Source organism: Streptomyces sp. NPDC102514 (assembly GCF_055584525.1).
On the sequence record NZ_JBVJLW010000021.1, the window covers coordinates 115,344 to 170,512 of the forward strand.

Consider the following 55,169-nt stretch of genomic DNA (forward strand, 5'->3'; position numbering starts at 1 on the left):
CGCCCTGCTCGATCAGGAGACACCCCTGGTCACCGTGCTGCTCGCGGGACGGCCGTACGCTCTCGGCCGCGCCGCGCGGGAGTCCGCCGCGATCGTGCAGTCCTTCTTCCCGGGCGAGGAGGGCACCCACGCCATCGCCGGGGTGCTCAGCGGCCGTACCAACCCCTCCGGACGCCTGCCGGTCAGCGTGCCGCGCGAGCCAGGATCCCAGCCGGCCACCTATCTCGGGGCGCGGCTCGCACACGCCGGCGAGGTGTCCAGCATCGACCCGACCCCCGCGTTCGCCTTCGGCCACGGTCTGTCCTATACGCGATTCGACTGGACAGACCTGACCGTGGACGCCCATGAGGCCCCGACGGACGGCGAGTTCACCCTCGCCTTCACCGTCCGCAACGCAGGCGGACGGTCCGGAACCGAAGTCGTCCAGGTCTATCTGCACGACCCGGTCGCCTCCGTCGTCCAGCCGGTGCAACGCCTGATCGGCTACGCGAGGGTCGCACTGGAGCCGGGCGAGGCCCGCCGGCTGCGGGTCACGGTCCCGGCCGACCTCGCCTCCTTCACCGGTCGAGACGGCCGGCGCGTCGTCGAACCGGGCGACCTGGACGTACGGTTGGCCGCCTCCAGCGCGGATCCGCGTCTGACGGCCAGGGTCACGCTGACCGGAGCGGAGCGTTACGTGGACCACACGCGCCGCCTGCACGCCACCGTCGAACAGGAGCCGACCGCCCGTGCATGAAGAGGGTCCGCGCAGCCCACGCCACGGCGGCGCTGCGTCCCGCTGTCCGGCGCCCCGTTCCGAACCGGGCGGCGACCGCCCGACCTCGGCCTCGGTCATCTCACAACACGCCGCGCCGGGCTGGCTGCGCCGCATTGCTCGTACGCCGAAGGTCCATGGCGCGGCCTGCTCGCCGGGGACAACCGTGTTGCCCAGAACGCCGAGCCGCGGGCCGGAGACCTGCACGATGCCGCCGCACTCGTGGCCACGGGCCCTGGCATGATCGCGGTCATGACTTCTCCGATGGTGGGCCGGCTCGTCGTTCGCATGGCCGAAAGGCACAACGTTCCCGGGCCGGTCGCGCAGGAGATGCTCACCGGCTCCCGGCCATGCCTCCACCTGGTCCCCTTTCAGGATCTGACCCCCACCCAGCAGAAAGAGACCCGTCCCGCCGCACGTACGGGAGGCCTCCCCGCGCTGCCGGACGGCATCGACTGGCCCGACGGACGCGAACCTCTCGTCCTGACCGTCGACTGTGCGGCGCTCCCGCAGGGAGTCCTGGACATCGAACTGCCGCCTGAAGGAAGCCTGTTGTTCTTCACCGACATCGAGTACGAGCCTGAGTCGTCGGTGGTGCTTCACGTCCCCGCTGGTGCGCGAACCACGGAGCGCACGGCGCCGAACGAACTCATCGAGGGTGAGTCCTGGCAGCCCACGGTCTACGAACCGGGAGTCCTGTACCCGGTTCCGGGACTGACCGTCGCGCCCGATTGGCGCAACGCCCCCGCGACCAGTGTGTTCCGGGGCGGCGGTGCCGACCGGGACGACGCCCTGGACGGCTTCGAGGACGCCGTACGGAAAGCGGCGGCGGGCGGCGCCGCGCACGGAGTCTCCGTCCAGCTGGGTGGTTTCTCCCGTCCTTGGCAGTCGGCACCGGACGAGGGCGACCTGGTTCTCCTGGCACAGATACACGGTCAGTCGATCGACCTCGACGTCTATACCCAGACCCTGATTGTCGGCACCCGCGAGAACATCGCCAGGCGTCGCTATGCAAGCCTGGAGTTCGAGCAGCAGGTCTGAAAGCAGTGAGCCCGACTCCGAATTGTGGACACCGGAGAGACTCGGAGACTCGGATCTTCATGGTCCACGGTCCACTGGGGAACGGGATCCCCGCGAGGATGAAACATTACTCCGCCGAGTTCACGGCGGACGCGGTCTCAAGTCTGCGTGTGGCCGTACCGCGCCTTGACCGAGGCCAGGTCGGGTTCCCCGAACCTGGCACGCAGCAGGCCGAATGCATGGACCTTAGCCGCACCGAATGATTTCACGTGGGCGGCATAGGCGTCGGCGGTGAGGAAGACGGGCGGAGTCGTCTTGCTGTGGAACTTGTCGGCGTACATGACCAGTTGCTCTTCGACCGTCTCGGCCAGATAGTCGGCCTCGGGTAGGGCGAGGCCCTGTGCGCGGATGTCGTGCCGGCTGAGGCCGACTCCCGTGTGGCAGGAGCAGAAGCGGCACAGTCGCTCCGGGAATCCCTCCTGTCGGAGGAGCTCGTGGCCGAGAACACCATGGCGGATGTAGTTGCCGTGATCGAGTCGGCCGGCCTGGTCGTAGAGCCGGTAGACACCGATGTCGTGCAGGAGCGCACCGACGCGGACAAGATCGGTGTCGAGAGCGAGGTCTGTCCGCTTCCCGAGCTGTTCGGCGATGTCGCTGATGATCTGACAGTGAGTGAAGACGAGGTCCAAGGCTTCGTGCGACGGCGCGTGCCGTTCGTGGAGCGCGCGTACCTCGTCGACTGTCGGGAGGATCACGGCGGCAGCGTATCCTCGTCGACCTCAAGACTTTGAAGATCGGCGATTCCCAACAGCTGCGCAACCTCCCGCAAGCCAAGGACAGGTCGGTTGCTCGCGGGATCGGCTGCGCATAGGAATTCGACAGAGCCGCCATTTCGGCACTGCCGTGGATCTGATCTGGGCAAGGGATACAGCGCGCACTATGCGCGCACTCTCAGCGCGTGAAGATGGCCGTCGCACCCCAGAGACGCGGACTGCCCCAGGACCAGACCGTTGAGCGCCCGCCCTCCCCGCGCAAGGCCACACCGGCTCGGTCTCGGTGCCGGCCGCGCGGGTCAACAACCTCTTGGGAGGAGAGGGAACGGGCTGCTGCGTGCGGGGTCGGGATACGGACACGGTGCTTGATGTCGGCACGCGAGACGTCGATGTGACAGAGGAATCGCGCACACCGACCTTCGCCTGTCCGATCATCCGGATGATCATCGGTTGGCAGAAGGCTCACCAGCCGTGAAAGGGAGCAGCTCTCCAAGACCTCCACTGACCGGCGCGGAGATCGAGGCCGTCACTCTGAGGGCACTTGAGATACCGGGAGCAGGCCACTCTCCCGTACGCGTGCTGGCCCCGAAGTTGGCTCAACCTACGTTTCTCCCTGTCTCGAATCCTTCCTGCCAACAGATCCTTCACGTGCTGGGTGCCAGTACGGCCTCGGCCCTGGTGGTTCAGGACATCAGCTGGCAGGACCCCATCGCCAACGGCAGCGCCACGCTGGCCTCGTACAGTGGCGCGGGAGCACAGCAGGCCTTCCGCCTGCTTCACGACGCACTGCCCGTCTGCAAGCAGTACTCCGGTGTCAACTACACCGGTAAGTACCGTGCCGAGCTCACTGCGCGAAAGTCTCCGGAGTTCGGCGACGAGGCCGTCAGTTTCCACATCACCTATCCGGAACCGGAATTGGGCGGATTCCTGGACACGCACTACGTCGTCGTGCGGACCGGGGGTGTTGTCGCGGCCTTCACCGACTCGCGTGCCGGGAAGAAGGCGAAGTTCCCCACGGGGCACGTGACCGAGCAGGTGAACCGGCTGCGTGTCGCTCAGCGCTCCTGACAGCAGCAGGGCAGCAGGGCAAGCGCAGCAGGGCGCCGGGCATGCTGCGGGGGATCGCAGGCTCGCCCGGTGCCTTGCGCGTCGGCGCGGGCTGCGCGCGACCGAGGCTCTGCGGGGCCTTGGCGCCCGGCAGGAGCGGTGAGCGCTGGCCGGAGGATCTCCGTAGTGGCGTGGTCAGAGCCCCAGGTATCGGCGCAAATCGTCAGTTTTGGACTGCCGTCGCATTCGAACGGCTGATCAGAGCACCGGCGGCCCCGCCTCGATGCGGCGCAGCACCGGAAGGAGGCGGTCCAGGTCGGGCCCGGTCTGGACCTGCCGTTCGTCCCACCAGGTGGCACCGACGTCGTGCAGGGGACCGACCACGTCCCGCGCTTTCGCCTTGTCCGGGGGTGTGGCACCGCCGAGCACGAACTCGAAGGGGCGCTCGGCCCCGGCCGTACGCTGCTCGCGCACATAGCCGACCAGTTCGCGTACCTCCGCCACGTCCGGTACATGGCCGTGCCGGGCCGATTCGAAGAGCGGCACCGCGCCGTCCCACCGCGCTGCCCGGCGCATGGGCACACGACGCGGCCAGAACCCGCCGATCCACACCGGTGGACCGGGCCGTTGCACGGTGGCGGGCAGTAGCGCCACATCCCGGACCTCGTAGTGCCGGCCGTGGTGGTTCACCGGTTCGCCGGACCAGAAGCGGCTCAACAACTGAAGTCCCTCGTCCAGCCGTTCGGCGAGTACGCGCGGCTCGGCGGCGTCGCCGAAGCTGCGGTATTCGTCCTCGACGGGACCGCCCAGGCCGGCGGCGAAGATCACCCGGCCGCCGCTGAGGTGGTCCAAGGTGGCTACCTGGCGAGCCAGTTGCTCCGGACGGTAGCGGGGGACCGGTGTCAGCAGGGTGCCCAGCCGGATCCGGGAGGTCGCCAGCGCGGCTGCGGTCAGCAGCATCCAGGGATCTCCGAAGGGACGCCCTTGGTGGCGACGGTGCAGGACGTGGTCCCAGACGAAGAGCCCGTCCCAGCCGGCCTGTTCGGCGGCCGTTGCTGCCGTCGCGACGTTGCGGGGGTCGGCGAAGTCGCCGAAGTTCGGGATGTTGATGGAGAAGCGCATCCCAGCAGGATGCGCAGCCGACCACGAAGCGGCAACCGGGTTCGGATACGGGTGTCCGCCGCACAGCAGGTTGTGGACCGCGCAGGATGCGTCAGGTTTTCTGAACCACAGCCGTGCGTACCAGACTGACTCGGCGGGCTCCGCATTACGTGCGGCCCTGGCCGCTGCGTCGATTCAAGTGAACGCTCCGGGTCCGGATGGTCGAGGTTGAGGAGGCCGTCCGGAGGGCTGTCGAATTCGGCCCGGGCATCCGGGCGGGGAGGGGCCGCACGGCACGGGCGCGCCGCGGAGTGCCGTGGCGGTTGCCACGGTGCGTCGTCCCGCAGCGGGGATGGCCACGGCCTGCCTCTGGGATCCAGGCAACGGTGCCCTGCTTGCCCTGTTGGACCGGATCGCTGCCGCGGGGCCGGGGACGTGAGCGTCGCCGTCGTCGCTCCCTCCTGGCCTCGTCAGAGGTCCACCGTGATGGCGCCGATCGCCGACGCCCGCGTCCCCGGGCAACTTGCCTCGCTCATCGAGTCCTTCACGCTCGCCTTCAACGACGACGAGTTGAAGTCGCTGACCTGATCTCTGGTGCGAGGCGGGCCCCGTTGTGTCTCGGCGACGTCGAACGGCCCGTTCCTGGTCCTGGGACATTCTGACCAGTGGCGGACCTGCCAACATCCACCCAGGCTGGCTGAAGCGCAGCAACCAGGCCCGGATGGCAGCGAGTTGGTGTGTTGACGAGATTGATCGGTGCTCACTTGTCCATGCCGGTCCGGCCGGGCCGATGTGGCTGTTCCTCTCGCCAGCGCATGTGCCGGGCCCCGACCTTAGCGAAGTCGGCCTGCCGATCGCGGCGCCGAAGGAGGTCGGCGTAGTCGAGCGCGGGCACACCCAAAGACGAGTACTATCGCGTCTCGAAAGAAACGCGTTAGTATCGCGTTCGGTTCGATGCTGGCCCTCAGTGCCCCACCGCATCGACGAGTTTCCGAGGAGCCCCATGGCTGCCCTGCTCTCCCCCCTCCTGGACCTGCTGACGCTTCAGGGCACGGTCACCGAGACCGAACCTGTCGCCGCCCGGCTCCGTCGCCTGCGCATCGAGGGCGAAGCCCTGTCCGGGCTGACCGTCCGCCCCGGACAGCAGGTGAGGGTCATGGTCGGCGACCGGCTGACTCTGCGCACGTACTCGATCTGGCGCTACGACCCGGCGGGCGCGGTCGAATTGTGCGTACTGGATCACTCTGGGGGTGGCCCCGGAGCGCGGTGGGGAAGCAGCGCCACGGTCGGCGACCGGGTCCGACTGCGCAAGCCGGAAGGGACGTTCGTGCTGCGGCCCGACGCCGCGCACCACGTGTTCGTCGGGGAGGAGACGGCGTCGGTCGCCTTCGGCGCGATGCTGGGCGCACTGCCTGACGGGGCGCGAATCTCCGGCTGTATCGAAACGGAGACGGCTGCCGACCAGCTCCCCCTGCCGTACTCGGACCGCCTCATCTGGACCATCAGGAATGGCACTTCGCTCCCGGATGCGGTGCGACGCCTCGCTCCGGAGCCAGGCGGGATCGCGTACGTCGCCGGGGAGGCGCGGACCGTGCAGCACGTGCGGCAGGTGCTCGTGCGAGAAGCTGGCTGGGACCGACGGGCGGTACTCACCAAGCCGTTCTGGGCACCGGGCAAGCGCGGGCTGGAGTAGAGCGAATCGCGCTTGCGCTTCCAGGGATGTGGCCGCCGCACACGCTGATGCATGCAAGGCGGATTTTTCAGCTTCGGGGAATCCGGCAGTTGGCGTGCGGTGGCCCTGGAATCGGCTCCGTGCCGGCGCGGACTCGGTTGGGTCGGGTCCGCGGCCGTCCGGCAGCCGGGCGGGCGACGCGGACTTTCTTCAGGGTTGGCTCGAACTGCGGAGGATCCCCCCGCGGCCCCGGCCGTGAACACGATGAACACCGGCTTGTGGCCCTGCTCGAAGGCCAGGTGCAGCTTGGCCGTCAGACCGCCACGTGAGCGGCCGAGGCCGTGGTCGTCCGGTTCAACGCAGATCCCGAGGGCGAGGCCGAGCTGGCCGCCGTCGATTAACTGCCGCCTAGCCCACGTCGGTGGACGCCCCGGCTTGACTCCCTGGGGCAACAGCGGTTCCAGGCGGGCCCACCTGCCTGCTCGGTTGCGGTGTGAGGTTCCCTCGCCGGGGCCAGACGCGGTTCAGCCTCGATCGCAATCAGGCGGCGACTGCCACCCATCCGGCCAGGCGCGTCGCGTCGTGATGAATCAGGCGTCGGCAGGGCAGCTTGCGGACACGAAACGGGAACGGGACGGGAATCCGTTCAGAGAGGGTTCCTCCAACGCAGGTCGCGGCAGGTGCCCCACCGGATCTCCGGACGCGGACCGGTCTCCGGCCGGTGGCACACGACCCGACCGCCCAGTTCGAACAACGCCGTCTGAAACAAAGCCGTCTGAGGAGTCCACGTGAGCTCGAAACCTGTCGTACTCATCGCTGAAGAGCTGTCGCCCGCGACGGTGGACGCTCTGGGCCCGGACTTCGAGATCCGGCACTGCAACGGCGGCGACCGTGCCGAGTTGCTGCCCGCGATCGCCGATGTCGATGCGATCCTGATCCGTTCCGCGACGAAGGTCGATGCCGAGGCCGTCGCCGCCGCGAAGAAGCTGAAGGTCGTCGCACGGGCCGGTGTCGGCCTGGACAATGTCGACGTGTCCGCCGCCACCAAGGCCGGCGTGATGGTCGTCAACGCCCCCACCTCGAACATCGTGACCGCGGCCGAGCTGGCCTGCGGTCTGCTGCTGGCCACCGCCCGCCACATTCCGCAGGCCAACACGGCCCTGAAGAACGGCGAGTGGAAGCGCAGCAAGTACACGGGTGTCGAGCTGGCGGAGAAGACCCTGGGTGTCGTGGGTCTGGGCCGGATCGGCGCGCTCGTCGCGCAGCGCATGTCGGCGTTCGGTATGAAGGTCGTCGCCTACGACCCCTATGTGCAGCCCGCGCGGGCCGCGCAGATGGGTGTCAAGGTCCTGTCGCTGGACGAGCTGCTCGAAGTGTCCGACTTCATCACCGTCCACCTGCCGAAGACGCCGGAGACCCTGGGTCTCATCGGTGACGAGGCGCTGCACAAGGTCAAGCCGTCGGTGCGGATCGTGAACGCCGCGCGGGGCGGGATCGTCGACGAGGTCGCGCTGTACTCGGCGCTCAAGGAGGGCCGGGTCGCCGGCGCGGGCCTGGACGTGTATGCGAAGGAGCCCTGCACGGACTCCCCGCTCTTCGAGCTCGACCAGGTGGTCTGCACCCCGCACCTGGGTGCGTCCACGGACGAGGCGCAGGAGAAGGCCGGTATCGCGGTCGCGCGTTCGGTGCGTCTGGCGCTCGCCGGTGAGCTGGTTCCGGACGCGGTGAACGTGCAGGGCGGAGTCATCGCCGAGGACGTCAAGCCGGGTCTGCCGCTGGCCGAGAAGCTCGGCCGTATCTTCACCGCGCTCGCGGGCGAGGTCGCGGTCCGTCTCGATGTCGAGGTGTACGGGGAGATCACCCAGCACGACGTCAAGGTGCTCGAACTCTCCGCGCTCAAGGGTGTCTTCGAGGACGTCGTCGACGAGACCGTGTCCTACGTGAACGCCCCGCTGTTCGCGCAGGAGCGTGGCGTCGAGGTACGGCTGACGACCAGCTCGGAGTCCTCCGACCACCGCAACGTGGTGACCGTGCGCGGCACCCTCAGCGACGGCCAGGAAGTCTCCGTCTCCGGCACGCTCGCCGGCCCCAAGCACCACCAGAAGATCGTCGCCGTCGGCGAGTACGACGTGGACCTGGCGCTCGCCGACCACATGGTGGTGCTGCGTTACGAAGACCGTCCGGGCGTGGTCGGCACGGTAGGCCGGGTCTTCGGTGAGGCGGGTATCAACATCGCAGGCATGCAGGTGTCCCGCTCCGCGGCAGGAGGCGAGGCTTTGGCGGTCCTCACCGTCGACGACACGGTCCCGCAGGAAGCGGTGAACGAGGTCGCGGGCGAGATCGGTGCCACGTCGGCCCGGTCGGTGAACCTCGTCAAGTGAGTGGGGCCGGCCCCCAGGCCGACCGCAACAGGTTGAGGTCACTGCTGATGTCGCGGGCGAGATCGACCGGGACATCTCGGTGGAATCAACCACCATGCGGGCCCATCAGCATGCGGCCGGTGCCCGGACAGATCCGCCGTCGGCAGCTGCATCAAAGAGGGCCGGGACGACCGGACATCAGGGCGAAGCGTCGTGGCAGAGCCTGCTCGTCCGGCTGACGGAGATGGTGCAGGAGGTGAGGGACTGGGCCGCTCACGGGGCTGGTTCACCAACAAACTCCATCTGAGTGCCGACGGCCGATGCCGTCCGTTGTCCCTGGGTGTCACGCCGGGGCAGCGGGCGGACTGCACCCAGTTCAAGATGCTGCTGGCAAAGGTCCGCATTCGGCGGGCCGGTCTGGGCTGCCCCCCCCACGAAGCCCAACAGCGTCACGGCCGACAAGGGATACAGCAACGGCCCCTGCCGCACATACCCGCGGCGCCGAGGGATCCGGCACACGATCCCGGAGAAGACCGAAGCCGAGAGCTCCCGCTCCAGTGGCCAGAAGATCAAGCCGCAGACGTGACCGGACGGGCATCCCAGGATTCTGTCGAGCCTCTCCAGCCAGCAGTCCATCTCGTCGTCCGAGGTGTAGTCCGCTTGGATGATCCGCTGCACGAGCGCAACCAACTCCGCGCGATCCATCTCGACAGCACTCATTGAGTCCCTCCAACGAGTCAGCCTAGCGGGACACAGGATTGCCCGGACGGCTCCCAGCCGACAAGAAACCCCGGACCAAAGTGGAGAGCTGGAGTCTCCACCCGCCCCGGAACGGTCAGCGGCAGGACAAGCGTTTAGGCTGCTGTGAGTTGTCTGAGCTCCGCAGCGCACTTGCACGGCGCCATGGAGCCAGAACGTATCTACTTCTGATACCTGATCGTCGTGTCATGGTGGGGAGAGACCGTGGTGCGGAACCGCTCGGACCGGTGGCCGTTAGTAGGCCGCGACTCCGAACTGGCGGCATGCGTGGCCGCGTTGGCCGACCGCAGGTGCCACGGGCTTGTGGTGGCCGGGCCGGCCGGAGCGGGCAAGTCCCGGCTGGCAGAAGAGTGTGTGGAGCGGACCGAGGCGGGGGCGCTGCGGGTAGAGCGGGCCACGGCGAGTGCTGCAGCGCGTACGGTCCCGTTGGGCGCCATCGCACATCTGCTGCCTCACGGACTGGACTTGTCCGACCCGGTCGCTGCCTTCGCCGTGGTCGCCGAACGACTGACCGGCAGCCCAGGGCGGCGGGTACTACTGATCGACGACATGCATCTGCTGGACGCGACGTCGGCGGTGCTGTTGCGGCAGCTGATGGATGCCAGGGTCATCATGCTGCTGGGGACCGTGCGCACGGGCGAGCCGTACGGGGACGCTGTCGCGGCACTGTGCGACGGAGACGGACTGCACCGGGTCGATGTGAACGTGCTGCCTCCCGAGGAGATCGATGCGTTGCTGTACGCAGTGCTTGAGGCGCCGATGGCGCAGGTCGGCCTGCGCGCACTGACTGCTGCGAGTGGTGGCAACGTCCTGTACCTGCGTGAACTGGTCCTCGGTGCGCTGAGCACCGGAGACCTCACGCGCGATGGGGAACTCTGGCACCTGCGCGACGGCCGACAACGGTTGCCGGGCACCATGCGGCTGACCGAACTGATCGATCGTCGGCTCGCTTCCGCCGATGCCGCGGGGCGCACCGTTTTAGAACTGCTGGCCCTGTGCGAGCCGTTGTCCCTTGCTGATGCCGAAGTCCTGGCCACCTCCGACGAGCTGACGGCCCTGGAACAGGCTGGGCTGATCCGCGTCGTTCAAACCCGACGGCGTACGAGTGTTTCCCTGGCCCACCCCCTTTACGGTGAGGTGCTGCGTGCGGGTCTCCCGGTCCTGCGCCGAAGACACCTGCTGTTGGAACAGGTCGCACGCGTTGAGGCACGAGGCGCCCGACGCCGCGAAGACCCGCTACACATAGCGACGTGGCGTCTGGCTGCCACCGGCACGGCCGACCCCGAACTGCTCCTGCAGGCTGCTGTATTGGCACGTCACGCCCACGACTACCACCAGACCATAGTCCTGCTCCAGGCGCTGCCTGAAGAGCACCGAACCATGACCACTCATCTGCGACTGGGCGAAGCCTTCCTTGAGCTGGGCCGCTGGGACGATGCCGAGACCGCACTCACCCACGCCGACGCGCTGGCGGTCGGCGAACAGGACACACTGGCCGTCACCCTGGTCCGGACGACAAACCTTCTGTGGAGCAACGCTCCTGTTGCCGAGGCGCTGCTGGTCAACGACCGTGTGCGGGACAGGATCACCAGTCCGGCCGGCCGCCGGCAACTCCAGGTCAATGAAGGCTTTCTCCGCATCGCGTCGGGACGCCCCGCTGAGGGCCTGGCCCTGCTGATGGATCTGAGGAGCGAACTCGGCCAGGACCTTCACGTCAACGTCTGGTTGCGAGGCGCCTGGATGAAGCCTGCTGGGCTGGCGCTGATGGGCAGGACCCGCGAGGCCGTCGTCTGGGCGGAGCGCGTCCATGACGTCCACCGGCAGATCCACAAAGAGGCTCTGGCATCCCATCCTGCTTTTCAACGCATCCCCCTCGTGCTCGCCCTCACCGAAGCCGGCCGGCTTGCCGACGCGCGCCGAGAGGGCGAGAACGCCTATGCAGAGCTGACGGCCTCCGGTGCGGGTGTTCGTGTGTGGATGGCTGTCGTCCTCGGCCGTACCGAATGGCTGGCCGGCCACCCCGCAGCAGCTCGCCGCTGGTGGGCCGAGGCGGCCGCCCTCGCCCGCAGCATCGACCACTCCATGGCGCTGCGCGTGGTTCTTCCCGGGCTGGCCGCCTGTGCGGCTGTGACGGGGGACCTGCACACGGCTGAGGGTCTGCTCGACACTCACCGCGCCCTGCCCGGGCTGCCTCCCGGCCCTCTGTCCGCCGGGGAGGAACACCTGGGAGAGGCATGGTTGCTGGCAGCCCGTGGACAGCTCGGCAAAGCTCGATCCGTGCTGACCGCCGCAGCTGAGAGGGCCCGTACGACAGGCCATCTGACCAGCGAAGGCATGCTGCTCACCGACGTCGCCCGGCTGGGCGGCGCAGCACATGTCGTGGACCGACTGGCCGAGCTCGCCCAGCAGTGCGACGGGCAGTTCGCGCCGGCCCGCGCCCACCTTGCTGCGGCGCTGGCCGCCGACGACCCCGATCAGCTTTTGGATGTCGCAGGCGTCTGCCAGAGCATCGGCGCCGATCTGCTCGCCGCAGAGGCCGCGACGGCAGCGGCCTCCAGTACCGCGCTGGCGCACTTTCCCCGTCGTATCTTGTCGGCCTCCCGCGGGGCGGCTGTGGCTGCGGCCCGTTGCGAAGGTGCCCGCACACCCTTGCTGACCTCGATCCTCACCCCCACCCCGCTCACCGACCGTGAACAGGAGGTCGCCTTGCTCGCTGCGGCCCGCAACACCAGCAAGGAGATCGCCCATGCTCTGACCCTCTCGGTGCGGACGGTCGAAAACCATCTGCAGCACATCTACGCGAAGCTCGGCGTGACCACGCGCCGTGAACTGGCGCAGACCCTCCGCGTACCACCGGGAGTGCAGCCCTATCAGTCTCACAGCCCGTCGTAGCGTGATCCCGGTCCAGCCGCGCACGGGTTCGAGCGGCGTACCACCGCAGTCGGCTGGCGTTCGCAACGCGTCCTGCTGCGCGGCAGATCGATGTAAGTAGCGCCTACTCATCCTCTGGGACACCGCCACGGCCATGCTTTTCATCAGAGAGTTCACCTTCGTCCAACGCAAAGAAACGGTCGTCACCATGGGGGAGCCGATGAAGAGAAGAGCGTTAGCCCGCGTCACTGTGGTGGCCGCGATGATGGGTTCTGCCGTGGTGATCGCGGGAGGACAGGCGAATGCGGCCACAGGTGTCGCCAGAAGCGGGACAGACGTCGTCGTCAACGCGGCAGCCGGCCGAGCGAACAACATCACGATCAGCCTGTCGGGAACCACCCTCATCATTCAGGACACGGCGGACACCCTTGCTGCCGGTACCGGTTGCAGTCTGCTGAGCAACGGCACGGTGGCCTGCCCGATCGACCTCGTCAACACCTCGGTCGTCGTCAACGCCGCAGACGGCAACGACACCATCACCAAGACCGCCCCCATCCGCGGGGAACTCAACGGGGGAGCGGGCAGAGACACCATCACCGGCGGCTCCACGCAGGGCAACACCAACGTTCTCAACGGCGGACCGGACAACGACACCGTCAACGGTGGTCCCGTCTCGGACGTGCTCGTCGGAGGAACCGGCGCCGACACCCTCAGCGGTGGCGGCGGCACCGACATCGCCAGCTACCTGGACAGCACCACGGGCGTGGTCGTCGACATCGACAACACCGCCGACGACGGGGCGGGCGGAGAAGGCGACAATGTCCTGACCGACGTGGAGTTCATCTACGGAAGCCAGTTCAGCGACACGATCACCGGAAGTGCGGGCAACAACGCCCTTCTGGGCTTCGGTGGCAGTGACCGTCTCGACGGCGGGGCGGGCAACGACAGTCTCGTGGGCGACCTGATCGGACAGATCGGCAGCTTCGGCTCCGACACCCTCATCGGCGGCCTCGGAAACGACACGCTGGACGGTAAGGACAACATCTCCGGCAACGACACACTCGACGGCGGCGCGAACACCGACACATGCCAGTTCGACTCCGGTGACAGCGTGGGTCTGTGCGAAGGATAGGAACCAGAAGGTCTGCAGCCAGCCGGCTCCTGGGCGAGCGGTCCGGTCAGAAACCGGCAGGGTGAGGAATTCTGAGCAAGGCGCCGCAGCGCCTTGCTCAGAATGCCGATTCGGAAGTTCTGCAGCGCACGCGACTTCGAGGACTACGCGATGCCCGAAACCGCTGCAACCATCGACGGCATAGGCGACGCCCGCACTGCACGGACGCACCTGCGCAGACCGAGGTAGCGGAGCTAGCGCTCACGGTCCTGCGGTGTGGGTGCCGGGTGATGAACCGGGCGGCCATGTGCCGGTGCAGGCTTCCCTGACTGGCCGTAACGGCACGAAAAGGTAACGAACGAATCCACATGCTGTAGTGGAACAACCGCGAAGCGTAACGTCCCCATTCCTGACGGCTCTTGGGGGAGCAGCCGGGTATGGGGGAGGGGATGTCATGCCTGTCATGACACGCGTTCGTGAGCTGTCTGAATCCATCGGGTCCCGTGTGGCCGTCGCCGTGTGCGCAGGACTCCTGGTCGCCCCGCTGACCGGGTGCAGTGCCGGAGGGGAAGAGTCCGCCGGGGCATCCACGGCACCGGCCATATCCACCGACTCCGCAGCGCCACCGACCACGTCGGCGCCCGGCGCCACGCCTTCGGCCGTCGACACCTCGACGGCCGGGGACACTGTGCAGGCGGCCTCGCCGGAAGAAGAACCGGCGACCGAGGATGAGTCGGACGCCTCCGCCCTCTGGGGCACGCGCTACTCCGGTACCGCCGAACTGTCCGTCGACGTCTACGACTTCTGCGCCTCCGACGGGTCGCGCCGGCTCGCGGACAGCCAGAGCTATTCCCTGGACGCGACCCTCGACCTCGGCCGCCCGCGAAGTGCGGGCGACGAGACGGAGGACAACCCGTTCTCCCTGCTGTTTGCCGCGGGCGATCCGGCCGAAGCCGGTGCGGTGTCCTTCTGGTCATCGGCCGTCGGGACCGCATCGAGCGAGGATCTCGCGGGCAACTCCCGTGATCCAAAGGCGCTGCTGACGTACTGGGACGTGGACTGGTCCGACGGCGAACTGGACGCCCGGCTGACCGATCCGCACACGGATCAGGCGGTGGCCCTGAACCTCTTCAACTGGTCGAGTCCGGTGGTTGCCTGCCGCGCCGATCTGGGCCTCCTCCCAGGGGGCTATCCACATCCGCTCGCCGTGGACACCACCTTCTCCGGCCAACTCGACGCCTCCGCCGCGTCGTTGAGCGCCGAAGGTGACAGCACCGACAGCCTGATCGAGTTCCGGTTCGAGTTCGACGGGACCGCGTCATGAGGTGGAGCACCGATGACGGCAGATGACTCCGACCGGCTGGACAGCTGGGGCCTGCGGATCGCCTCATGGGCAGCGCCGCGCGAGGTCGCACTGGCGGCCCAGACCACACGGGCGTACGCCGCCGGTGGCTCCGCGCGCCGGCAGCTCTACGCCGCCGGCGGATCGGTGCCTGGCGGCATGGGCGGCGGGGCGGCCAGCCTCCTGCCGGCCGTACTGGACGCCCTGGCTTGTACGGCCGACGCGCTCAAGGCGGCACTGGGCAGCGCGCAGATGGGTAACGTCCTGTCGGCCACGGCCCTTGTCATGGGTCTGCGCGCCGAACGGGCCGCCCGCACCCCGGGGCGTATGCGCGAGGAGGCGCCGCCGCAGGCCGCTGCCGCTCCAGCACCTGCGCCCGGGGTGCTGGACGTCGAGGTGATGCGAGCCCTTCTGCGGATGAGCGAGCGACTCCGGGCCAGAGGTCTCGATCCGGCGGCGGCCGACGAGTTGGCGGCCGACGTCACGGCCCGGCTGCTCGCGCAGGACGATCCCGGCGGGGTGGTCGGCTTCCTCGATGCGCTCATCGGCCAGGAGCCACTTCAGACGACCGTCGGCGGCCGGCGCCGTACCCGAAGCTCACCCCGGTCACCGAGCGGGGAGGCCATACGAGGAACACGGCGGCCACGGGAAGCCGTGTCCGCCGTGTCGAGGCTGCTGTCCCGTCTTCGCCGACCGCACGGCGGAACGGGCCCCGCACCCCCTGCCGGTGACGAACGGACAAACCCCTGATGGACCCCGTACCGGCCAGGCATCCAGGCCGACGCGCCCCCGCAGCACCTCGGACCCCCGCACCCGAGCCACCGCCCTGGCTGTGGGTGTGCCTGGTGCTCTTCGTGCTCCAGGTCCCCGGCTTGCTCGGCCAGGTCTCCCACCGGGGGAGCGGCCTTGGGGAGATCGGCGGTGCGCAGCAGGGGCGGTCCGTCACCGCGATGCTCAGCCTGGTACAACTGCTCCCCCTTGGCTTCCTGCTCGCGGCTGCCCTGGCCCTGCTCGCCCCGCGGGCACGCTGTCGCTACGTGGAGAGGCGCTACGGACTGCTGCCCCCAAACCACCCGCTGATGGCACCGGCGGCAAGGATCGGCCCAGGGGCCGGTGGGACTGCGGCGCCGCACTTCCACGAGCAGATGACGACCGTACTGAACGAGCACGCGTCCGGCGTCGAACTTCGGGTCAGTACCCGGCCCGGGCCCTTCGCCCGGGTCTACCCGGCCGGCCTGCGGACCGCACGGGTCGGCGTCTTCGCCCCGTTCGTCCATCTGTGGCATGCCGACCCGCAGGCGGCACATGCCGTCCTCATGCACGAGATCGGACACCTTCGCCGCGGCGACCAGCACGTCGCCGGGCTCGGCAGCCCGTTCACCGCCCTGGTTCGCGGCTGGCCCTACGTCTTCGCGGTCCTGGTCGTTCCGCCCGTGGCCCTGCTGTTCGTCACCGGCGACGCCACCGCGCGGCCAGTTCTCGCCGAGGTGGTCCTGATCCTGTGCAGCCTGCCCATGGTGCTGCTGCTCGTGGTCGCCGCACTGTGGTCGGCCGAGCTGGCGGCGGACCGGGTCGCCGTACGGGAGTGCGGTGCGGAGGCCGTCGTACGCGCGCTGCGAGCGTCGCAGGAGGGGGATCGCGGAGGGCTCGCCCGGCTCCACCATCCGCCGGTCCGGCTGCGGGTCCGCTTCGCACTGCGGGCGTCGGACGCTGCCGCGCAGTCCTTGCTGACCCTGCTCTGGCCCCTGGCCCTGCTGACCAAACTGCTGATTACTGTGCTGGGTGCCCTGTCTGCGTACGCACTGCTGGGGGCGCGACAGGATCGAGTGGCCGGGCACGTACTCGGCCTCGCCCACACATCCCTCACGGCAGATCCCGCCTGGTGGGCGACGCTGGCGGTGGTCTTGCTCTGGCCGACGGCCACCGCGGCGCTGGCCCGCACAGGCCGCCGGGCAATCCACGCCACCCCGACAGTCCAGGCAGCCTCGGCCGCACAGGCCGTCCGACTGCCGCGGCCCTACGCGATCGCCGCCCTGCTCCCCGCGATGCTGCTCCTCCTCGGCCTGCTTCCATTGGGACCCGGTCCGACGCAGAACCTCTTCCCGGACGACCGCCGGAACACGCACGCGTATCCGACGGCACCGGAACTGGGACAGCCCGACAACGCCACGCCTACGCCCACGCCGTGCCTCGGCTCCCCACCACCGCCCGCTCCGGCGCGACCACCCGGCCTGCCAACCTTCGGCGCCCGGCGCGACACCCCCTCAGGAACGCCGGTGGCTCCTGTGCCGGACCGACCGCGCACGTTCCGCACAGCGGCGGTCGCATCGGCCGAAACCCTGTCCGGTTCCCCGCAGTGGGCACACAACTTCGGGGACCGCCTCCGCGGAACCCGCTGGACCCTGCACACGGACGGTCGGCTCACCGCAGACACCGCGGAGGTACCCGTCCTGCGCTCCACGGCCGTGCACGGGTCGATGCGCCTCTTCAGCGGCCGCCGCACGACGAGCACCGGCGTCGGCACCACGACGACCTGGCTGGAGGCACGGCTCGTCGCCGACAGAGACGGTCCGTCGCGACTCGACCTGATCAGGGCGTCGGTACAGGCCCTGCAGACCGACGCCGGCTGCCGTACATCGACCTCCACCACCAGCACGTCGATGCGCCTGTCCCTGGATCTGCAGGAGCAGTGACGCTGCCGCCCGCCCTCACGAACCGGTGTTGGTACACGCCGACTCTCTCAAACGCGACGTCTCCAGGAGGCACCGGCCAGGCCGGTCGCTGCACGGCGCCAAGCGGGTCCATCCCCGCGGGCGCGGGCAGCAGTTCTGTGGCGGCCCGCTGTGGTGCGGTCGTTCCGGTCTATCCCCGCTTGCGTGGAGAAGCGGCGCTTTGAGGACCTCAACCTCTGGGTCAGGTAGGCGTGGCCAGCGGTGCTGCACCGGTCCGCGGCATGGAAATGGCCGATGATCGGGGGCGGCGAGCCGGCGTCCCATGGGAATATTCTTCTGCAGCCCAGGGTCCGACGAGGACTCTTGCACTGCCTCGCGTCCATGCCGAAGGGAGTATGAGTTGATCGAGTGGGTGCGGATCAGCATAGGCGCCAGGGCCGTTCCCCAGCCCGTTGCCACTCCAATCGTCTGGTTCGCGGCCTTCACCGGCGCCCTGCTGCTGGTGGCGATCACCAATCATTTCGGCGAACACGGACATCCCGGCACGGCCCTGCTCGCGCTGTCCTTCCTTGCCGCCGTACTCGGACTGTGCGCCCGCTTCACGGCCGCACCAGGCACCGCCGTACTGTGCTGGCTGCTGCTCAACGGCTTCGCCATCCCGCCCCTCGGACACGTCACCTGGGCCGGACACCGCGACACCGCTTGGCTCGCGTGCCTCCTCGCCGCGACGGCTTGCGGAACCGCCCTCGCCCGCATCGCCAACGCCCGCGCCGCGTATCGACGTATTACCTGAGCTTGGCATTGACGGTCTGTCATCGAACATTGCCTCGACCCTTTTTTGCGTTTCGGCTGATCGCCGGACATGAAGGTGGCCCTTGCCTGGTTCTGCTCTCGTCACAGTGGCGCTTAGCCCTGCCCAGGCCGTGCCCGGTGCACCTCTCCGCCACTCGCCCCTGGTCGGCCCCGGGCCTGCGGGGATACTCCGTTGAACGACTGATGGTTCTGTGCGGATACTCCGTCGACCCCGCGCCGGCGGGGCTCCTCCGCGATCACCACCTCAACTGGCGCCAGAACCCACCACAGGCGGCGCCGCGACGACCACGAAGACTGGCCCGCCGCCGCCCAGCGCAACCTCTTCAACCGCATGATCGGCCAGTTTCACCACTGCCTCCAGAACCGCGGCGCTGGTGTTCTGGGCGACACGACCGGGGGCGTGGGAGCCGGGGAAGGGGGATGTAGTTTCTGTGCCGGCAGCCGTGCGAGGGCCGGCCGGGGAGGATGGCGTCGACGGCTACGCGATCGTGCTGCACCGCCTCGCGCGGGCCGACCCGGCGGCCTGGACCGCCCGCCACCCCCTCACCCAGGGCCGTCCCTCCTCCTTGAGTGCACCGACGGAGCCCTTCTCCCCTTCGCACGACGGCGAGGTCCGGCCCTCCGCCGTCCGTTCGGTGGAACTCCGGGTGTCTTCGGGGTCGGTCCCGGTCCTGGCGCCCGCGAGGCGCTGACCTCAGGAGTGCCGGACCGTGACCGCAGCACCGAACGTGTGGTTCACCGGCCGCGCAGGCCCGCGCTGATAACCCGCCCCGCCTGTCGGCAGGCTTCTCCCAGCCGTTCCAGGTGGTGCGCGGGATCCGTCAGGACGCAGAGGGCCGCCACCGGAGTGCCGGTTGCTCCGAGCAGCGGTACGGCCGCGCAGCACACCCCGCTCATTACTTCCTCCCTGTCGAAGGCGACGCCTCGCTCCCGGATCGCGGCAGCCTCCCGCGCCCACGACGCGGGAAGCGGCCCCAGCAGGGGATCGGGCCCGGCTCCGGCCAGCAGCACCTTGCCGGCCGCGGTGAACCAGGGCCAGGTCGTACGGGGCCGAAGCGAGACCGGGTGCTCGGCCTCACCGGCACTCCACTCCATCACCAGGGTCTCGCCCCTCCACAACACGGAGAGCCCCACCGTCATGCCGGTGGTCTCCACCAGACGGCGCATAGGTTCCTTTGCCGCGGACCGCAACCGCGGATGAGGCTGCCACTCCCGCCCGAGGCTGAACATCCGAGGACCCACCCGGTAACTCCCGCGGCACCGTTCGAGCACACCGAGGTCGGCCAGCTGCTCCAGCAGCCGGTACGCGGTCGACTTGGGCAGCTCGCACTCCGATGCCAGCCTTGTCACCCCTGCCTCCTCGATCCGTTCCACCGCCTCCAGCAGGGCGAAGGCACCTTCCAGTACGCTCCGTCCGCCGGCGCCCGCAGCGGCGCCCGCGCCCGCCGTGGCAGTCGGACCGATCGTGCCCGCGCCCGCACCGGCGGGTTCCGACGGCGGCGGGGCGCTGCCTGGCCCGGTCCCCAGGGCTCGTACCGCCGTCCGTGTCTCCAAGGTCATCACGTCATGCCCGGTCACACTCTCGCCCCCCGTTCGGCTGTCGCGCGGACGACGGGCGACGGCCTCCGCCGCCGTGCTCGGACGGAACGTGGCCGTCTCCCGTCCGTTCGACCGCACCCTTGCAGACTGGCACCGGGGTGTGGCGTAAAACCTTGTCGAAGGGTTGTCGCTTCGCACACACGTCCCGTGGAAAGAGGAGGACGCTTCCTGAAAAGGGAGGCGGAGCACATGGTGGACGTGCAATTGCTCGGTCCCGTCGAACTGTCGGTGGGGGGCCGCGTGGTGGAGGTGGGACCGCCACAGCGCCGTACGGTGATGGCAGCCCTGGCGGTGGACGTCGGCCGGCCCGTCGCCACCGAAGTGGTCATCGAGCGGGTCTGGGGCACGCATGCGCCCGACGGGGCGCGGAACGCGGTTCACGCCCATGTCGCCCGGATCCGGCGGATGTGCGAGCAGGCGGCCGAAACGGCGAGGGAACCCTTACACCTCGTGCGGCGCTCCGGCGGGTACCTGCTGGAAGCCCGCCCGGACCAGGTCGATGTGTACCGGTTCCGGCAACTGATCGAACAGGCGCGGACGATGGAGCGGACCGACCCGGCTCGGGCACGGCTGTTCGCCGAGGTGCTCGGGCTGTGGCGGGGAGAACCTCTGTCCGGACTGCAGGGACAGTGGGCCGCGCGGATGCGGGAGGCCTGGCGGCGACAGCACCAGGATGCCGCCGTCGGGTGGGCCCGCGCGGAACTGAACCTCGGTGATCCCGCGTCCGTCATCGGCCCGCTGACCGATCTGCTCGGCCAGTATCCGCTGGCGGAACCGCTGGCCGAGGCACTGATGCACGCACTGCACGACACCGGACGCGGCGCGGAGGCACTCGACTGCTACGTGGCTGTCCGTGAACGGCTGGCGGAGGAACTGGGTGCCGATCCGGGGCCGCCGCTGCGGCAACTGCACCAGGCGATCCTGCGGGGGCAGCGGTCGGAGTCCGCCGCTCGGTCCGAGCTCCCGTCGCGGCGGCCGTCGACGGAACCGCGTACGCCCGAACTCCCTGCTCAACTCCCCACTGACGTACGCGGGTTCACCGGGCGTGACGAAGAACTGGCGCATCTCGCGGCGATCCTCACCTCGGCGGCGGGAGAGTCCGCGGCGGTGGTCGTCTCGGCCGTGTCGGGCATGGCGGGGGTCGGGAAGACGGCGCTGGCCGTGCACTGGGCGCGCCGGGTGAGGAGCGCGTTCCCCGACGGGCAGTTGTACGTGAACCTGCGGGGATTCGATCCGCAGGGGACGGTGGTGCCTCCGACGGAGGCGGTACGCGGGTTCCTGGCCGCCTTCGGGGTGCGGCCCGAGCGGGTGCCACCTCACCTGGAAGCCCAAGTGGGGCTTTACAGAAGCCTGCTGGCGGGGCGGCGCATGATCGTGGTGCTGGACAATGCCCGGGACGAGGAACAGGTCCGTCCGCTGCTGCCGGGAGCGGTCGGCTGCATGGCGCTGGTGACCAGCCGCAACCGGCTGACCGGGCTGGCGGTGACCGAGGGCGCCCATCTGCTGGCGGTGGACTCACTGAGCCGGGACGCGGCGAGAGACGTGCTGGCGGCGCGGCTCGGGGTAGGACGGGTGGCGGCCGAACCGGAGGCCGTGGCGGACATCGTCGCGTCGTGCGCGGGACTGCCGCTGGCGTTGGCGGTCGTCGCGGCGCGTGCGGCCGTACAGCCGCGACGACCGCTGAGGGCGCTGGCAGAGGAACTGCGCGAGGCGAGCCGGCGGCTGGACGCGCTGGACGGGGGAGAGGAGGCCAGCCGGGTGCGGGCGGTGTTCTCCTGGTCCTACAGTGCGCTGAGCGCCGGTGCGGCCCGGTTGTTCCGGCTGTTGGCTCTGCACCCCGGGCCGGACGTCGAGCAGGACGCGGCTGCCGCGGTGGCGGACGTGTCGCCGGAGCGGGTCCGCAAACTGCTGGCCGAACTGACCGGGGGACACCTGCTGGTCGAGCACGTTCCTGGGCGCTATGCGTTCCACGACCTCCTGCGCGTCTACGCCATGGAGTTGGTGACTGCGCACGACACCGAGCAGGTTCGGCAGGCCGCGCTGCACCGGATGACGGACCACTACCTGCACACCGCGCGGGCGGCCGATGCGCTGGTGACGCCGCAGCCCAATCAGGCGGCGTCACCGCCGGCCCGGCCGGGGGCGAACGTGCAGGAGCCCGCGGACTACGGGAAGGCTCTGGCCTGGCTCGCCGCGGAACATCCGGTGCTGCTGAGGATCGTGCGGCGCCCGCCCGGCTTCGACGGCCAGGTGTGGCGGCTGGTCGCGGCTCTGACCACGTTCCTGGACCGGCACGGGTACTGGGAGGGACTGCTGGCGGCGGGCCTCGACGCACTGGAGGCGGCAAGGCGGGAGGACGACCGGAACGGTCAGGCGGACGCCCACCGCGCGCTGGGACTGGCCCTGGACCGTCTGAAGCGCCGGGGGCCGGCCAGAGAGCACTATCTGCGGGCGCTGGAGCTGTTCGCCGCGCTGGGCAGCGACGCGGGGCAGGCCCGTACGCATCAGCATCTGTCGCGGATGTCGGGGGCCGAGGACGATCTCCGGCTTGCACAGGAGCACGCGGACCGAAGTCTGGAGCACTACAGGGCGGCGGGCGACCTGGCGGGACAGGCCGCCGCGTTGAACCACATCGGCTGGCGGCAGGCCCATCGCGGCGACCACCTCGGCGCGCTGGCACAGTGCGAGGAGGCCCTCGAACTCGCGCAGGCAGCGGAGGACGTGGACGGGCAGGCCCACATCTTCGACAGCCTGGGCTACATCCACCATCAGTTGGGCCGCTACCAGCAGGCGGTCGACCGCTACCGGCAGGCCGTGCGGTTGTTCCACGCCACCGGCGAACGCCACAGCGAGGCGGCTTGTCTGGTCTGCCTCGGCGACAGCCACCACGGAGCCGGTCAGTACGGCGCCGCCCACACGGCCTGGGACCGGGCCCTCGCCCTCACCGGTGAGCTCGGACTGCCCGACGACGACCCCCTGCGCGCCGGTCTCCACGACCGCCTCGGCACTCGCCCCGTGCCGTAGATCGTGTCGTCACGTTCCCTCCCCTCCCACCGGCCCCCGGCACCCGGCCGGGAGTTGCCCCTCCTGGCCTGTTCCCCGACTGATCCGCCGTCGGCGAAGCATCGGCGACTGACGCGGGACCCGCGCGGTGCGGCGGTGTCGCGCCGGACCGCCGAGAGGGCCGACGCGGGCGGACGCGGATGCTCCGTGCCGTTGAGCGGCACATGGCACGACAGGCGTCGTCCGGGCCACCACACTCCTTGTCAGAGCAGCCCGGCCCGGCCGGGGAGGGACTTCGGATCCTTGCCCGGCGGGCACCATCGCAGAGAGGCGAACACTGATGAACTTACGGAAGAGAGCCGTCCCGGGCGGCGTCCTGGCGATGGGCATGGCGGCCTTCTCGCTGCTGGGCACCGCCGGAGGCGCCGAGGCCCGGCCGGCGGCCGCGCCGACGATCGTGGCACAGCGCACGGTCACCATCGACCAGGCGGACACCCACCAGTTCCTGGACGCGCACGAGATCGCGAGTCTCGACTTCCGGGTGGTCACCCGCCCGTTCCAGAACAACAGCACCCAGCACTGGCTGCTGACCGACCTGAGCAACGGTCTCTCCACGATCCAGCAGGTGAGCAGCGGCCGGTATCTCGACGCCTACCAGGGCTCCGGCGACGACTTCCGCGTGGTCACCCGTACCGCGGAGAACGACGCGACCCAGGCTTGGATCATCCTTCCGTCCACCAACGGAACCTTCACGATCCAGGAAGCCAGCAACAGCCGCTATCTCGATGCCTACGAGCTGCCTTCGCAGGACTTCCAGGTCGTCACCCGGCCGTGGAAGAACGCCGACGAAGAGCGCTGGCGGATCATCGACGTCTGACGGTCGCGACCGGGAGACCGGTCATGAGGACCGGGCCACGGCCGGGATCCAGCCGGTCGGCCCGGCCCGGCAGGGAGTGCGTGTGGCCTCCACGGAAAGGGTGTACCGGTGCGCGTCTGGGTCGACCGAAAGCTGTGTCAGGGGTCCGAGCTGTGCATGGAACTCGCCGGTTCCGTGTTCGCCACGGACGACGAGTACGTCTCGTACGTGAAACTCGCCGAGCAGGGACATCCGGCCGACTGCGAGGCACGCGCGGCCGAAGTGGCGGACGACCAGGCGGAGGACGTGCGCCAGGCGGCGCGCGAATGCCCGTCGCAGTGCATCAACCTCATCTGACTTCACACATCCGCGACAAGACAGGGGAGTTGTCGATGCCGGCTGCGCGTGTGGACGTACCCGTGTCGGTGCTGACGTCGCTGGACGCCGTGGACGACGTCGTCTACCAGCGTGAGGACGTCTTCGAACTGGCGGGCCGCGAACTGGCGGACCTCCAGCACGGCTTGCTGCGTGACGCGGTACTGCACCACTGGAACGCGTGTGAGCCGTACCGCCGGTACGCCGCGGTCGACGGCTGGACGCCCGCGATGCTGGACCGGCCGGCCGCGATCGCCTCGATACCCCTGCTGCCCGCCTCGGTCTTCAAGCGGCGCGCCGTGCTCAGCTGCGACCGCTCGGACGTGGTCAGGATCTGTGCCAGCAGCGGCACACAGGGCTCGTCGAGCCGGGTGTTCCGTGACGGCACGACTCTGGAGCGCTTCCTGGGAAGCATCGACCAAGGCGCCGATCTGGCGCTGCCCGAGCGCGCGGCCCCGCATCGGCTGTTCGTCCTGGGGCCCGACACCGAGGAAGCCGCCGACCTCTGGTTCTCCTACGTGCTGAGCATCGTCGACCTGCTCCATCCGACCGAGTTCTTCGTCAGGGACGGGGTGCTCGAACTGGACGCACTCATCGAGGCGCTGCGCCCGGACACCGGTGAACGGCCCGTCGTCATCGGGCCTCCGGTGCTGGTACGCGACGTGGCACTCGCCCTGCGGGACAGCGACGTCTCCTGCCGGCTCGGCGAGCGGGAGGGCCAGGTCGTCACCGCGGGCGGCTGGAAGCGGTTCGGCAACGAGGCGCTGCCGCGCGAGGAGTTCGAGGAGCTGGTCACCGCCGCGTTCGGGCTGACCGGCTCCGCGCCCGTGCGGGACTGCTTCAACGCCGTCGAGCTCAACACCGTCCTCTTCGAGTGCGAGGCGCGAGGCAAGCACGTGCCGGCCTGGCTGCACGCCAGCGCGCGCGACCCGGTCTCGATGCACCCGCTGCGGCCGGGTGACATCGGGGTTCTCGCGTTCTGCGACTCCCTGCCGACCAGTTACCCCGGTTTCGTGCTCACCGACGATCTTGGCAGCGTCTCCGCGGAGGGTGTCTGCCCGTGCGGCCGGGCGTCCCGCGTGCTGACCGTCACCCGGCGCGTGGAGTCCGTGGAGGCCCGAGGGTGCGCACTCAAGATGGACAAGGCGGTCACACGATGAGTTCGACCACGGCACACCACCACTCCTCCTCCGCTGATCCTTCCGACTCTTCCGGGCGGCGCGGCCGACTCGTCGTGCGGACCGAGCCCTTCACCGTGGAGTCGGCGCGAGGTTCCCTGCGGGGCCTGGCCCAGTTCGATCCGGGGACCACCGCGTCGCGCGGGACTGTCGTGGTGGCACCGCCGTTCGGAGTCGCGACGCGCCGCGGCCAGGGGGCGGCCCTGTACTTCCTGCTCAACGGATTCGACGTGATCCGCTATGACCCCACGAACCACGTGGGACACAGCGACGGCGAGATCGTCGACCTGACATCGTCGGCGCTCGTGGAGGATCTGGGCTCGGTCCTGCGGTGGACCCTCGGCCGGCACCGCGGCGGCCCGGTCGCCCTGTTCGCCTCCTCCCTCTCCGCGCGGCTGGGCTTCGCGACGCTCGCCGCGGAGTCCTGGGAGCTGAGCGCGGTCGGCACCATCTCCGCGGTGGTGGACATGCGCGCTTCCATCGCCGCGGCCAACGAGGACGACTACGTGGGGCGGTGGCTGCGCGGCGAACGCCACGACCCCGACGGCACCGAAACCATCATGGACCACCGGATTCGTTGGCGGTTCGTCCAGGATCTCGTCGAACGTGGCTGGCACAGCGCCGAATCCACGGCCCGGGACCTCGCGTCCATGGGCCCCGTCCCCCTGCTCAGCGTGCACGGCGCCCGGGACCGCTGGGTCGACGTGGCCGAGGCGCAGCGCGTCCTGGGCCACTGCGAGCGGGCCTCCCTGGTGGTGTTGTCCGACGCTGTCCACTCGCTGAACCCGGTCAGTGCCCGTACCGCCATGTCCGAGGTGGTGCGCTTCTTCCGGGACCCGGCAGGCGACCGCACCGGCCCGGTGCTCGTGCCGGGCTTCGACCAGATCGTCGCGCAGGGCAAGGCGGAGGCCCGGCTCGAACAGCGCGACGGCACCAAGCCCCCTTTCGTCGATGCCGTGCACCAGGACCTCCGGGGCTCACTGAGCACCCGCCAGGCCACCAGCCTCTGATCGGAGTCCGCAATGTCCACAACGATCGCCGGCACACCGCTCGCGTCGGTCAACGGCCCCGACGGTCTCCGGGCGCACCTCGCCCGGCCCGAGGGAAAGGCCGCCGTGGGCGGCCTGATGACACAGGCGAACGTCACTCTGGTCTCCAGCCGTCACCACTGGCTGCTGTTCGACGGCGAGTGGCGCGGACGCAAGGAACTGCGCGACCTCCTCACGCCGATGGCGGCCCGGCCGGTCGCCGACTGGACCGCTCCCGAGGCCGAACTGCTGCTGTGCCTGGTGGCGCTGCGGCGCGCCGGGATGGGCCTGGAACAGGTCGACCGACAGCTGACCGCCGGGACCGTGCGCGAGGTACTGGCCGAACGCCTCGGCAGCTACCTGGACGCGCTCGGCCACCCCAGGCCCCTGCACCATCTGGCGATCCTTGAACTCGCCGACCGAGTGGCGGAGTTGCGCGCGCAGATCGAACGCGATCACCATCGGTACTCGATCATCGACGGTCGGCGCTGGTACCGGCGCGAGGGGCTCATCACCCGCCGCAGTGTGCGGACCGGTCCGTTGCCACCGCAGATCGTTGCGGCACTGCGTCCCTTCTCGCCCGGTACTCCCACCTCGCTGGACGTCCCGGAGTATCTGGCCGCGGTGACCCGGGACTGCCTGGCGCGGCGCGGCCGTACCGCCGAGCTGGTCGACGTACTGCTGGAAGCCGCCGTGGCCGACCCGTCCCTGCGCGTGGACCACGCCACAGTCACCTGTGCGCGCGGCGTACTGCTCGACTGCCCCGCCTCCCTCTCCGCGTCTTCCGAGTTCTTCACCCGCACCGCGATGGCGCGGGGGATCGAACTCGCCGACCACGCGGAACAGCTCGGGCACGCGTCCGAGGAGCGGCTGCGGGCCACCCTGAAGGCACGCATGATCAAGCTCAAGCGCAAGGCGGTGGAGAACTACTACGGCGACACCCCACTCTGTGGTGAGTGGGTGGAGAAGGCTGCGGACAACATGGTTTTCCATAATGAGGACAGTCATTATCGGGGGCATCGGTCGGTGGGGGTGTCGACGGGGGGGCGTGCGGCTTTTTCGGTTGGTTATGTGCGTGGTGGTGTTCCGCATGTGTTGCCGCCGATGATGGGTGATTTCCGGGTGGTGCGGTTCAGTCGTGCTGTGGGGGATCGGTTCACCGGGGGTGATCTTGTGGATGTCATCCGGTATGCGCGGTGGACGAGGTGTGTGGTGCAGGAGACTTTCCGTGCGGGGGGTGTCCTGGAGGTGCTGGACAGCGGCAGCGGCAGCGGCAGCGGTAGCGGTAGCGGCAGTCGCGGTGGCGGTGTGGTGGGCGGGTCGGGGGCGGTCCGTTGAGGAATGTGGAGTTGCCGATTCTGGTCGGGGGTCGGCTTGTGCACCGTACGGATGCGGAGCCGCATGTCATCACGTACGAGAGTGGCTGCCAGGTCACCATTCCCAGGGTGACGGGGGAGATCGCCGATGAGGTGCTGCGGATGTCGCGGCTGGCGCTCGCGGGGCTGCATCTTGATGAGATCACCGTGTTCCTCAGCCGGGTCGGGCGGTTGTGGGCGGATCCGGGCCACCTCGGCCGCGGTGAGGCGGTGGAGCTGGCCGCGCAAATCACCGGCTACCCCAAGACGGTGTTGGAGGGCGACTACCGGCGTATTGCGAGGGCCTGTGACCGGGCCAAGCTGTACGACATCCTGGAGACCGATCTCGGTGACCCGCTGCTGCTGGACGACTGGATTCCGCGGCAGTCGGTGTTTCTGCGGGCGGTTCCCAAGGGGCGGGTTCTGCATCTGATGGTGGGGAATGTGCCGCTGGCGGGGCTGTTCACCCTGGTACGCGGTCTGCTGACCAAGAACGTGACGGTCGCGAAGCTGCCGAGCCGCGATCCGGTGTCCACGCTGGCGTTCGCGCGTGCCTTCGTGGATGTCGATCCGGAGCATCCGCTGACCAGGGCGCTGTCCGTGCTCTACTGGCCGGGCGGGGAGGCCGTGGAGCAGCGGTTCATCGACGGGTCGGACGTGGTGTGTGCCTGGGGGGCGCCGTTCGTCGATCGAGGCGGTCAAACCGAAGGTCCCGGTCGGTGTGGATCTGCTTGAATTCGGGCCGAAGGAGAGCCTGATGTTCATCGGCGGCCAGGAGGCCGGCTGGGGCGACGTGGCCCGGCGTGCCGCGTACGACGTCAGTGTGTATGAGCAGGAGGCGTGCTTCAGTCCGCAGCGGGTGTTCGTCGAGGGTGACGCCGATGTGTTCGCCGAGCTGCTTGCCGAGAGCCTCGACGGTGTCCTTGCCCGGCTGCCCGGCGGGTTCGTGCCGGTCGACAAGCGGGCGCACATCACCCGTGCCCGGCAGGAGGCCAGGTTCGACGGTTATAAGGTCCGCCGGAGCGCGGGGTGTGAGTGGACTGTCGTCACGCTGCCGCCCGGTGAGTTCCCTGTTCTGGAGCATCCGCTGGGCCGGACCGTGTATGTCCATCCGGTGAGCCGGCTTCAGGACGCGATCGCTGCGGTGCACCGGGACACCCAGACCGTCGCGGTGCATCCCTGGGTTCGCGGCAGGGAGCTCGGTGAACGGCTGGCCCTGGCGGGTGCGGACCGGGTCACGGAGGTCGGCCTGATGAGCCGCCCGCGCCCCGGTTTTGTGCACGACGCGATGCGTCCGCTGCATTCGATGGTGCGCTGGGTCGCCGTGGAGCGGGGTCTGGACTACCGCGGCCGTTTCCGTGACGCGGGCCGGGAGGAGTTCGAGGCCGCCGTCTACGGCGCTCCGCCGGCCGGGGACGGGCAGTTGCGGTCTGGGGAAGTGCGGCAGCCGTGACTGCGGGAGGAGCCGCGGCCATGACCGGGCCGGTTCCGGCGCGCAGGGTCGCCGTTCTCGGGGCGGGGGATGCGGGACGCGCGCTCGCGGGCCTGCTCGCCGGGAGTGGTCACCGGGTCGTGGTCTGGAACCGGGGCGGGGACCGGGCGGATGCGCTGGAGGGGCACACCGTACGGCTGACGCTGCCGGACGGGGCCGTCACCGCTGTGCCGCTGGCCGGGGTCTCGACCGATCTGGCCGCCGCGTGCGCGGGCGCGGAGGTCGTCGTACTGGCGGTGTCCTCGTGTGCGCAACCCGAACTCGTCCGCCGTGCATGGCCGTTGACGCGTCACACCCTGGCCGTCGTCCTGGTGCCCGCGCACACCGGCGGTGTCCTCGCCGCCCGGCACGCCCTCGGTGCCGCGGCTGCGGCGGGTCCTGTGATCGCGGAGATGCCGCTGCCTTTCGTGTGCCGCGGCGGTGCTCCCGGTGAGGTCCGTGTCCTGCAGTTCAAACGGGACGTACCGCTCGCGGCGCTGCCCGACGAGGACCTGGGGGACATCGCTGTCCTGCTGGCGGGGACTTTCCCGGCGGTGCGCAGGGCGGCTGGAGTGTGGGAGACGGGGCTGGGCAACACCACGGCCGTCGTGCAGCCGGCGCTGGCCCTGGCCGGTCTGGCCCGCATCGACCGGGGGGAGCGGTTCGGCCTCTACCGTGAGGGGCTCTCTCCCGCCGTCGGCCGCCTCGTCACGGCGCTGGACCGTGAACGCAGGCTGCTGGCCGAGGCGTTGGGGCTGAGCCTGCCGTCCGTCGTCGAGTGGGCGCACCAGGTCTACGGTGCGCGCGGACGTACCGTCGAGGAGTGCCTGGCCGACATCCCCGGATATGCCGGGATCCCCGGGCCGCGCACGGTGCACGGGCGTTTTCTGACCGAGCATGTGCGTACCGGCGCGGTGCCGATGTCCGAGCTGGCCGCCGTCGTGTCCAGCCCGCACACGACCCTCGACGCTCTGGTCGAGCTCGCCTCGGCGGCCGTCGGCACCGATCTGCGGGCCACCGGCCGCACGCTGGCCCGGATGGGCCTGAGCGGCCGGTCCGGTCTCACGGCGCTCACCGGGCCGGCACCCGCCGGGCAGGGTGCCGGTGCCAGGAGGGGGATCTGAGCCGATGTCCGTCGTGTCGCCGTCCGAAGTCCTGAGCAAGGCCGTCGTCCTGGAGTGCCGTGCGTGCGGATTGCGTGCGGAAGAGGGCTGTGTCATCCGCTGCCCGCGCTGCGGCAGCGCCACCGACGTCCTGTACGACCTGTCCTCGGCGCGGATCCGTGACAGTGACAACCCGCTGATCCGCTGGTTCGACCTGCTGCCGCTGGCCGACACCGAACGCCTCTACTGGCTGGGCGACGGCGGGACACCGCTGGTCCACGCCCGCGAACTGGGCGGGGCGGCGGGACTCGACCGGCTCTACCTCAAGGACGAGACACGCAACCCCAGCCGCACGACCAAGGACCGGATGGCGAGTGTGGCGGTGTCGTTCCTCGCGCAGCGGGGCGTACACGAGTTCGTCGTCTCCTCGACCGGCAACAGTTCCACCTCGATGGGGCTGTGCGCGCGGCTGGCGCCCGAGATCACCCTGCACATCTTCTGCGGGCAGGAGTTCCTCCAGCGGGTCAACGTCCCCGACCTGCCGAACGTGAGGATCTACTGCACCGACACGGACTTCGTCGGCGCCGCCGCTGCCGCGTCCGCGTACGCCAGGGAGCACCGGCTTCCCTTCGAGGGGGGCTTTTTCAACCCTGCCCGGCGCGAGGGTTTGAAGCTCTGCTACCTCGAAGCGTTCGACCAGCTCTTTCCCCGCATGCCCGACGTCGTCGTCCAGGCCGTGAGCAGCGGCATGGGGATCTACGGCGCGTTCAAGGGCATCGCGGAGTACCGGGCCCTGGGGCGGCTGAGCCGTGTCCCGCGCATCGTCTGCGCGCAGCAGCGCAGCTGCGCCCCGATGTACGAGGCGTTCCGCGACGGCGCCGAGGTGATCGGCCCGCAGCATGTCCAGCGCAGGCCGCGGGGCATCGCCAAGGCGATTCTGCGCGGCGACCCGAGCGATTCGTATCCCGTCATGCGGGCCATCGTGAACAGCAGCAACGGCTGTTTCGAGGCCGTGCGCGACGACGAGATCCTCGACGCGCAGCACCGTGCGCGTGAGCTGGAGGGCCTCGACATCTGTCTGTCCTCCTCGGTGGCCCTGGCCTCGGCGCTCAAGCTGGCGCGCACCGGCCGGGTCCTGCGGGACGAGGTGGTCCTCGTCAACCTCACCGGCGGCAACCGGCCGGCATCCGTACCGCCGAACGTCACCCGCCTGTCCGCCGGCCGTCCGTCTGCCAGCCGTCCGTCCGCCGGTCCGCAGGACCCGCGCGGCCGGAGCCCGGAACGCAAGGAGGGCCGGCCGTGATGAGCACCGGCGCACCGCCGCCCGCGTACCCGGCCGTCCGTCTCACCGGTCTGCGCAAGCGCTACGGGGCCACCGATGTCGTCAGCGGCCTCACGTTCGACCTTGCGCGGGGGGAGTTCTTCGGGCTGCTGGGTGCCAACGGAGCCGGCAAGACGACGACCATCTCGGTCCTGTGCGGACTGCTGCGCCACACCGCCGGGGAAGCACGCGTCTTCGGCGACGATGTGCGCACGGCGCCGCGCGCGGTGCAGCAGCACATCGGCTACGTACCGCAGCAGCTGGCCGTGCTGCCGCCTCTGACGCCACGGCAGAATTTGCGGTGGGCGGCCAGCCTGCACGGGGTGCCACGGCGTGAGATCCCGGCGCGGGTCGACGCCGAACTCGACCGCCTGGACCTCGGCGCGTTCGCGGACCGCCGCGCGGCCACGCTCTCGGGGGGTGAACAGCGCCGCGTGAACATCGCGATGGCGCTCGTGCACCGCCCGCGCCTCCTCGTCCTCGACGAGCCGACGGCGAACGTGGACGTGCTGAGCCGGCTCGTGATCCAGCGCATCCTGCGCGACCTGCACCGGGACGGCACGACGGTGCTCTACACCACGCACTACCTGGAGGAGGCCCAGGAGCTCTGCCAGCGCGTCGGCATCATCGACTCCGGACGCCTCGTCGCGCTCGGCGCCGTGGAGGAGCTGATGCGTGAGCACGGCACCGGGATGCTCAGGATCCGCACCGAACACGAGATCGGCACGCAGGTGCGGGAGGCGGTGGCGTGGGCGTCGGGCGCCGGCGGCGTCGTCCAGCCGGATCGCCGTTCGCTCATCGTGCGCTGTCACGACCCCCAGAAGGTGCTGATCGACGTCCTGCGCTGCGTCGGCGACGCCGGGGGAGTCGTCGCGGGTGTCCAGGTGACGCCCGCGACGCTGCAGAGCGCGTTCCTCGCCGTGACCGGCCGAGAGTTCGAGGGGGCCTGATGCGTACGTCGATCGAGGTGCTGCGCGCGTTCTTGTGGAAGGAGGCCGTCGTCCTGCGCACCGACCGGATGGTCCTGCCCTACCTCGTCGCCTTCCCGCTGATCATGGCGGCACTGCTGAGCAGCGCGTTCGGGAAGATCCCCGGTGTCGGGAACGGCGCGAACCAGGCAGTGCCCGGCTTCGCCGTCATGTTCGCGTTCTACGGCATCACCTTTCTCGGCATCTCCCACTACCGGGAGCACGGCTGGGGTGTGTGGACGGTAGTGCGGGCGAGCGGACTGCCCAGGCCGCTGTTGCTGTGCGGCGTCGTGCTCCCCTACTTCGTGCTCGGCGTCGTCCAGTTCGCCATCACTCTCACGGTCGGCTGGGCGGCGTACGGGATGCAGGTGACGGGTTCGGTCGCGGCGTTCGCGCTGACCGTGCTGAGCACGGAGCTCGCCATCATCGGAGTCGCGGTCGTCCTGCTGAACGTGACCTCGCACATGTCCTCGATGCAGCAGGCCAACCATGTCGTGGTGCTCGTCGGCGCCGCGGCCAGCGGAGCGCTGCTGCCCTACCAGACGATGCCCACGGCCGTGCAGGTCCTGGCCCATGCCACGCCGCAGTTCTGGGCGCTCCAGGCGATGAAGGGGATCTGCTCCCGGCATCTCGGGGTCGCGGGAGTCCTGCCCGACGTGGCGGTCCTCCTCGGCATGGGGGCCGTCCTGCTGACCATCGGGGTCAGCGCATTCGATCCGGCCAGGTCACGCAGGATCGCCCTGCGCTGACCACCGGACCACCGGACCACCGGACAGCCGGGCAGCCGGGCAGCCGGGCGGGCCCGGGAGAGCCCAGGAGAGGAAGATTCACGTGCGAGTGCTTGTCACCGGGTCGTCCCGTGGCATCGGACGGGCCACCACACTGGAGTTCGCGGGCAGAGGGCACCACGTCATCGCCACCGCCCGGACGCCCGGCACACCGGCCGGCCACGGCGTGGCCGAGTGCCTGCAGCTCGACGTCACGGACACGGAGTCCGTCGCGCGCGCCGCCGCACGGACGGGACCGATCGACGTACTGGTGAACGGAGCCGGGGCGCCCCTGGTGAGCAGCCCGGTCGAGACCCACCCGCTCGCCGACCTGAAAGAACAACTGGACGTCAACTACCTCGGCTCGGTCCGGATGATCCAGGCGTTCCTGCCCGCGATGCGAGAACGCGGATCCGGCACGATCGTCAACGTCGGCTCGGTGACCGGACGGGTCGCCCAGCCACTGCGCGGCGCGGCGAACGCCTCCAAGTTCGCGCTCGAAGGCATGAGCGAGGCGCTCAAGTACGAAACGGGGCACTTCGGTATCCGGGTGATCCTGGTCGAGCCCGGCGCCACCCAGAACCAGCCGGGCAAGGTGAAGTACGCCCTGCCCGCGCGCGCGCCCCACTACGCGGATCTGTTCACCCAGTTCGAAGCCGCCGAGAAGGGACTGACGGCATCGGTCGCGCTCCTCACCCCCGACCTGGTGGCCAAGGCGATCGCCGACGCGGTGGAGAGCAAGGACGCGCCGTTCCGGCTCACCCTCGGCGGGGACGCCGAGCTGGTGCTCGCCGAACGCAAACGCTCCACCGACGAGGACTTCGAGGCGCGCATGCGCTCGCTCCTCGGAATCACCTGGTAGAGACCGCTTGACGCCGGCCGGTGACGACCGGCAGGGACCGGTCGGCAGCCGCCGGCAGGAAGGGAGACCACCGTGCGCTTCGACGTGATGCTGACGACCGCGCAGCGACCGGGGTTGGAGCAGAACGAGGTGTTCACGAACGCCGTCGAGACCGCCGGCTGGGCCGAGGAACTCGGCTACCGGGGCATCTGGATGCTCGAACACCACTTCACCCGGTACGGCCTGTGCAATTCGGCGATCACCATGGCCGCGTACCTGCTGGGACGCACACGGACTCTGCGCGTCGGCTCCGCGATCACCATCGTTCCGCTGGAGCATCCGGTCAAACTCGCCGAGCGGGTGGCGATGATCGACCAGCTCAGCGGCGGGCGCTTCGACTTCGGCGTGGGACGCGGCACGTACGTGAGGGACTTCGAGGCGTTCGGCGCCGACATGTCGGTCAACCACCTCACGTTCCTGCAGACGATGAAGGACGTCCTGCGCGCCTGGAGCGACGAGCCGTACACCGTCCAGGGCGCGGCCGGCAGGACCCTCGCGGCGCTGCCGGTCAATCCCCGGCCGCTGACCAGGCCGCATCCCCCGGTGTTCGTCGCCTCCAACTCACCCGACACGGTGTCCTGGGCGGCCTCGCACGGCTTCCCGCTCCTGCTGCGGGAGGGACTGGACGACGCCTTCAAGCGGAAACTGGTCGACCAGTACAGGCAGGCCCGGCCGGATGCCGGACGCGCGGGTGCCGAGGTGCGGCACGCGCTCAACTGCGTCGCCGTCCTCGACGACTGCGACCGGCGTGCGCGCGACACCGCGCGCACCCATGTGGAGTGGTGGGTGGCCGAGGGGGCGGCGACCAACGGCCTGCTCTCCAACCGCCACAGACTGCCCAACTACCGGACGTACTTCGAAGCCGTCGACGCAGGCCGCCGCGCCGGCACCGGCGACAAGGGCGCACGGGTCGACGACATGCTGGCCCTCAACCTCGTGGGAAGCCCGCAGCGGTGCCGGGCACGGCTGGAAGAGGTCTGCGAGACGACCGGCGTACGGCACGTCGTCCTCGGCTTCGACGCCAACGAGCCCGGTCCGCGCACACGCGAGGTGATGGAACGGTTCATGGCCGAGGTACTCCGCCCGGTCGCCGCACGGTACCCGGAGGCCCCCGGCCAGGCACAGCAGAGGACCGACGGCGCAGGACCGCCCCCGCACGCCGACGCACGACCCGCGAACCGAACCGAAGGAGCCGCACGATGAGCGCAAGGTACAGCTGGAACCGCACCCACCCGGGGCTCGTCGGCCTCCAGCACGCCATAGAACCGGTGCGCGAGCGCGTGGTCGCCCATCGCGTCTACGCGGGACTCGACACCATGGAGCGGGTGCGCTCGTTCCTCGTCCAGCACGCCTTCGCCGTCTGGGACTTCATGTCGCTGCTCAAGACGCTGCAACGGAATCTGACCTGTGTCGAGGTCCCCTGGATCCCGAACGGCCCGGTGGCGAGCCGCCGGCTGATCAACGAGATCGTCCTGGTCGAGGAGAGCGACGAGCGGGCCGGCGGATACACCAGCCACTTCGAGCTCTACGTGGAGGGGATGGAGAAGGTGGGCGCGGACACCAAGCCGATGGAGGCGTTCCTGGGCCTCCTGCGAAGCGGAACGCCGGTGCCGCAGGCGCTGGCACTGGCGGAGGCACCGCGGGCCGCCGCCGTCTTCGTGGCGACGACCTGGGACATCATCGAGTCGGCCCCGGTGCACTGCCAGGCGGCGGCATTCGCGTTCGGGCGCGAGGACCTGATCCCGGAGATGTTCGAGCAGGTCGTCGGGATCGAGGACCGCGACGGCACCCTGGACGTCTTCAAGGACTACCTGGCACGGCACATCGAGGTGGACGGCGAGCAGCACACCCCCATGGCGATGCAGATGCTGATCGACCTGTGCGGCGACGACCAGAACAAGTGGCAGGAATGCGCCGCGACGGTACGCAGGGCACTCGAAGCCCGGCTGGCCCTGTGGGACGAGATCGCACTGACACACTCATGACCGACCGCTCCTGCGCCCAGGGCGCGTCGGGCAGCTTCGACACCCGCTCCGGCCCTGCGGCGCAACCGCCCGGCATCCTGGAATGCGAAGCCGTCGGCGCGCTGTCCGACGCCGGCTGGAACGTTGCCGTCCGCGCAGACTTCGACCAGGCCGGGCTGGCGCACATGTGTGCTCTCCTTGCCGCCGCACCGGACGCGATCGCCTGGCGGATGAGCGCGGCCGACTACCGCATTGCTGTCTCCACAGGCACCGAAACCCTGCACCTGCATGATTGGGATGCTCCTTGGGGCGCGAGCCTGGTGTCCGTGATGCGGGAGCATGCCGTACCCGTGCACGAGGAAGACCTCCCGCCCACCCTGCTCGCCGACATCACCGCTGGTACGCCGTGCTCTTTCCAGCCGTAAGATTCCGGCAGCCTGTCGCGAGGACGGGTCCGATCCGGTTGGTGCGGGATCGATCTCTTCCAGCACCCGGCGCCGTTCTTGTAGGGACTGTCAAACGGAGACGTCTTACAGGCCACGACCAGGCCAAACACGCTTCGCCCGCCATCACGCACCGACTCGATAGCAGCCCGCTTACGTACATGTTCCCAAGACATGTGTCCGGGGGGTACCCCTCACCGACCGTATGCAAATGAAGATCCGGACAGTCGCAAGTGAAGAATTCTCACACTCAAGGGCACCTCTTCCGGCGCAGCAATATTTCAATTCACCCGAAGAGGTGAATGCGGATGCCGCGTGCAACCGTACGGCTCCCTCCAAGGTCACAGGAGGCACGAACGACTCCACAAGAGAGTGAGCGGCCTTGAAGCTTCTTTCCTTGCGCCCGGTATCACGCTTCATGCGCGAAAAGAGGGTGTATTTGATCGCTGCAGTAGCGGTTCTGTTGATCGACCGTGCGGAGAACTACATCACTGGCACCAAGGTATTTCTGAACACCCTAGTTGTACTTCTTCTCGTAATTGGCTTGTGCTTCATTTTCCCCTGGGCTATGAGGAAGCTGGTCAGGGAGTCTGTTCGGGAGGACCGCGAAAGAATGCGGGCCAGTGTGTCGCCTGAGACCGCAGAGCGCTTTCGCGAAGAAGGCAGGAGGGAGGAGCGTGAAAAGGTTCGCGCCGACCTTCCGGAGCAGCTGGCGCGCACAGTCGACGAAGCCCTCAAAGAAAAAACTGACTAATTTCCGTTGTGAACTCTGCTCGCGTAGTCGGGCAGAGCCTCCGCATAGTGCGCTGGAATGGCCACGCTGGTTACAGGTCTAGGATTACGCGCAGTGCTAGGCCGACGCGAGCCATGGCCGGAGCGTCCGCGGGGTCGAGGAGTTTTGCTCTTGACGAAGATTTCGATCTCGTGGTTCGACGGAGTGTCGGTTCTGCGCACCGCTGTCTCTTCGGCCGGCGGTGCGGAACGTGCCTCGGCCGCCTGCCCCGCAGCGTCTGGGTCACCACTGGTGACGGCCACGTCCACCCCGTCTCGTGCATGCCGGCCGATCGCTTGTGGTGGGGCGACGGGATGGGGCGACGTGGAAAGCGAGGCCCCAGCCGTCGTCAACCAGCTCCTGGGTGACCTCGGCGCCACCATCAATCTGCACGACAACGCGCCCAAAGGGCTGACTGTTCTGTTCAACCAGGAGCACAAGAAGGTGCCGAACTCGTGGCCATGGACGCCATCATCGTCCACACCACGCGAAGCACACCCTCCGCCGTCCCCATCGGTGCACTGCCACCTGCCCACAGCAGCACAGAGCTGGGCCATGCTCTGAACGCAGGCGGCCGCATCGTCTACCAGGAACACGACGCAGTCCTCGACCGCCTCCTCGCCCTGCAGGGCGCGAGCGCCACGACCTCGGCGGCACATGCCCCGGCGCACGACACAGACCGTTGATCGGGGGCGAGGAGCGCACCTCGCTCCGACAGATCGGTCTTCCCGTGAAAGGACCCTAATATTGACCCTCATCTACGCCTTCCGAGACGAAGACGGCTCCTGGCACGGCGACCCGGATGCCGTCGTCCTCGAACCCGTACCCGGGGCAGGCACCCTGACCATCCCGCTCGGACCCCAGGAACACAGCAGCCTGTTCGCCGGCCAGAGACTCCACGTCCTCTATGCAGCCTGCGACGTGGAGGCCAGCCAGGCCTCCTACCGACTCGACAACGGGCAGAGCGTGCCGGCGTCCTGGCGCGTACACGAGCTGCTCGCCCCTGCGTACCAGCCTCCTCCCGGCACTGCGCCGACCCGGCCGCACCCCCGTCCGGCGATGCGCGAGGTGAAGCTGGAACTCGGCGACCCGCATCGCCGCTACTGCCTGACCGCGCAACAGGCACACGACGGCAGGATGGAACTGACCATCCTGGTCTGCTCGTCCTACGGCATCATCCACGGCGAACTCACGGGCGAACTGGACCCGCGCGACCTCAACCACATCGGCCGCCTCGTCACCGCCGCAGCAGGTGCCTGCCCCACCCCCGAACAGCTCGGCCTCCAGCCCGTCCAGCCCGCGGCCACCACGGCGGTCAGCGTGAAAGCCACCCACCCGGGGGCCGCGTGGACGACCGAGGCCGAGCAGCATCTGCGGGACGCCCACCGTGCAGGCACCAGCCTCCAACACATGGCCTCTGACCTAGGGCGGAGCGAGAATTCCATCCGCTGGAAGCTCTACGGACTCAAACTCGGCTCCCGCCCTTCCGGCCTCGCGCCCACCCAGCCCACCAAGACACCACCGAAGCAGCCCAAGGCCTACACGGTGGAGGAGAAACGCAAGGCCCACCCCAATGCGTACACGCCCTGGACCGACCAGGAGGAAAGGGACCTTGCCGCCGGCTGCGCCCGGGGAACGCTACTTGCGCAACTGGCACAGGAGTTCGGCCGAAACGAAGGGGCCATCGCCAGCCGCCTGATGAAGATCGGTGCCGTGGGGCCGGCTGCCGATGAGGCGCAGGAGTTCGGCGGCTGACTCGGCGCGGTACGCGACAACTCGACGCCGGCGGGAGTCGGGAGTGTTCCTTGACCCCTGGACCCCATACGGGACGGCCGGGCGCAACATGCCGCCCAGGCGCAACGCCGTGATCTGCTGGTGATCTTGGACGGGTGGGTGCTGGTGAATCCGGTTGTGGTGCACAGGGTTCGGAAGTGCGATGCCGGGAGGTCCGATGGGGTGGTGTTGTGCTAGTCGGCGAGAGGGCTGAGGTGGTAGGCCGTGGTGGTCAGGACGTGCTGCACGTGAGTGCGGGGCAGATTTCGATGGCGGCTTCTGTGCAGGCCGTGAGTTCGTACGTTCTGCGAGAGGGCGGCCTCGATGCCGGCCCGTCCGCTGTGCGGTCTGCTGGTCGATCGGGTGTGCGTCTGGATCTCGTGCAGTGCCCGCGGCAGGACTGCGACGGAGCGGGGGCGAGTGGCGGATGAGGTGCACCGGGTGCGGTCCGGGCAGGGCTGGCAGTCGCTCTCGGCGAAGCGGGCCTGCAGGTTGTATGGCCGGAGATATGCGGCCAGGTCCCGGACGCCCGCGGTCTCCCGGGAACGAGCATGGCACGCCTTTTCTCCCATGTCCTCAGGCTGTATGCGTGGTCGCGGTCTCTCGCATGCTGACGGATCCGGCGCCGCCACCGGACGCTTTGGGTGCTGTGTGTGGTTAGAGCGGCAGGGCGGGCTGGCTCTGCCGCTTGGTGCCGGCTTTCTGTTCGGCGAGGAAGTCTTTGATGACGGGGCGGCCCAGGAGCAGGGTGATGGTCCGTGGCTTGGGCCGGTGTCCGCCGGTGAGGCCGGTCAGGAAATCCGTGGTGACGATGCGGCGGGCCGGCGCATCGTGGACATCGTCCAGGACTCCTTGCTCGAGCAGTCGGGCGGCAGTGTCGTCCAGGCTGTCCTCGATGGTGCGGTAGGCGGCGGCTGCATCCTGTTCGATTCCCTGCTGCGCCAGGCTGAGAGCCTGCTGCATCAGACGGCTGTGGCGCCAGTCGTCCTCGCCACCGGGAGCGGGGAATGCTTCGGCGGCTGCATCACGGCGCTGGCTGTAGCTGCCGGCCGAGATGACGGCGGGCATCTCCCGCAGCACACCGGCCATCCGCTCCACCTCCAGCGGATCGATCTCCTCCGCAGACGGCAGCACGGGACGCGCGGCGTCGATGGCGTCGCTGAGGTCCTCCCACCGGGCGTGCAGATCGCCCGCCCAGGCTGCGGACATCTCCCATTCGTGCACGACACCCTCGACAACGAAAGCCATCCGCACGGCTTCCACCTCGCCGTCACGGCGCTGCGCGGCCGCCCGCAAGGTATCGGCCCGCTTACGCAAGCCGGCCGGCACGTCGATATCGGTGAACCCGCGCGCCACGAGTACCGTTTCGGTCTCGTCCTGTGAGTCGTCCTGTCCGCCGGGGGAGAAGGCGAACTCCTGCGCGTCGAAGCGGTCGAGGTCCCAGTACAGGATGCGGGCTCCACAGGCCGCGGCCAGCCGTCCGACGCCGTCCGCGTCGTAGCTGCTTGTACCAAGGGTGGCGCGCAGCCCGTCGCCGTCGCCCACGGTCGCGCAGATCAGTTGCAATCCGTGCCGGGAGGCCAGTGGGCGCAGCGCATCGGCGACCGCGCGCAGGTCGAAAGCACCCACAGAAACAATCCTTCGCATGCAGGGTGTCAGGGTGATGCAGACCGTAGCGGGTGGCAGCTTCGCCGTGGGCCACTCCCGAAAACACCACTCTCCAGGGCGCGTTGGCAGCCCTGGTCTCGCCCTCTGCCACCGCGCCTCGTCCGGTGACGGTTCGCCGGCCCGGCAGAGCCCAGTGAGAAACCGTTCCCGGCCTGCCCCTACGCCACCCCAGCGAGTGATTATCGGGAAAACGGCCTGCACCTGGTGGTGCAATGGTTACGGTCTGTGCGCATGAGGTTTCTGCACACCTCGGACTGGCATCTGGGCCGCCGGTTCCACGGGGAAGACTTGACCACGATCCAGCGCAAGGTCATCGACCACATCTGCGCCACCGCCCGCTCCGAACACGCCGACGCACTGCTGCTGGCAGGCGACATCTACGACCGGGCCATTCCGAGCCTGGACGCGGTGAGGCTGTTCAACCACGCCCTCGAACAGCTCGCCGACCTCGGCATTCCCACCATCGCGATCAGCGGGAACCACGATTCCGCACACCGCCTCGGCGTCGGTGCGGGCCTGCTGTCCAAAGCCGGAGTCCACCTGCGCACCGACCCTGCCCACGCCGCCGCTCCCGTCCTGCTCCAGGACACGCACGGCCCCGTCGCCGTCTACGGCGTGCCCTACCTCGAACCCGCCCTGGCCCGCACCCAGCTGGAAGCCGAAGAAGCCTCCCACCAGGCAGTACTCACCTCTGCCCTCGACCGTATCCGTGCCGACCTCGCCACCCGCCCGGCCGGCACCCGCTCCGTCGTCCTGGCCCACGCCTTCGTCACCGGCGCGTCAGGATGCGCCAGCGAACGCGACATCAGCGTAGGCGGCGTCGCCCACGCCGGAGCCGGTGTCTTCGACGGCATCGACTACACCGCCCTGGGACACCTGCACGGCGCCCAGCGGGTCAACGACCGTATCCACTACAGCGGCTCCCCGCTGGCCTACTCCTTCTCCGAGACCGGCCGCACCAAGTCCCTGACCCTCATCGATCTGCCCCCACACGCAGCGCCCGCGGTCACCCGCACCGACCTGCCCAAGGAACTCAAGCTGCCGCTGGCCAGGCTGACGGGCCGCCTCGAGGACCTGCTGACCGACCCCGCCCACGACAGCCTCACCACCACCTGGCTGCACGTCACCCTCACCGACACCGCCCGCCCCTACGAGCCGATGGCACGCCTGCGGCAACGCTTCCCCCACACCCTGCACCTGGAGCACATCCCGGCTGCCATCCCCGGGCAGAGCACCGACACCCCCACCTACCGCGAACGCCTCCACGGCCGCGGTGACCTCGACATCACCCACGACTTCATCACCACCGTCCGCGGCACCCAGCCCACCGAGGAAGAAGCAGACCTGCTGCAGGAAGCCGTCGACGACCTGCGCGCCCGCGCCCACGCCCAGGAGAAGGAAACGGTCTGACATGCGCCTGCACACCCTGCACCTGCAGGCCTTCGGCCCGTTCGCCGGCCGGCACACCGTCGACTTCGACTCCCTGACCACCGACGGCCTCTTCCTCCTGCACGGCGACACCGGCGCCGGCAAGAGCACCGTGTTCGCCGCGATCTGCTTCGCCCTCTACGGAAAACCGCCCGGCGACCGCAACCAGCGCCTGCGCAGCGACCACGCCCCCGCCGACCTGCTGACCGAAGTCACGCTGGAGGTCACCCTCGCCGGCAAACGCCTGTCCATCCGGCGCGTCCCCGCCCAGCACCGGCCCAAGAAATACGGCGCAGGCACCACCCTGCAAAAGGCCGAGACCCACCTGAGTGAATGGGCCCGGGACACCGGGACACCGGGCCGCTGGGAACCGGTCAGCAAGTCCCACCAGGAAGCCGCAGACGAGATCGAGCTGCTGCTGGGCATGAGCCGCCAGCAGTTCTGCCAAGTCGTCCTGCTGCCCCAGAACGAGTTCACCAAATTCCTGCGCGCCGACGCTCTGGACCGCAAGGACCTCCTCGGCCGGCTGTTCGGCACCGGCCGCTTCGCCTCCATCGAAGAGTGGCTGGCCGACCGCAAAACGACTGTCGCCAAGACCCGCGACGAAGCCCGCGCCGACGTCCTGCGACTGGCCGAACGCATCCAGCAGGCCGCCGGTGACGACCTCGACCCCGCCCACAACGCCCCACGCGCCGACGACCCCGCCACCCTCACCGAACCGGCCCGCACCTGGGCGACCATCCTGCACACCAAAGCAGCACAGTACGAACAGAAAACAGCCACGGCCGCCGAACACGCCCACCGCGAACTGACCACCTTCCGCGACCACGAACGCGCCGTACGCGCACTCGCAGACCGCCAGGACACCCACCGCACCGTCCGCCGGGAACTCGACCTGCTCGACACACAAACCGACCGGCACAACGAGCTGACCGAACGCCGCCACCACGCCCGCACTGCCCAGAAACTGGCCCCCCTGCTCCACGCAGCGGCCACCACCGCCACCCAGCACACCCGAGCGCAGGACGAGGAGAGCACCGCCCGCAGCCTCCTGCTCCCCGCACACCGGGCCCTCGACGCCCAACAGCTCACCACCACCGGGCAACGCCTGCGCGCCGACATCGGCGCGCTGCGCGCCCTGCTGCCCGACGAGACCACCCTCCAGCAGCACCTGGCCGACCTGCAGAAACTGGACTCCGAACGCCGGCAGCTCGAGGACGACCTGAACGACGCCGACGCCTGGCTCAAGGACGCCCCCACACGCCGCAGCGCCCTCCTCACCCGCCTGGAAACAGCCCGCACCGCACAGGACGAAGGGCGTGAACTCTCCACCGCCCTCACCACCCTGACAGCCCAGCTGGAAGCCGCCCGCCACCGCGACACCTGCCAACAACAGGTCCACGACACCCAGGAGAGCCTGAACCAGGCCCGATCTGCCACCGAGGAAGCCGGCCGCATCTACCTCGACATCCGGCGCCGCCGCACCGACGGCATGGCTGCCGAACTCGCCGGCCGCCTCACCGACGGCGAAGCCTGCCCCGTCTGCGGCTCACCCACCCACCCCGCCCCCGCAGCACCCCACCCCGACCAGCCCACGGCCGTCGACGAACAACAAGCCGAACACCACTACACCCGCGCACAGGAACAACAGAAAGCCGTCGAAGAAGTGCTGCGCCAACTCGGCGAACAGGCAGCCACCGCCCGCGGCCAAGCCGGCGGAGACACACCCGTCGCCGACCTGAGCGCCGACCACGAGCACCTCACCCAGCGCCTCAGCGACGCCCTCGCCCGCGCATCCGACACCGCACCGGCCGACGAACAACTCCATTCCCTGGAGCGGGAATCCACCGAAAAGAGCACCACCCATGCCGACACCGCCACCCGGCTCGCCGCCGCCCACACCGCCTACGACAGCCTCGACACCCAACGCCACCACCTCGGCCAGCGACTGGCCGCAGCCCGCGCTGACGCCCCCACCCTCACCGACCGCATCACCCAGCTCACCCGCAACGCCGACGCCCTCGAGACCGCGGCCACCGGCGCCAACGCCACTGCCCGCACCGCCGAAGAACACCGTCACGCAGCCGGCACCGCGACCCAAGCCGCCCACGCAGCCGGCTTCGCCTCCCTCGACGCCGCCTCACACGCCCTGCTCACCGACGAGCAACTCCACACCCTCGACACCGAGATCACCCAGTGGCAGCAGCAGCGCGCCGTCCTGACCGCTCGTCTGGACGAGCCCGATCTCCGCACAGCCGCCGCCCAGCCCCCGGCCGACACCGACGAAGCCACCGCCCAACTCGACACCGCCACCTCCCACCACACCCGAGCCGCCGCCCTCGCCGCTCAGGCCGCCGACCGCACACGCGCCCTCACCGACCTCCACACCCAACTCGACGCCCGCCTCCAGCGCCTCCAGCCCCTCGAGCACACCTACCGCACCGTCGACCACCTGCACGGCCTCCTCAACGGCACCTCACCCAGCAACCAATTGCGCATGCAGCTGGAGGCCTACGTCCTGACCGCCCGTCTCGAAGACGTCGTAGCCGCCGCCAACACCCGTCTGCTGCGCATGTCCGACCACCGCTACACCCTCGCGCACACCGACGCCCGGGCCGCCCGCGGCGCCCGCTCCGGCCTGGGCCTGAAAATCCTCGACGCCTGGACCGGCCGGGACCGCGACACCGACACCCTCTCCGGAGGCGAATCCTTCTTCGCCTCCCTCGCCCTCGCCCTGGGCCTGGCCGACATCGTCACCGCGGAATCCGGCGGCCGCGCCCTGGACACCCTCTTCATCGACGAAGGCTTCGGCACCCTCGACGAAGACACCCTCCACCAGGTCCTCGACGTCCTGGACTCCCTGCGCGCCCACGACCGCACCGTCGGCCTGATCAGCCACGTCCCCGAACTCCGCCGCCGCATCACCCACCGCCTGCACGTACGCAAACACAGCACGGGCTCCGCCCTGGCCCAACTGACGGCCGCCGCCGAATAGCCCTCGGCACAACGCATCCGTTGCCGCCGCGGCCGGCCGGCCCCGCGGGGCGACAACGGCCGGCGTGCTGCCCGTCACCGGATGTCACGGTCCCCGTGCGGCCGCCACCGCGGTCCCGGGGGTGCACCGGTCGGCGGGGGAGCGCAGCGCACGCAACAGAACCTGGTGCAGGGGCGGGTTCCGTCGTGCGCATACACGGCTGAGCGGCCTGAGGCACCGAGGCGCCGGTGCCCGCGAGTGCGGGCCAGCCGCCTCGCACGGGAGCGGGAGGCGGCACAGGCCATGCGCGTGTACATCACGAATCCCTTCGGTCCTCCCTCGGCGATGCACATGCCGGCAGTCCCCCTGCCGCGCCGGTCGGCGAGTGGCGTCCGGCTCCCGCCGCTGGTCTGTCGGCATGCGCTTCGTACGGCGTTTCCCTGGCCTGTGCCGTGCTGTCCTGGCGCGCCTGTTCTCAGGTAGGCACCAGGGTGGTAGCCACAGCGGTAACAAACGGGGACAGAACGCTCAGGATCGTGATCGGGTTTCTCAGGAACCCGGCGTCGATGTGGAGCTGTTCCTCCAGCCGTGCCCGCGCCGCCGTCAGCTCCTCATTGAGAACTCCCGAACCGGGCAGGGGCAGTGCCTGCTCGACGACTGTGAACGCCCAGGCCCGCCAGGAGAAGACCAGAGGCAGCAGAATCGCTGTGAGGACGGAGGTGACGAAGGCGCCGTACGCCAGGACGAAAACAGGAGGGAAACGGCTCGGCTCGACAACACCGGAACCGATCAGAGCAAGGCGTAGGGCGCCAGTGTCGAAAACGGACGTCGACACGATGAGCGAGAGAGCGAGTCCGCCTCTTTCGATGATCCGCCACACAGCCAGAATGCTCGTGACGGCAGCGGCCGTGGCGGGAGGATCGGAGGCGCCGGCCGGAAGCACCCCTTCCGCCATCGCTCCCTTCACCGTCTCCTGGGCCAACCAGGCGGAAAGGATCCATGGAGCCGCAGCCGTCGCAGCCGCCCCCGTGAGAACGGTGACAACCACCGGAAAGTGCCGGATCGGCACCTCGAAAGAGGTGCCGCGACTGACCCGGTCGAGCACTGTGCCGGCCGCCAGCATCAGCGTGGTGTACGACGCGAGCGACGTCAGCCACCATCCCCGCCCCCGCTGCCATGATGCAGGAAGTGCGCGGACTGCTGTGATTCCCACGGCGAGTACGACAACCCACAGGGCGCACGAGAGAGCCGCGGTAGCCGCCCAGAGGCGGTAGTCGTGATCGACGAACGCATCGGAACGAGAATTGACCTGGGCGAAGTAGACCAAGATGTTGAAGATCAGGGTCGCGAGGAGCACCAACAGCATGGCCCGTGCCGGTGGCGACCCCCACCATCTTCGAACGGCATCTCTATTCGGCACCATGCTCCCCCGAAGCGCTGCCGGCCATCTCCATGATTGTGCTGGCTGGACCTCAAACGGTGAAGGCTCTGCCCGGGGAGGAGGCTTCGTGTCGCCGACGGCAGAACCAGAACCTGCCGCACCTGCCCGGGCGACGGGACGGCCCTTTCCGCAACAAGCCGTCCTGGAGCGAGCTTCGGGCAGCCGAGGCCGCCGGCCGGGGATCTTGCCGAAATGCGACCGATCGCTCCCTGCGCGGATCAGCCACGCGCAAACGGCGGTTGGAGCACAGAACGAGTCCTGACGCAGGCTCAGCACCCCACGAAGAACCCGGAAGAACAGACAGTTCCCTATCGGCAATCGAATGACAACCAAACAATGGATCGTTGTTCAGTTACCCGACTGCGATACGGTAGCGGGATGGCACGTGACATCCCTCGGCAGGCTCGCGAACGCCTCGCCGCATTTGCGGTCCCTCCTCCTGAAGACGAGACCACGGCCGCGCGTCGTGTCGAGCGGGATGCTTCCTTGGTGGGCCGGTTGCTGGGTGCCGCCGGCATGCAGAACGAGCACGGCCGGGAGCCGGGCGTGCTCCCGGATGATGTGGGCGCCGCGCTGAGTCTGTTCGAGGGTCTGCGTGAGGAGTTGGACCGGTTGGAGACGCAGGTCGTGATCGAAGCCCGGCGCCGGGGGATGGACTGGCGGCAGATCGCCCAGCATCAGGGCCTGAACTCCTCGCAGGCCGCTTCGCAGCGTTATCAGCGGCTGATGACACGGCTCGAAGAGATCCGCCAGGGGGTGCGGTGAACAAGGAAGAACCCCAGATGACGGACCAGCACCCGCAGTTGTTCACCGCGATCGACTCTCTGCTGGCCGCCGTCGACGACGGCACCGTGCTGCCCGTTCCGGCCGAACGGGCCCGGCTGCGGGAGACGGCCGGCCTCACCCAGGCCGCCGTCGCCCAGGCCCTGGGGGTGCGCGTGCCGAGTATCGCCGCCTGGGAAGCCGGCCGTGCCGAACCCAAGGGCGAGCGTCTGGAGGCCTACCGCCGCCTCCTCGAAGGCCTTGCCCACCGCTACCCCGCACCGGCCGTACCCCTCGCCGGCGGGGGAGCCTTCCAACGAGCGGGATCCCCGCCTTCGGCACCGACGGAGCCGGAGGCGCCTGCGCACCGCACACCACCCCCACTTCCCGAGATCATCTCCGCCCCGACGACGGTGCCGCAGCCGGAAGTAGCGGAGACGTCTGCCAACCCGGTGGCGCCCGACGCGGAGCCCGCCGAGCTGATCGCACCGACGCGTCCCGTTCGTCCGGCGATGTCGCGGCGTCCGGTCCCGCGGAAGGCGGCAGCGTCTCCGGCCGATCCGCGGTTCCCGCATGGCCCGCTCGCGGTGCTGGACGGTGACGGCTCCGCGTACGGCGTGAACGGGATCATGCTGGACTGCCCGGCCACCACGATCCCTGAGTTGGTGGAGTGGACGCTGCGCGAGTCCGGCCTCGGCGCGCCGAAGCTGAACCGGTACGGCAAGGACTCCGACCCGCTGATCGTCCTCACCGCAGCCGCCGCGGTGAAACTGGGACTGCCCGAGCGCCTGGAGGGCCACGAGCAGCGCCGCTCCCTGCGCCTGCCCGCCGATCACCCGGTCGTCAAACAGGTCATGAAAGCGAAGTGGCAGCTCACGCAGCGCGGTTTCGGGCCGTGGGCGCGGATCTACCGCAAGGCCCAGGGCCGCGAGCGGCAGTGCGTGCAGTTCGCGATCCTGTCCTGGGACGCCCTTGACGATCGCTCCTGGCCCGGCGTCACGGAGATGGAGCCGGCCGACGTCGCCCGCGTCCTGGGGGTGTACGCGACCCGGGTCATCACCCCGCGCGGCAGCACGGCCGTCTCGGGCTTGGAACTGATGACGGCGCTGCGCCCGCCCACGAAGGCGGTCCAGGATCCGGGTACCGGGAATTGGGTGTCCGGCTACAACCCCGGCTCGCTGGGGACTGAGCCGGTTGACCCGGCGCCGCCGGAAGCCACCGCCGAACACCCCGTCGTCGTCAACTCCGGCTGGACGGGCGGCTTCCTGGACGAGGAGGCGTACCAGTGGGTGCGCGACGTCGACCAGCTCACGGGGGAGGAGGCGGCCCTGCCGTGGGCGGTCGGCCTCGACCTCAACACCGCGTTCCTCGCCGCCGCGGCCCGCCTCACCGTCGGGCTCAGCGCGCCCGACCACTTCGTGGGCCCGCAGTTCAACCCGAAGATCCCCGGGAGCTGGCTCGTCGACCTCTCCCACATCGAACTGGACCCGCGCCTGCCCTCCCCGTTCACCCCCACCGGCGAGCGCCCGACCGGTCCGGCCTGGTACCAGACCCACACCGTCGCCTACGCCCAGGAACGCGGCCACCACGTTCAGCCCCTGGAGGCGTACCTGCGCCGCGAGACCGGCGCCTACCTGGACCCGTGGCACGACCGGCTCAAGACCGCCTACGTCGACACCCTCGCCGACCTCGGCGTCACCAAAGACCTCGACGACGAGACGTTCCTCGCCGCGATGGAACACCACAAGGACACCGACCCGGCGATGGCCGCCGTTCTCACGGCCATCAAGGCGACCGTGAAGGGCGGGGTGGGCAAGCTGCGTGAGCGGCCGCAGGGAAAGGCCTACCAACAGGGTGAACGCTGGCCGGCCCTGGAACGCCCGACCTGGCGCCCCGACATCCGCGCCGCCGTCATCTCCAAGGCGCGGGTGAACATGCACCGCAAGCTCACCAACATGGTCAAGCTGACTGGCCTGTATCCCCTCGCGGTGCTGTCCGACTGCGTCGTCTACCCCAGCCCGGGCCGCAGCCCGCTGGACTTCCTGCCGTACGACGATTCGGGCAAGCCGCGGCCCGGTGGATTCCGTTTGGGGCCCACGCCGGGGCTGGCGAAGCTGGAAGGCGTCCAGGAGATGGCGTGGGCGGTCGACCTGATGGAACAGGGCCTCAACCCTGCCCGGCACATCAAGGGCGGCGACGCCGTCCTGGACGAAGGCGAGTAGAACCGTGGCCGGAGAGATCGACGACGCGATCGAACGCGCCGACCGCGAGAGCTTCACCCGCCAGCCGCCGACGACACTCAAAAGCCGGATCGGTTACCTGATCAAGCAGTTGGGCAGCGCGAAGGCGGTCGCGCAGGAGTTGGGGATCACTGCCGACTCGGTGAACCGCTACCGGCGCGGTGCCCGCAAGAACCCGCCGAAACACATCAGCACAAAGATCGACGACGCGGTACGGGACCGCTGGCAGCCGCGGGTACGCAAACGCCGCCAGCGCCAGGCCGCCACCTCCGGCGGGATCACCGTGGAGACCCGGGCCCGCTTCGGCTACACCGCCCCCATCGGCACCACCGACGACGGACGCTTCCGCCGCCTCACCGTCCACCTCCCCCCGGCCTACGCGCAGCGCCTCTTCGACGCCCGCGATGCCGGGGCCGGCGACCAGGAGATGCGCCAGATCATCGCCGAAGGGTTCAAGGACATCTATTTCCAGGACGGCGGTGGCCGCGCCCTGGGGCTGTCCGAGGTCGAAATCAACGACATCGACTACCTGGACCTGGACTACTGAAAAGGGAAACGCAATGACCGAAATGGTCCCGGGGGAGGCACGCGAGTTTTGGAAGGCACTTATGGACAATGCCTCCTCACTGATGGCTGATGCGCACACCTTGCTATCGGCTGGGTCATACGGGCGGGCGCGATCTCTCACTGTTCTGGCACAGGAAGAACTCGGCAAGGCGCTTTGGATCTACGACGTCTTCCAGGACGCCTGGAGCATGGGAGATGAAACGCCACACACGGTGGATGCTCTGGCCCAGCACGGGCGAAGCCACACGAAGAAGTACCTCCAGGCCATCGTCTTCGGCGACGAACTTGCCGAGTTCTGGGGTGACTACAGCGGCATGCGCGATCTGGGGACGGACTACGAGGCGTGGGAAGAAGCCTCCAAACAACGAGAGGAGGAAGCGGAGATCGCCGCCCGTGAAGCCAACGCTGCCAAGCAACGGGGCTTCTACGTAGACCGAGACAGCGACGGAACCATCCATTCGCCGCCAGCCATTCAGGAAGGGACGACGGAGGACGACCTGCGGACCGCAGCGCGGGTCATCGAAATGCTCCTTATCAGCGACCACAGCCGCATGAAGGCCAATACCGCAGTGCCGTACGACAGCACGCACCAGCAACAGTTCCGCCTGCTGCCCATCTCGCATCCTGAAGTCCGAAGCGGCACAGATCCGGAAACGGAGGGGGACGATCTCACACGAGAAGGGCAAGATCGTGACTAGCCGAGACTACGAGCGCAAGCAAGCCCAAGCCGTCGCCCGCTCCCTGCGCACCCAGCAGAAGGAGCTCCGTCCATGTCTGCATCCACGGCCACCCGCGCGCGTACCGTGACGGTACGACCCGCCACCGACCAGAGCCGTTACGAGCTCCTCAACCGTCATCGACCGCTCCCGGTGCTCCGCTGCAGGAATGCGCACCCACGACCGAGGGTGCGGCTGACATCGGGTGCAGATCCCGAAACTGCTCGTGGAGGCACCCCTGCGGCCGAACGCCACGAGGACAACGACCAGCTTCAGATCCAAGCTTGGGGGAGTGGAGGAAAGACGCGTCCGTCCTTTTTAGACGGTGCACAAGGGAGAGGAAGTCTTGCCAGCCAGCCGCACCTTCGATGAGGAGCTTGGTGCGGATGCGCTCGTTAGCGACGATGTTGCGCACCCGGTAGCCGTACAGACAGTTCGTGAGGTGAGCATCCAGAACGCCCCCTCAATCAGCACCTCAATGCGCTCGAAGAGACCCATGTACTGCTCGACTGCCATCCATTCCGATGCATCATCAGGTCCTTGGCCCGGTTCGGCCCAGTCTCCCGGTGACGCGAGGCCTGCGACGCCGGCCGCCCTGCAGCCCGCGCGTTCATCGACTGGCACCGCGACCCCGACCGGGACACCACGATCCTGCCTAAGCTGTTCGAGGACTGGGAGACCGAGACCATGCACGCCCTCGGCTGGTACCAGGTTGCCGAACCCGAGGCGCCACCCGCCCCGCCACTTCACCCCGGCCTTGTCCCGCGGGGGAGAGGCTGAGCCGGGAACTCCGGTCAGTGTCGGGTGAGGCCGACAGCGGCGAGCAGTGCGGCGCATACCCCGGTCGCGACGGCCAGCGGTGGTGCGAGTGCGGGGTGCTGGTAGGCCACGTACATCGCGAAGCCGCTGATCGAGAGGATCACCAGCACGGCCAGCAAGCTCACCAGGGCCGTGACGTTCGGCTCGCGCATCGGACGGCTGGGTACGGAAGTCCTTCAGGGGGTTCAGGACACGCGAACGAAGCCGCGTGCAGCAGTGGAGTGTGCTGACGGCCATTCAGTGTGACACAGGATTTTTCCCTAAAACACGCTCTGACCTGCACTTATCCATTACGTGTGCAATAGATAGTGGGTGGGGTTCTCGGTTCAACGCCGTCAGAGCCGCGTCCCCAGGCGCCCCTGCTGCTGGCTCATCGCCACGACGGCCAAAGGGGTCGCGGACCCGTTGGAGCGGCTTGCTTGTGACCGTGGCGGCGCGGTGAGAGATGGCCGGGCGGAAGCGGAGGCCGATCCGCCTCGGGCACCGCGGGCCCGGGGAGGTCAGCCATCCCCGGGCCCGGCGGGACGAGGGTGGCCGGGTTGTCAGTGGGACAGGGCAGACTGGGTGGCGTGACGACCTTCGATGTCCGGGGTCTGGAGCAGCTTGAGCGCGCCGTCCTGGACGACACTGCCTCTCTCGCCTCTGCCCTCCGGCAGTGCCTCATGCTGGCCGGCTACGCCCACCATGAAGAACTGCGCGCCTGGGCACTGAAGGAACTGGAGGGGTACTCAGCGGGCGATGAGATGCCCGCGCACCGGAAGGTACCGGCTGCGCTCGAAGTGGAGTTGACTCTTCACCTGCCGGGCCAGATCGTCCAGGGCAACAAACGGCGGATCAGCGTGGTCCAACTGCCCGAAAGGGCTCGTGAGCGCGGCATCGGGGAGAGCGCACCGATCCGGCAAGGGGTCCGGGAGTTGGAAGGTCTGGTTGCCATCAGCGACAGCATGATCCGTCTCAGCCCGCCCGGATCAGCCGAGTACGTCCTGGAAATGACGGAGTGGCAGCAGCAGAGCGGCAACGACTCCACTGAATTCACAGCCCTGAACTGGGCGATCGCCAAACCGAGCCTTGAGGGCGTCCTTGATCACGTCAGAACCCGTCTGACCCAATTCGTCGCGGAAGTGAGGGCAGCCATGCCCGCCGGCCAGCAGAACCCCGACCCCAACCAGATCGACTCGGCCGCGCAGCAGGCCCTCAACATCACGGGAGGCGACGGTTCCACCTTCCACATCTCCGCGCCACACGCGAAGGCGGACCGCGGCGGTACCGCAAGCGCCAACGTCAACGAACCCGCGCCCGCGACTCCTCAGCCCTGGTGGCACCGGACCTCGGTCATCTGGACCGCCGTCGCGGCAGTGGCGGCGATCGCCGGCGTCATCGTCGCGAAGTGAGACTCCGCCGAAGCCGCCTGGACCGGCTGGAGGACGACGTCCTCGACGAGAGCCGCCCGCTCGCCCCGATCCTGCGTCAGGTCATTGCCCTGGGAGGGCACGCCCACTCCGAACCGCTACGCACCTGGGCACTTCGGGAACTCCAGGGCTACGAGGGCACGGACGTACCGACCCCTGACTACCGCAGAATCTCGGCACCCTTGGTGATGGACGGCCTCCAAGGGAGGTTCCAGTTCGAGAGACAGCCGGTCAGCACGTTCGACCTGCCCGATTTCGCCCGTGAAAGCCTGGGCGGCGTACTCCGCCTCGGGCAGAGTGTCGGCCAGATCGAGTCGCTCATCACCCGGCAACCAGGCCAGACGATACAACTCGCCCCGGCCCTGGCTGCCGAAGTAGCCGTGTTCATGAGCCAGAACTCCTCCCGGCAGGTGCTCAGGCTGTACTGGGCTGTCCACCCGTCGGCCATGGAGGGGGTCCTGGACCAGGTCCGTACCCGGCTGGTCCAGCTGGTCGGGGAACTGCGGGCCGCCATGCCGGACGGCCAGCAGGACCCGACACCGGACCAGGTCGCCCAAGCACTCCAGAACATCAACATCGTCACAGGCGACAACTCCTCCGTGACGGTCACCGCGCCGGTCGCAGTCGCGCACCGACGCGGATCAGCACGTGCCGAGATCAGCGGAACGGCACAGCGGACCTTCCTGCGGACGCTGGTTGGGTGGGCCGCCTTGGTAGCCGTCGCGGCGGCAGCCGCGGTGACCGCCTGGGCAACGTGGTTCTGAACCAGGCGCAAGGCTTCGCAGGACGCTCTCTGGGCGTGAAGCCGCTTGTGTCCTAGCTCTTGGGAGGGTCTTGAAGAGGTGGGGGCATTGGCGGAGCAACCATGGCCTGTACGAGGGCGGTCACAACCTCGGCACGCTGGGTGTCACTGATTTGCGAGTCCGCGATAAGGCGCTCAGCTGCGAGGAAGCGGCTCATCTCCAACGGCTGATCAAAGTATGCGCGCAGGTGGCCAGCGACGGCCTCCTGCGAGCGCACAAACGTACGACTTACATAGCCGGAGAGGGCTGCAGAGACAGCTCCGAGACCGCCAGAGACAACGCTGCCAGCGGTTGTACTTGCATTGACCGCGATGAGCATGAAGACCACTAGCAGGGCAAAACCGAGACCACTCGCAATCTGAGCATTCCGGAACGACTTGGCGGCCTGGGCAAGGGCGATACCGTGATAATGGTTGAGGCGTGCGTGCGTGACGCTCCAAAGGTCGGCAAGTTCGAGTCGTGCTGCTGAACCTTGGTCCTGGGGACCCTGCCCCCGGCGTAACGCGCCCTCAAGTTCCGCCTCTGCTGCCCGAACCCGCTCTGCGCCTGCGACTTCAGCCCCATCTGAGGGAGGAATCCACTCGGTCAACGAGATTGTGAAAGCGGTCACCCCGGGCTCGACATAGACGGGCACGCTCTCCTCTGCCAGCATTTCCCGCACAGCCGCGTAATGGCGCTGCCAGTCCGCCGGCCACCCCGGGTTCCAGTCCTCATCGACCTCGGACAGCGCCGTCTCCCACTCCGGCTCGACTCCGGCCCGTGCTGCCCGCCGCGCCACCCCGACCCACCGCCGTTGGGCCGCGGCCACCTCGGGCAGGCCGCGCACGTCCAGATACTCGAGAGGCTGGTCGGCGTCCGCGTCCAGGAGCCACCGCCCGTGCCGGACACACACCCGTTCCCATCGCGGCGTGTACCGCACCGCCCACACGGCCGTCCCCGTGCGCCGGGCCGCGCACGGGCGGCAGCCGAAGGCGACCGGCACGCATGACAACGCGCTTCGCGCACAGGAACGGCGGGCAACGCGCACGATGGCGAAATCTCAACCTCTGATCAGACATTTTTTACTTTTACTCTTAGGCGACGTTTCCTTTGGTGGGGGTTGTCGTTGTGTTGGTATGACGAGTCTTGCTGAGCATCTGGTCTCGGATGAGTTGTGGGAGTTGTTTCGGC

49 protein-coding genes (1 of these 49 only partly in view) are annotated in these 55,169 nt (G+C 69.1%); 40 read left to right on the forward strand and 9 right to left on the reverse strand.

The genetic code is table 11. The annotated features are described in order from the left end of the window. Window positions 1-736, forward strand: the end of a protein-coding gene (locus tag ACZ60E_RS38885; protein ID WP_469446720.1) for a beta-xylosidase/alpha-l-arabinosidase. 1,646 nt of this gene lie to the left of the window's left edge; the window shows 736 of its 2,382 coding nt (coding positions 1,647-2,382); its start codon lies beyond the left edge, outside the window; the stop codon is at window positions 734-736. A gap of 270 nt (window positions 737-1,006) precedes the next feature. Beyond that, entirely contained in the window at window positions 1,007-1,795 is a 789-nt protein-coding gene (locus ACZ60E_RS38890; protein ID WP_469446722.1) for a DUF1963 domain-containing protein, read from the forward strand. A 137-nt stretch (window positions 1,796-1,932) separates the two neighbouring features. On the opposite strand, the gene ACZ60E_RS38895 is transcribed toward ACZ60E_RS38890, so the two are convergent. Further along, window positions 1,933-2,529: an HD domain-containing protein gene (locus ACZ60E_RS38895; protein WP_469446723.1), complete on the reverse strand. Its 597-nt coding sequence runs from the start codon at window positions 2,527-2,529 to the stop codon at window positions 1,933-1,935. 666 nt (window positions 2,530-3,195) lie between these two features. Here ACZ60E_RS38895 and ACZ60E_RS38900 point away from each other — a divergent pair. Next, window positions 3,196-3,615, forward strand: coding sequence for a hypothetical protein (locus ACZ60E_RS38900; RefSeq protein WP_469446725.1), 420 nt, complete (start codon window positions 3,196-3,198; stop codon window positions 3,613-3,615). Window positions 3,616-3,852: 237 nt separating this feature from the next. Here ACZ60E_RS38900 and ACZ60E_RS38905 read toward each other — a convergent pair whose 3' ends face one another. After that, window positions 3,853-4,716 carry an LLM class flavin-dependent oxidoreductase gene (locus ACZ60E_RS38905; RefSeq protein WP_469446727.1) on the reverse strand — a complete coding sequence of 288 codons (864 nt, stop codon included), beginning with the start codon at window positions 4,714-4,716 and terminating at the stop codon, window positions 3,853-3,855. A gap of 982 nt (window positions 4,717-5,698) precedes the next feature. Between ACZ60E_RS38905 and ACZ60E_RS38910 the strand changes: the two genes are divergently transcribed. Both ACZ60E_RS38910 and serA read left to right on the forward strand, forming a co-directional pair. Continuing rightward, window positions 5,699-6,388 carry a siderophore-interacting protein gene (locus ACZ60E_RS38910; protein ID WP_469446729.1) on the forward strand — a complete coding sequence of 230 codons (690 nt, stop codon included), beginning with the start codon at window positions 5,699-5,701 and terminating at the stop codon, window positions 6,386-6,388. 767 nt (window positions 6,389-7,155) lie between these two features. Beyond that, window positions 7,156-8,748 (forward strand): phosphoglycerate dehydrogenase, encoded by a 1,593-nt coding sequence (serA, locus tag ACZ60E_RS38915; protein ID WP_384800900.1) that lies wholly within the window; start codon window positions 7,156-7,158, stop codon window positions 8,746-8,748. Between the two features lie 252 nt (window positions 8,749-9,000). Here the strand turns inward: serA and ACZ60E_RS38920 are convergent, their stop codons facing one another. Then, a complete protein-coding gene (locus ACZ60E_RS38920; RefSeq protein ID WP_469446731.1) occupies window positions 9,001-9,447 on the reverse strand; it encodes a hypothetical protein in 447 nt (148 codons plus the stop codon). Between the two features lie 246 nt (window positions 9,448-9,693). On the opposite strand from ACZ60E_RS38920, the gene ACZ60E_RS38925 reads away from it, so the two are divergent. From ACZ60E_RS38925 to ACZ60E_RS38955, 7 genes are all read left to right on the forward strand, one after another. Beyond that, entirely contained in the window at window positions 9,694-12,378 is a 2,685-nt protein-coding gene (locus ACZ60E_RS38925) for a LuxR C-terminal-related transcriptional regulator (RefSeq protein ID WP_469446809.1), read from the forward strand. A gap of 133 nt (window positions 12,379-12,511) precedes the next feature. Next, the gene (locus ACZ60E_RS38930) at window positions 12,512-13,489 is read left to right on the forward strand and encodes a calcium-binding protein (protein ID WP_469446732.1); all 978 of its coding nucleotides are present in this window, start codon (window positions 12,512-12,514) and stop codon (window positions 13,487-13,489) included. Window positions 13,490-13,931: 442 nt separating this feature from the next. After that, the gene (locus tag ACZ60E_RS38935; RefSeq protein ID WP_469446733.1) at window positions 13,932-14,792 is read left to right on the forward strand and encodes a hypothetical protein; all 861 of its coding nucleotides are present in this window, start codon (window positions 13,932-13,934) and stop codon (window positions 14,790-14,792) included. A 12-nt stretch (window positions 14,793-14,804) separates the two neighbouring features. Continuing rightward, window positions 14,805-15,560, forward strand: coding sequence for a hypothetical protein (locus ACZ60E_RS38940; protein WP_469446735.1), 756 nt, complete (start codon window positions 14,805-14,807; stop codon window positions 15,558-15,560). Window positions 15,561-15,655: 95 nt separating this feature from the next. Further along, window positions 15,656-17,503, forward strand: a complete 1,848-nt coding sequence (locus tag ACZ60E_RS38945; protein ID WP_469446736.1) for a hypothetical protein — start codon at window positions 15,656-15,658, stop codon at window positions 17,501-17,503. Window positions 17,504-17,882: 379 nt separating this feature from the next. Next, window positions 17,883-18,275, forward strand: coding sequence for a hypothetical protein (locus ACZ60E_RS38950; RefSeq protein WP_469446737.1), 393 nt, complete (start codon window positions 17,883-17,885; stop codon window positions 18,273-18,275). Between the two features lie 451 nt (window positions 18,276-18,726). Further along, on the forward strand, window positions 18,727-18,987 hold the full coding sequence (locus tag ACZ60E_RS38955) for a hypothetical protein (protein WP_469446739.1): 261 nt from the start codon (window positions 18,727-18,729) through the stop codon (window positions 18,985-18,987). Between the two features lie 43 nt (window positions 18,988-19,030). On the opposite strand, the gene ACZ60E_RS38960 is transcribed toward ACZ60E_RS38955, so the two are convergent. Then, window positions 19,031-19,855 (reverse strand): IclR family transcriptional regulator, encoded by an 825-nt coding sequence (locus tag ACZ60E_RS38960; protein WP_469446741.1) that lies wholly within the window; start codon window positions 19,853-19,855, stop codon window positions 19,031-19,033. Between the two features lie 228 nt (window positions 19,856-20,083). Between ACZ60E_RS38960 and ACZ60E_RS38965 the strand changes: the two genes are divergently transcribed. The 19 genes from ACZ60E_RS38965 to ACZ60E_RS39055 all read left to right on the forward strand — a co-directional run bounded on the left by ACZ60E_RS38965 (window position 20,084) and on the right by ACZ60E_RS39055 (window position 39,154). Continuing rightward, on the forward strand, window positions 20,084-22,918 hold the full coding sequence (locus tag ACZ60E_RS38965; RefSeq protein ID WP_469446743.1) for an AfsR/SARP family transcriptional regulator: 2,835 nt from the start codon (window positions 20,084-20,086) through the stop codon (window positions 22,916-22,918). Window positions 22,919-23,237: 319 nt separating this feature from the next. Then, window positions 23,238-23,774: an RICIN domain-containing protein gene (locus tag ACZ60E_RS38970; RefSeq protein ID WP_384800930.1), complete on the forward strand. Its 537-nt coding sequence runs from the start codon at window positions 23,238-23,240 to the stop codon at window positions 23,772-23,774. 108 nt (window positions 23,775-23,882) lie between these two features. Then, the gene (locus ACZ60E_RS38975; RefSeq protein WP_469446745.1) at window positions 23,883-24,110 is read left to right on the forward strand and encodes a ferredoxin; all 228 of its coding nucleotides are present in this window, start codon (window positions 23,883-23,885) and stop codon (window positions 24,108-24,110) included. 35 nt (window positions 24,111-24,145) lie between these two features. Then, entirely contained in the window at window positions 24,146-25,288 is a 1,143-nt protein-coding gene (locus ACZ60E_RS38980; protein ID WP_469446747.1) for a LuxE/PaaK family acyltransferase, read from the forward strand. Next, window positions 25,285-26,316: an alpha/beta hydrolase family protein gene (locus tag ACZ60E_RS38985; RefSeq protein ID WP_469446749.1), complete on the forward strand. Its 1,032-nt coding sequence runs from the start codon at window positions 25,285-25,287 to the stop codon at window positions 26,314-26,316. The genes ACZ60E_RS38980 and ACZ60E_RS38985 overlap by 4 nt, the downstream gene beginning before the upstream one ends. 12 nt (window positions 26,317-26,328) lie before the next feature. Continuing rightward, window positions 26,329-27,672 (forward strand): hypothetical protein, encoded by a 1,344-nt coding sequence (locus tag ACZ60E_RS38990; protein WP_469446751.1) that lies wholly within the window; start codon window positions 26,329-26,331, stop codon window positions 27,670-27,672. 107 nt (window positions 27,673-27,779) lie between these two features. Further along, on the forward strand, window positions 27,780-28,424 hold the full coding sequence (locus tag ACZ60E_RS38995) for an acyl-CoA reductase (protein ID WP_469446752.1): 645 nt from the start codon (window positions 27,780-27,782) through the stop codon (window positions 28,422-28,424). Further along, window positions 28,411-29,142 carry an acyl-CoA reductase gene (locus tag ACZ60E_RS39000; RefSeq protein ID WP_469446753.1) on the forward strand — a complete coding sequence of 244 codons (732 nt, stop codon included), beginning with the start codon at window positions 28,411-28,413 and terminating at the stop codon, window positions 29,140-29,142. Before ACZ60E_RS38995 ends, ACZ60E_RS39000 begins: the two co-directional genes overlap by 14 nt. A gap of 20 nt (window positions 29,143-29,162) precedes the next feature. Further along, window positions 29,163-30,284, forward strand: a complete 1,122-nt coding sequence (locus ACZ60E_RS39005) for an NAD/NADP octopine/nopaline dehydrogenase family protein (RefSeq protein ID WP_469446755.1) — start codon at window positions 29,163-29,165, stop codon at window positions 30,282-30,284. Between the two features lie 4 nt (window positions 30,285-30,288). Beyond that, window positions 30,289-31,566, forward strand: coding sequence for a threonine synthase (locus ACZ60E_RS39010; protein ID WP_469446756.1), 1,278 nt, complete (start codon window positions 30,289-30,291; stop codon window positions 31,564-31,566). Beyond that, window positions 31,566-32,534, forward strand: coding sequence for an ABC transporter ATP-binding protein (locus ACZ60E_RS39015; protein WP_469446758.1), 969 nt, complete (start codon window positions 31,566-31,568; stop codon window positions 32,532-32,534). The genes ACZ60E_RS39010 and ACZ60E_RS39015 overlap by 1 nt, the downstream gene beginning before the upstream one ends. After that, entirely contained in the window at window positions 32,534-33,301 is a 768-nt protein-coding gene (locus ACZ60E_RS39020) for an ABC transporter permease (RefSeq protein WP_469446760.1), read from the forward strand. The genes ACZ60E_RS39015 and ACZ60E_RS39020 overlap by 1 nt, the downstream gene beginning before the upstream one ends. An 82-nt stretch (window positions 33,302-33,383) precedes the next feature. Continuing rightward, window positions 33,384-34,181 (forward strand): SDR family oxidoreductase, encoded by a 798-nt coding sequence (locus tag ACZ60E_RS39025; protein WP_469446762.1) that lies wholly within the window; start codon window positions 33,384-33,386, stop codon window positions 34,179-34,181. A gap of 72 nt (window positions 34,182-34,253) precedes the next feature. Continuing rightward, window positions 34,254-35,423 (forward strand): LLM class flavin-dependent oxidoreductase, encoded by a 1,170-nt coding sequence (locus ACZ60E_RS39030; RefSeq protein WP_469446763.1) that lies wholly within the window; start codon window positions 34,254-34,256, stop codon window positions 35,421-35,423. Further along, window positions 35,420-36,205: a DUF3050 domain-containing protein gene (locus tag ACZ60E_RS39035; RefSeq protein WP_469446765.1), complete on the forward strand. Its 786-nt coding sequence runs from the start codon at window positions 35,420-35,422 to the stop codon at window positions 36,203-36,205. The genes ACZ60E_RS39030 and ACZ60E_RS39035 overlap by 4 nt, the downstream gene beginning before the upstream one ends. Then, a complete protein-coding gene (locus ACZ60E_RS39040; RefSeq protein WP_469446767.1) occupies window positions 36,202-36,609 on the forward strand; it encodes a DUF2399 domain-containing protein in 408 nt (135 codons plus the stop codon). The genes ACZ60E_RS39035 and ACZ60E_RS39040 overlap by 4 nt, the downstream gene beginning before the upstream one ends. Before the next feature lie 400 nt (window positions 36,610-37,009). Next, complete coding sequence (locus ACZ60E_RS39045; protein ID WP_469446769.1) at window positions 37,010-37,381, forward strand: hypothetical protein; 372 nt, start codon at window positions 37,010-37,012, stop codon at window positions 37,379-37,381. Between the two features lie 473 nt (window positions 37,382-37,854). Next, window positions 37,855-38,085 carry a hypothetical protein gene (locus tag ACZ60E_RS39050; protein ID WP_469446771.1) on the forward strand — a complete coding sequence of 77 codons (231 nt, stop codon included), beginning with the start codon at window positions 37,855-37,857 and terminating at the stop codon, window positions 38,083-38,085. A 61-nt stretch (window positions 38,086-38,146) separates the two neighbouring features. Further along, window positions 38,147-39,154: a hypothetical protein gene (locus tag ACZ60E_RS39055; RefSeq protein WP_469446773.1), complete on the forward strand. Its 1,008-nt coding sequence runs from the start codon at window positions 38,147-38,149 to the stop codon at window positions 39,152-39,154. A 212-nt stretch (window positions 39,155-39,366) separates the two neighbouring features. Here ACZ60E_RS39055 and ACZ60E_RS39060 read toward each other — a convergent pair whose 3' ends face one another. Both ACZ60E_RS39060 and ACZ60E_RS39065 read right to left on the reverse strand, forming a co-directional pair. Continuing rightward, a complete protein-coding gene (locus tag ACZ60E_RS39060; RefSeq protein ID WP_469446774.1) occupies window positions 39,367-39,744 on the reverse strand; it encodes a transposase in 378 nt (125 codons plus the stop codon). Window positions 39,745-39,829: 85 nt separating this feature from the next. Further along, complete coding sequence (locus ACZ60E_RS39065; protein WP_469446776.1) at window positions 39,830-40,801, reverse strand: hypothetical protein; 972 nt, start codon at window positions 40,799-40,801, stop codon at window positions 39,830-39,832. Window positions 40,802-41,071: 270 nt separating this feature from the next. Between ACZ60E_RS39065 and ACZ60E_RS39070 the strand changes: the two genes are divergently transcribed. Further along, complete coding sequence (locus ACZ60E_RS39070) at window positions 41,072-42,250, forward strand: exonuclease SbcCD subunit D (protein WP_469446778.1); 1,179 nt, start codon at window positions 41,072-41,074, stop codon at window positions 42,248-42,250. A gap of 1 nt (window position 42,251) precedes the next feature. Then, a complete protein-coding gene (locus tag ACZ60E_RS39075; RefSeq protein ID WP_469446780.1) occupies window positions 42,252-45,263 on the forward strand; it encodes an AAA family ATPase in 3,012 nt (1,003 codons plus the stop codon). A gap of 454 nt (window positions 45,264-45,717) precedes the next feature. Here the strand turns inward: ACZ60E_RS39075 and ACZ60E_RS39080 are convergent, their stop codons facing one another. Further along, window positions 45,718-46,608, reverse strand: a complete 891-nt coding sequence (locus ACZ60E_RS39080) for a hypothetical protein (protein WP_469446782.1) — start codon at window positions 46,606-46,608, stop codon at window positions 45,718-45,720. Between the two features lie 453 nt (window positions 46,609-47,061). Here ACZ60E_RS39080 and ACZ60E_RS39085 point away from each other — a divergent pair, with 453 nt between their 5' ends. The 4 genes from ACZ60E_RS39085 to ACZ60E_RS39100 are packed head-to-tail and all read left to right on the forward strand — an operon-like array spanning window position 47,062 to window position 50,950. Further along, window positions 47,062-47,448, forward strand: coding sequence for a hypothetical protein (locus tag ACZ60E_RS39085; RefSeq protein WP_469446784.1), 387 nt, complete (start codon window positions 47,062-47,064; stop codon window positions 47,446-47,448). 17 nt (window positions 47,449-47,465) lie between these two features. Then, window positions 47,466-49,667, forward strand: a complete 2,202-nt coding sequence (gene tap / locus ACZ60E_RS39090) for a telomere-associated protein Tap (protein WP_469446786.1) — start codon at window positions 47,466-47,468, stop codon at window positions 49,665-49,667. A gap of 4 nt (window positions 49,668-49,671) precedes the next feature. Then, complete coding sequence (tpg, locus tag ACZ60E_RS39095; RefSeq protein WP_469446788.1) at window positions 49,672-50,232, forward strand: telomere-protecting terminal protein Tpg; 561 nt, start codon at window positions 49,672-49,674, stop codon at window positions 50,230-50,232. 13 nt (window positions 50,233-50,245) lie between these two features. After that, window positions 50,246-50,950, forward strand: coding sequence for an AbiV family abortive infection protein (locus tag ACZ60E_RS39100; protein ID WP_469446790.1), 705 nt, complete (start codon window positions 50,246-50,248; stop codon window positions 50,948-50,950). Between the two features lie 812 nt (window positions 50,951-51,762). Here ACZ60E_RS39100 and ACZ60E_RS39105 read toward each other — a convergent pair. Next, entirely contained in the window at window positions 51,763-51,939 is a 177-nt protein-coding gene (locus ACZ60E_RS39105; protein WP_469446792.1) for a hypothetical protein, read from the reverse strand. Window positions 51,940-52,356: 417 nt separating this feature from the next. Here ACZ60E_RS39105 and ACZ60E_RS39110 point away from each other — a divergent pair, with 417 nt between their 5' ends. Both ACZ60E_RS39110 and ACZ60E_RS39115 read left to right on the forward strand, forming a co-directional pair. Then, window positions 52,357-53,178 carry an AbiTii domain-containing protein gene (locus ACZ60E_RS39110; protein ID WP_469446794.1) on the forward strand — a complete coding sequence of 274 codons (822 nt, stop codon included), beginning with the start codon at window positions 52,357-52,359 and terminating at the stop codon, window positions 53,176-53,178. After that, window positions 53,175-53,960, forward strand: coding sequence for an AbiTii domain-containing protein (locus ACZ60E_RS39115; RefSeq protein ID WP_469446796.1), 786 nt, complete (start codon window positions 53,175-53,177; stop codon window positions 53,958-53,960). Before ACZ60E_RS39110 ends, ACZ60E_RS39115 begins: the two co-directional genes overlap by 4 nt. 52 nt (window positions 53,961-54,012) lie before the next feature. On the opposite strand, the gene ACZ60E_RS39120 is transcribed toward ACZ60E_RS39115, so the two are convergent. Beyond that, the gene (locus tag ACZ60E_RS39120; RefSeq protein ID WP_469446798.1) at window positions 54,013-54,825 is read right to left on the reverse strand and encodes a hypothetical protein; all 813 of its coding nucleotides are present in this window, start codon (window positions 54,823-54,825) and stop codon (window positions 54,013-54,015) included. An 82-nt stretch (window positions 54,826-54,907) separates the two neighbouring features. Here ACZ60E_RS39120 and ACZ60E_RS39125 point away from each other — a divergent pair. Further along, the coding region (locus ACZ60E_RS39125; protein ID WP_469446800.1) for a hypothetical protein at window positions 54,908-55,169 on the forward strand (262 nt) is incomplete at its 3' end.

What these genes read in the sequence shown, in the direction of transcription:
- ACZ60E_RS38890 (WP_469446722.1), top strand. Translation starts at nt 1,007, where the DNA reads ATGACTTCTCCGATGGTGGGCCGGCTCGTCGTTCGCATGGCCGAAAGG.
- ACZ60E_RS38905 (WP_469446727.1), bottom strand. Translation starts at nt 4,716, where the DNA reads ATGCGCTTCTCCATCAACATCCCGAACTTCGGCGACTTCGCCGACCCC.
- ACZ60E_RS38910 (WP_469446729.1), top strand. Translation starts at nt 5,699, where the DNA reads ATGGCTGCCCTGCTCTCCCCCCTCCTGGACCTGCTGACGCTTCAGGGC.
- ACZ60E_RS38920 (WP_469446731.1), bottom strand. Translation starts at nt 9,447, where the DNA reads ATGAGTGCTGTCGAGATGGATCGCGCGGAGTTGGTTGCGCTCGTGCAG.
- ACZ60E_RS38930 (WP_469446732.1), top strand. Translation starts at nt 12,512, where the DNA reads ATGCTTTTCATCAGAGAGTTCACCTTCGTCCAACGCAAAGAAACGGTC.
- ACZ60E_RS38935 (WP_469446733.1), top strand. Translation starts at nt 13,932, where the DNA reads ATGACACGCGTTCGTGAGCTGTCTGAATCCATCGGGTCCCGTGTGGCC.
- ACZ60E_RS38940 (WP_469446735.1), top strand. Translation starts at nt 14,805, where the DNA reads ATGACGGCAGATGACTCCGACCGGCTGGACAGCTGGGGCCTGCGGATC.
- ACZ60E_RS38960 (WP_469446741.1), bottom strand. Translation starts at nt 19,855, where the DNA reads ATGACCTTGGAGACACGGACGGCGGTACGAGCCCTGGGGACCGGGCCA.
- ACZ60E_RS38965 (WP_469446743.1), top strand. Translation starts at nt 20,084, where the DNA reads ATGGTGGACGTGCAATTGCTCGGTCCCGTCGAACTGTCGGTGGGGGGC.
- ACZ60E_RS38970 (WP_384800930.1), top strand. Translation starts at nt 23,238, where the DNA reads ATGAACTTACGGAAGAGAGCCGTCCCGGGCGGCGTCCTGGCGATGGGC.
- ACZ60E_RS38980 (WP_469446747.1), top strand. Translation starts at nt 24,146, where the DNA reads ATGCCGGCTGCGCGTGTGGACGTACCCGTGTCGGTGCTGACGTCGCTG.
- ACZ60E_RS38985 (WP_469446749.1), top strand. Translation starts at nt 25,285, where the DNA reads ATGAGTTCGACCACGGCACACCACCACTCCTCCTCCGCTGATCCTTCC.
- ACZ60E_RS38990 (WP_469446751.1), top strand. Translation starts at nt 26,329, where the DNA reads ATGTCCACAACGATCGCCGGCACACCGCTCGCGTCGGTCAACGGCCCC.
- ACZ60E_RS39005 (WP_469446755.1), top strand. Translation starts at nt 29,163, where the DNA reads ATGACCGGGCCGGTTCCGGCGCGCAGGGTCGCCGTTCTCGGGGCGGGG.
- ACZ60E_RS39010 (WP_469446756.1), top strand. Translation starts at nt 30,289, where the DNA reads ATGTCCGTCGTGTCGCCGTCCGAAGTCCTGAGCAAGGCCGTCGTCCTG.
- ACZ60E_RS39015 (WP_469446758.1), top strand. Translation starts at nt 31,566, where the DNA reads ATGAGCACCGGCGCACCGCCGCCCGCGTACCCGGCCGTCCGTCTCACC.
- ACZ60E_RS39020 (WP_469446760.1), top strand. Translation starts at nt 32,534, where the DNA reads ATGCGTACGTCGATCGAGGTGCTGCGCGCGTTCTTGTGGAAGGAGGCC.
- ACZ60E_RS39035 (WP_469446765.1), top strand. Translation starts at nt 35,420, where the DNA reads ATGAGCGCAAGGTACAGCTGGAACCGCACCCACCCGGGGCTCGTCGGC.
- ACZ60E_RS39040 (WP_469446767.1), top strand. Translation starts at nt 36,202, where the DNA reads ATGACCGACCGCTCCTGCGCCCAGGGCGCGTCGGGCAGCTTCGACACC.
- ACZ60E_RS39060 (WP_469446774.1), bottom strand. Translation starts at nt 39,744, where the DNA reads ATGGGAGAAAAGGCGTGCCATGCTCGTTCCCGGGAGACCGCGGGCGTC.
- ACZ60E_RS39070 (WP_469446778.1), top strand. Translation starts at nt 41,072, where the DNA reads ATGAGGTTTCTGCACACCTCGGACTGGCATCTGGGCCGCCGGTTCCAC.
- ACZ60E_RS39075 (WP_469446780.1), top strand. Translation starts at nt 42,252, where the DNA reads ATGCGCCTGCACACCCTGCACCTGCAGGCCTTCGGCCCGTTCGCCGGC.
- ACZ60E_RS39080 (WP_469446782.1), bottom strand. Translation starts at nt 46,608, where the DNA reads ATGCTGTTGGTGCTCCTCGCGACCCTGATCTTCAACATCTTGGTCTAC.
- ACZ60E_RS39085 (WP_469446784.1), top strand. Translation starts at nt 47,062, where the DNA reads ATGGCACGTGACATCCCTCGGCAGGCTCGCGAACGCCTCGCCGCATTT.
- tap (WP_469446786.1), top strand. Translation starts at nt 47,466, where the DNA reads ATGACGGACCAGCACCCGCAGTTGTTCACCGCGATCGACTCTCTGCTG.
- ACZ60E_RS39100 (WP_469446790.1), top strand. Translation starts at nt 50,246, where the DNA reads ATGACCGAAATGGTCCCGGGGGAGGCACGCGAGTTTTGGAAGGCACTT.
- ACZ60E_RS39105 (WP_469446792.1), bottom strand. Translation starts at nt 51,939, where the DNA reads ATGCGCGAGCCGAACGTCACGGCCCTGGTGAGCTTGCTGGCCGTGCTG.